Origin of the sequence: Paenimyroides ummariense, assembly GCF_900115115.1 — a bacterium.
Taxonomy (GTDB): domain Bacteria; phylum Bacteroidota; class Bacteroidia; order Flavobacteriales; family Flavobacteriaceae; genus Flavobacterium; species Flavobacterium ummariense.
Genome location: NZ_FOVI01000002.1, coordinates 1 through 57,671 on the forward strand (window position 1 = coordinate 1; position 57,671 = coordinate 57,671).

Consider the following 57,671-nt stretch of genomic DNA (forward strand, 5'->3'; position numbering starts at 1 on the left):
ACTACATAGTAATACGTTCCCGTTGGAAGTTTTTCGCCTTGGTTCACAATAGCATTGCCTTGCGCATAACCGCGGAATACGTTGCCGTTGCTGTCATAGCTGTGGGTTTCGTATACTTTGCGTCCCCAACGGTTGTAAATCGTTACGTTGTTGTTGGGAAACTGGTTGATGTTGTCGATGATGAAGTAATCGTTCATGCCGTCGCCATCAGGTGTTACACCGTTGTAGATCACTACTTCGCCAGGGTTCAGCAGTGTTTTTTTAACTGTTCCTAATGTGAAGATTCCGAATCCTTCAACATTTACCGGTGTGCTTACCGTTTGTTCTGAATGATTTACTTCACCTCCTTCATCTACCCACAATTTCTGGGTGTCGTCCCAACGAACTACGCGTAGTAAGTCCGGATTGTCGGTAAAGCTTTTTGGTGTGGTACGCGTATCCCATGATAGGGTTACGATTACCGAATTATCGGTTTTTACGCTTTGGTTGATGATCCAATATTCTTTATCGTCGATTGCCTGCAATACCCCTGTGCGGCTGGCATGCGGGTATTTGCTGTTCGAGTTTTCAAACAAATATTCTCCCGTGTAGATCTCTGATTCCTGTGCAGGTGCAGAGATGCCTGCAAAACGGTAATAGCCGCCATCGCCTATCGGGTATTTAAAACCTTCGTTGCCGTTTTTTATGACTTCGCCGTTTACATGGCTTCTATCTGAAGTATTGATATGGTTGGCGCCTTTTAAGAACACAAAGGCTCCGCCCTGGGCTTTGTCCATCAACACAACCCCGTTCATTAAATTAACGGTACCCGCATTGGCGATGTCGTTGGTTAAATGAAACGCATGATCCGTTTGTGGTTTGTTGAACAATACATCGTAAAAACTGCTTGGTGAAGTGCCTTCGATCTTCTGCATGCCCGGCATCAGCCCCTCAAATACCACATAACCCGTACGGCTGTTGGTAGTGTAGCTGAACAAACCTTCGTTATTGTAATGCCCGTAAAAGTGTATCGATCCGTCGTTCAATACATCCCCCGTGGCTTCGTTCTTGAAATCGAAATATGTGGATACCTCCGTGCCCGGGTCTACTTTTAACAATCCCTGGTTCACCGTCTGATCTGCCTGCTGCGCATAAATGCCTAAACTCGCAAATACCAACATCAATGATATATAGTTTTTTTTCATAAGTTTTCTATTTATTGGGAAACACGCATTCTGACATTTGAATTTACAGGAACTCCGCATGAAATTAAATCTACTTGAACTGCGATCCTATTACTTTCACAACCATTAACAGTTTGTGATACAAAATAAGTAGCTCCGTTTACTAATAAAGTAGTTGGTAATAAAGCCGTACCTCCATTGGCTACATCGTACCATTTAAGATTACTTCCCGTAGCAACAAGTTTAGCTACTGTAGCCTGTGCGTTGTTACAAATCTTCTGAGTTCCCTGTGCTGTGGGCACCGCTGTTTTTGAGGAAACGATAATATCATCTGACACTGTACAGTTAGGTGTCCCGCCATAATTTACAGTAACCCTGTAAGTACCATAGCCGGTAGTAGAAATATCTAATACACTTCCTGTTCCAATTACAGTGGTAGCGGATGATCCCGTTCCTGCTATTTTCTTCCACTCATATATCGTAGAAATACCTCCGTAAAAACCTTTCGCGTCTAAAGTATAGGTACTAGAGATCGTTGCATCAATTTCGTTACAGGTTAAATCCGCACCCAAGCCCACTAACCCCCCTGTACCAGTTTTAAAAGTAATATTGCTATTACCCCCATTATCTACCGAATTACGATCGAAAGTTAGTGGCAAACCAGAAGCGTTGATACCTGCAACGTTTACAAAATCAAATTCGGTTCTGCCTGCCAATACGTTAATATTTGCTACACCAGAAACTGACTTTACTGTAGAACTAACGCAAGGTGTTCCGTTTATAAACAACTCATCCTGTATAGTTTGTGTAGTACCACTAGCTAAACTCAAAGTTAACTGCTTAGGTGTTAAGATTAATTTCTTAAAAGTGTTATTGCCATCTATCTGTGTATTTGAATTTATAACAACCTCATTAAAGCTGACATTACCGTAAAAAACTACTACATTTGTGGTTGTTCCTACAGTTACGTTATTATAGGTTACCCCATTAGCAGAATGAAACCTGTCTGATGTTATGTAAATATGGCTATTAGTTGCGGTAATATTTGTATTATTAAAACTCCATCTACCTGCTTCTATAATAGAATTGCTGATATTTAAAGTAGCAGTTGTTGGGATTGGATTTCCACTGCTAGGATAATTAAAAGTAGATACACTCATTTTCTTTCCGTTCGTATTTAAGTTTCCTTTAGAAAGCAATACACGTCCCATAGATTTAAAATCATCTATAAATGTCCATCCTCCAGTTCCAGAAAAATTCACGTTTCCGTAGATTGTATTAACCGCCGGAGCATCTAAACTAACGCCGTTCAAAGTAATTGTTTGCCCAGTTGTAGTTGCTGTAAAGTTGGTATTTTTAGGTCTCCATAGCATTCCGGTGGCTGTAACCAAAGAACCTCCAATAAACACATCATTCCCTGTAAAAATTGTACCTGCTGGTACATTTGTCCAAGTCATATTGTTACATTCTGAATTTAATGCGCTTGTATTGGTAACTGTAAAAGCAGTAGTTCCAGAATACTGATTAAATACCACATTATCAGAAATTGTAGGGATACAGGCATCCGTTGAAGGTGTTCCATCGCTATTTGTTGTCCAATGATTTACATCTGTCCACTCTCCGTTTCCGCCAATCCAATACAATGTTTTAGGTGGGCTACCTGCAGAAATAGAAGCCCATCCATTATTATTTCCTAAATCTTCACCTGTTGCTGTAAAAGTAGCTCCACCCGTTACGTTAATATCACGAACCTTAACGTTGGTGATAGCCACCACACCAGGTGCACCGCCAGAACTGGCTGTATTTGGCATAGAAATGGTTGCTCTGGCACCTCCAGCTGTAGTAGCCGCTAAAATTGGAAGACCAGTACAGTCTGGTGTACTATAAAGCCATTCTTCATTTATTCGGGTAGTAGAATTATTTTGAAATGAATAATTTTTACCACCGGTGAGGTGTAGCTTACGGTAAGTAGAATTACCTGTATTTGTATTGCTTCCTAAAATCACCACATCATTAAAGATGGTGTTACCCAAAATAACATAAGTAACCGCTCCCGTATGGGTAATGTTGTAATAAGTATGGTTAGTAGCATGAAAGGTAGGATACGAGGCATCTGATCCAGTAAAAGTGGTTGTGATATGGCTGGTACCCGCATTTAAGCTTCCTTGCGTGTACACCCATCTTCCAACAGTAATATTAGAACTTCCTAAAAATAATTGACGAAAAGCAAGATCTGCGTTTACCCCCCCACTTTGATTAAACTCTTGTGCCACTACCACAGCTTGATTATTCGTATTTAGGCTTCCTGCTTGAAAAAACAGGGTCCTGTCTGTACTAAATGCATCTTGAAAAGTCCATCCGCCTGCTCTCTTTGTAAAATATACACTTTGTAAGAACTTTACGCCATTACTGGTAATGGTTAAACCAAGTGTTTCGCCACTATAATAAGTTGTAAAATTGTAGCGCATACCATTTTGCCATACACTTGAACCAAAAATATTGAGCGTACCCGTATTAAAATTCGGCGTACCTGATACACCTTGTACCGTTATATTTTTACAATAGCCTTGTCCACTAATATTAATAGGTACGCTAACGTTAGAACCCGCATCAAAAAACACATTGTCAAATTGCGTAGGAACACAGTAACCGCCCACGCCTCCCGATGTAGCAGACCAGTTAGCTGCATTATTCCAATTTCCATCGGATGCAGTACCAACCCAATAAATATTTTTACTAGCTGGCGATATAAAATTCCATCCGGTATTATTGCCATTATCAACACCAATCGCATTAAAAACAGCTCCACCAGTTGCATTGATTCCTGTAATAATTACATTAGGTACATTTACCGTTCCACTGTTGATACGAATAGTTGCTCCCGTGCCACTTCTTATTTCCATCAAGCCCATACAATCGGGAGTAATGGCGTTTAGTGTACCAATTGTTGTTGTTGTTCCATTACTAAAAGTAAATTGCTTAGCAGGCGCCAAATTAAGGACACCGATGCTGTTATTACCGCCAATACCGGAATTACCCAGTAAATTTAGTTCATTAAATGTGGAATTAGAGGTGATTACACTTCCACCCAATTGCACGGTTACCTTATTAAACGTACAGTTATCGGCTACACTTATCGCCGGACTACTTCCAGGGTTATTACGAATGTTAATAGAATTAGCCGATGTAACTGTTGTGTTTGACGCATTAAGGATTGCCAAATCAACCTCGGAAGTTCCAAAGTCTACAGTGGTAGCTGTTGCAGTGCCTGTAAAAGACCCTGCTACAAGTTTGTGTCCTAAAGTTTTAAAAACACCCGCCGCCATTTGAATATAATCCGTAGTGGTAAGTGGGTCTGCTAAATTTTTTGTACCTCCGTCGGCCAGAATAACACGCCTTAAGGCTACCCCATTTGTTTGAATAGTATTGCTTTCGGCATTATTATTTGTGCCAAATGATACAGTAGTAGCATTCCAAACCGTAGTGGCAGTTATTGAAAAATTACCTTTAATATAGGGTATGTTTGTAGACACCGCATAAAACTCTGGCGCTGTACCACTAGTAGTTAGCACCTTAAAATCGTTAGCATAAGCTGCCGTGGTGTTAAAAGTTACCCTTTTGTTAGCAGATGTAAACCCTGAGTTATCATCGAAAACAACGTTATCTAGTACCGTAGGAACTTGTGGCGCATATACGCCACCACTATGACCAGATGATAATGACCAGTGGTTTACATCCGACCAGTTTCCCTGTCCCCCGATCCAATAATAAGTGTTTTGGGCATGAATCATTATGGAAGTCATTAAAAACGTTAAGACAAAAATGATTCTATATATTTCTATTTTTTTCATTGTATTTATTTTTAAAAGTGTTGTTTGATCTGCTCTTTTGCAACTAGTTCTGTAAGTATATAAGAATCTTACAGAACTAAAATTGCTTTTAAGACATGAAAATTATTTCACTTTAAATACGATGTTCATATATGTTTTTTCGGTTACAGTTGATGAAGGCAACACTTTATAAGTCATAATACCTGCATCACTTAACGTAATGGTTGTTGGATCAAAAACCGTATTATCAAAATACGTTACAAAATATTCTAAAGATGCTGCTGGTATTACAGATAAAGTACTTGCTGTCGGACTTTTAATAGCTGTACGAGTTGCACCCGCTACATTTCCTGCCATACCAAACTGGTTGCTATAAATACCGTGTAAGTTTACTGTAAATGTTTCGGTACCGGCATTGTAAGTAACACCATTTGAAAGGTTTGCCGGATTTGTTGGCAATACAATTGACGGCGCATAGAAAAATTGAGGAGCAGCAGTTACTGAGCTTACTGTCTTTAAAATACCCGTTACATCGGCAACTACAATTTTATCTGATGCAGTACCTGCATTTGAATTGATGTCTCTAATACGTACGTTTCCTTGTCCAACGTCTAACTTCTCAGTAGGAACGTTAGCAGCAATACCTACGTTACCAGTACCGGTGATACGCATTTTTTCTGTTCCCAAAGCGCCACCACCTGCACTTGTTGAAAATAACAATGGTGCAGCAACCTGAGTAGCATGTGTACCTAGCAATAACTGTTGTGCTCCTGCCCCACTTGCTGTTAAATTAGTTTGGCCATTTGAAAAAGACTGTAAATCAAATCGGTTATAAGTTGCTCCAGAACCTGAACTCAAAAATATATCCGCTTCAAAACCAGGTTTTGCAATATTGGCCATACGCCCATTACTATCAAAAATAATGTCTCTTTCTGGTGAAGTAAACGTAAGATTATTTCCACCCATAGTTACTGTTCTGTTAGCCGTTAATGTACCGTTGGCGTTGTAAATATTAATTGATGATGGGATTGCTACTGTTTTTAAAACACCTGTTGCATCCGCTACCACCATTTTGTCGGTTGCTGTATTACCTGTATACGCCGCCGAGTTGATGTTTCTTATTTTAACACCTCCTAACCCTGCTGTTGCAGTACCGCCAAGATCTAGAAGTTCTGTTGGTTTTGCCGCAACTTCTGTACCTGATACACCAATAGCGGTACGTGCATCTTCCATTATGGTTAAGGCATTTCTGTTATTGCCAAAACTACCATTTCCTATCTGAAATCTTGGAATATTAGAACCTATAGGATTATTTATTACTCCTGTAATTGCATTGTTAGAACCAAAAGCAAAACTAAAATTATGACCAGAACCTATAACTAAATTCTGTCCAAATGCACCAGATGCTACACTTGCTACCTCATTGTTAACACCCCCAGTCATACTAGCACCAACACCTGAAATTATATTAGAATAACCACTGATAACAGTCGAGTTACCCGCTGAAACAGTATTCATATGTCCAAAACTAAAAGATTTTTCTCCAGAAACATTGCTTGACGACCCAAAAGCAGCAGATGCAACCCCAGATACTGTATTATCCCATCCGGCAGCTAACGAAAATTGCCCAATGGTAGATACACCATTTACTTCATCTAAATTTGGCTGACCTATACGTGCAGCACCGCGAACGTCTAAATTTGTAATCGGGTTTCTAGTAGTAAAATCTCCGATACCTACATTACCGTTTTGGTAAATATTTTGCGTATTTAGCGTTGCTTTATCAGTGGTACCTTGTACATTCCAAGGTTCTACAGCTGCAGCGAATAATGCACCGTCTGTACCTGCTGTAATATTGTTACCAGTATCAGTAGAAATTAAATTAACGTTTGCATTATTTGCCTGCTCGTTTTTATATACTAAAGCTCCTGCAGCTATTGAAAGTTCAGTATTTGTTTCGTTTGCTGCTACAATCGCTCCTAAATCAACCGTTTGGGTTATACCCAAGGTGTTTACATAACTCAAAGTTGATGTGGCTGCATCATAAGTTAAGCCTGTGTTGTTTAAGTTTAACGGAGTTGTTAAACCCGCTTCATTAGTATATGTCAGTATGTTGGTTGTTGCGTTGTATGCTACCGATCCTTCGTTTAGGTTTAATACTACCGGTGTGCCGTTTTCGCCGGTATAGGTTAATTCGTTATTGGTAGCATTGTATGCTAACGTAGTCAACGTTTCGTTTGCTGCTACGATTGCTCCTAAATCTACGGTTTGGGTTAATCCTAAGGTGTTTACATAGCTTAAGGTTGATGTTGCCGGTTCGTACGTTAAGCCTGTGTTGTTCAGGTTTAACGGGATTGCTACTCCTGCTTCGTTGGTATAGGTTAATACGTTGGTTGTTGCGTTGTATGCTACCGATCCTTCGTTTAGGTTTAATACTACCGGTGTGCCGTTTTCGCCTGTATAGGTTAATTCGTTATTGGTAGCATTGTATGCTAACGTAGTCAAGGTTTCGTTGGCTTTTACGATCGCTCCTAAATCTACTGTTTGTGTTACACTTAATGTGTTTAAATAGCTTAAGATTGATGTGGTTGCATCGTACGTTAAACCGGTGTTGTTTAGGTTTAAAGGTGTTGCTACCCCTGCTTCATTAGTATATGTCAGTATGTTGGTTGCTGCGTTATAAGCTGCTGATCCTTCGTTTAAGTTCAATACTACCGGAGTTCCGTTTTCACCTGTATACGTCAACTCGTTATTTGTGGTGTTATAAGATAACGTGGTTACCGTTTCGTTTTCTTTTACGATGTTTTCGAAATATTCTTCAATCGTATTATAAGTGTTACCGTTGATCGTCACAGGTCCCGAATTTACGATGTTCTCGAACTGGTTGACTACCGATTGTGGTACATCAACAACCGTTAACGTACCGTCTTCACTTGTATAGGTGTACGTTCCGTTGTTGTTGTTTACCAGCGTGGTTACCGTTTCGTTCTCTTTTACAATATTCTCGATATATTCTTCAATGGTATTGTAGGTGTTTCCGTTTACTACAACCGGACCTGAGTTTACAATATCATTAAATTGATTTACAATATCTGCTGGTACATCAACAACCGTTACCGTGCCGTCTTCACTGGTGTATGTGTACGTGCCGTTGTTGTTGTTTACCAGCTTGGTTACCGTTTCGTTTTGTTTTACGATGTCTTCTATGTACTGCTCAATCGTTGTGTAAGTATTTCCGTTGATCGTTACAGGTCCCGAGTTTACGATGTTCTCGAACTGGTTTACTACCGATTGCGGTACATCAACTACCGTTACCGTGCCGTCTTCACTGGTATAAGTGTACGTTCCGTTGTTGTTGTTTACCAGCGTGGTTACCGTTTCGTTCTCTTTTACAATATTCTCGATATATTCTTCAATGGTATTGTAGGTGTTTCCGTTTACTACAACCGGACCTGAGTTTACAATATCATTAAATTGATTTACAATATCTGCTGGTACATCAACAACCGTTACCGTGCCGTCTTCACTGGTGTATGTGTACGTGCCGTTGTTGTTGTTTACCAGCGTGGTTACCGTTTCGTTTTGTTTTACGATGTCTTCTATGTACTGCTCAATCGTTGTGTAAGTATTCCCATTGATCGTTACAGGTCCCGAGTTTACGATGTTCTCGAACTGGTTGACTACCGATTGTGGTACATCAACAACCGTTACCGTACCGTCTTCACTTGTATAAGTGTACGTTCCGTTGTTGTTGTTTACCAGCGTGGTTACCGTTTCGTTTTGTTTTACGATATTCTCTATGTATTCTTCAATGGTATTGTAGGTGCTTCCGTTTACTACAACCGGACCTGAGTTTACAATATCATTAAATTGATTTACAATATCTGCTGGTACATCAACTACCGTTACCGTGCCGTCTTCACTTGTATATGTGTACGTGCCGTTGTTGTTGTTTACTAACGTAGTTACCGTTTCGTTTTGTTTTACGATGTCTTCGATATATTGTTCAATCGTTGTGTAAGTATTCCCATTGATCGTTACAGGTCCAGAATTTACGATGTTCTCGAACTGGTTTACTACCGATTGCGGTACATCAACTACCGTTACCGTGCCGTCTTCACTGGTATAAGTGTACGTTCCGTTGTTGTTGTTTACTAACGTGGTTACCGTTTCGTTCTCTTTTACGATGTTTTCGATGTATTCTTCGATCGTATTGTATGTGTTTCCGTTGATGGTTACAGGTCCTGAGTTTACGATGTCTTCGAATTGGTTTACTACCGATTGCGGTACATCAACTACCGTTACCGTTCCGTCTTCACTTGTATAAGTGTAAGTTCCGTTGTTGTTGTTTACTAATGTAGTAACTGTTTCGTTTTGTTTTACGATGTCTTTGATATATTGTTCAATCGTTGTGTAAGTGTTTCCATTGATCGTTACCGGTCCCGAGTTTACGATGTTCTCGAACTGGTTTACTACAGATTGCGGTACATCAACTACCGTTACCGTTCCGTCTTCACTGGTGTACGTGTACGTGCCATTGTTGTTGTTTACCAGCGTGGTTACCGTTTCGTTTTGTTTAACGATGTTCTCGATGTATTCTTCGATCGTATTATAGGTATTTCCGTTGATCGTTACAGGTCCTGAGTTTACGATGTCTTCGAATTGGTTTACTACCGATCCAGGTACATCAACAACCGTTACCGTTCCGTCTTCACTCGTATATGTGTACGTACCGTTGTTGTTGTTTACTAACGTGGTAACAATATTAATTTGCGAAAGTGGAATTGAAACAATGTTTCCATCGCTATCTGTCAATACCAACTCACCATTTACCATGGTTAAAGAAGTATTGGTAGTATTTTTATCTAATGCAATAACGTCTGCATCATTTACAACACGCATCCATTTATTATCAAACCAATAATAATAACCCGGAGTAATATCGTTTTTAGTATTTGTGTTAAATACCAATAAACTATTTACATTTCCAGCTGTAATAGTTGTTGCATCAACAGAGTTTTCTAAAGCCACACGAGGAATTAAAATACCTTTGTTTGTAGAAACAACATCAAGCTGCGATGATTTGTTTGGTGTTAGTGTGCCGATACCCACCTGCGAGTAGGCTGTTGTACCAACCAACAATAATGCTAATGGAAGTAGATTTTTCTTCATAATTACAACAATAATTTTAACTTTTTTATTAGGACAATTATTTCTTTATATAATTGTTAACAAAGTTAGTTCACATGAAATCAGCTATTTGTAGTATTGATTCGGTAACTTTGTAGAATTAGTTCTACATTATAAAATTTATTGTTGATAGAATAAAAAACCGTCGCTGATTAGCGACGGTTTTGAGAAATGTTCAAGTTTTAAACTTCTTTATACAAATTAAAAAGATGTATCAATTCAGAAATATGTTCTATCTGTAATTTTTCGAAAATACGGTTTTTATAGGTACTTACGGTTGATTTTTGTAAATCTAATGCGGCACATATTTCTATGTTTCCATAACCTTCAACCATTAACCGGGAAATTTCTAATTCACGGTTAGACAGCTGTTCTAAAGGGTTTTGTGGTTTTTTGAAAATATAATTATTCGTTATTTTTTCTTGAATGTTTCTACTAAAAAATCTGCCAAATGTTATTACATCATTTATTGCCGCTTTAATTTCTTCTTCGGTACTTAACTTATGCAAATAGCCGTTAACGCCTGCCTGTAGATAGCGCATAGCATAAATATCTTCGTCGTGACCAGAGAAAATCAATATCTTTAAATTAGGTTGTATTTTTTTGATTGTTGGAATAACGGCAAGCGAATTTCCGTCGGGAAAAGTAACATCCAATATCAATAAATCTACAGGTGTTGTTTGAAGCTTTTCAACAACATCGGTTAAATTATTAATCTGATGTATTGTAGCATTGGTATATAAATCTTGTATGATAAACGACAATGATTTGGTTACCACACTGTGATCATCGGCTGTTATAATAGTAAATTTCTTTAATTTATTTTCCATAGGTTGTTCGCTTTTGGTAAGTGTTTTATTTTTCCGGTGTATCTAATATTAAATCGAACGTTACAACTGTTTCTACATTCTGCTTACTTGTAACCCTAATTTTTCCTTTGAACAATTCAATAATTTCCTTACACAAATTCAATCCTAAACCGGCACCCAGATTTTTAATTTCGGCTGAAATTTCTCCCTGATGGTAACTGTCAAAAATATGTTTTAAATCTTCTTCATTAATTCCTGCCCCGTTATCTTTTACTTCAACCAGCAATCTTTGGGTATTTTTTGCTGCTTTTTCTAACGATACATTAACAGAAATTTGTCCTTTTTTGGTGAATTTATTGGCATTACCAACAATGTTGTAAAATAACTGATGAATCTTAACAACATCGGAATGTACCATTATATCTTCTGTTATTCCATTAGTTACCAACAATTTATTTTCGTTACTTTCTACAAAACTCGACAATGATTTCAAAACTTCATCCAACTCATATTTTAAATTGAAAGTGGTTTTGTTTAATGCCAGTTTTTTATTTTCGTTTTTAGAAAGATCTAAAATTTGATTCGCTAATAAAGATAACGAATGTGTTGTAAATTCGATTGATTTTAAAGATTCTTGTACATCTTGATCTTCGATCTGTCTCCTGATTCCGCGACTGTAAATAGAAATAATGTTTAAAGGCGATCGTATCTCATGGCTGATCATACCAACAATTCTATTTTTAAAGTTTAAGTTTTGTTCGATTTTTTTACGTGCAGCAACCAAACGCGATTCGTAAGCAAAGGTTAAACGGGTAATAAATGCCAAAATTACCGATATTAAAACCATAAAAAATATTACACCAATAATGGCATAATTTCTAATTTTTTTGTTGGTTTGGTATTGCTCTTGAAATTTCTGGCGGGCATCATTTGTAAAAGAAACCAACGCATCGTTATACTTTTTTAAAAGCAGGTTGCTGTAATTTAACAATTCTTTGTTGGTATCAAAAAAACCGGTATCGTTCTTTTTAACGGCTGCCAACTGCTTGCTGTATCTTTTCTTATAATTTTGGAATTCCTTCTGATAATAATCGTTGGTGTTTTTAAACAGATATTCTAACTGCTCTTCGATACTTCCCGAACTTACGTTAGTACCTTTTTGCAAGGTTAACACCACATTCGATTTTTCTTTCTGAACATCAACTTTACCAGCAATGGCATTACTTACGCGCGAAAATAATCCTTTGCGTTCCACACTGTCAACAGATACGGTGGTTTCAACATTTACACTGTCTAAAATATCATCATACTTAAATGCCTTTAGTTTAAACTGATTGTCTGTAAATGGCGGCATTGGAATATATTCTATACCACGCAGTGAATCTATTTTTGTATTGATATTATTAACCGAAATTTTTAAACCGGTATCTTTTTTCAAATGCAATGAAAACAGATCACTTTTACCGGCTGTGTTTGCCAGGTTTTGAATGTTGTTGCTTAAGCTGGTCAACGCATCGTTGTAAGCCAGTAAATACTGATCTTCTTTGGTATGTATATAATTTTGCAGATTATTTTGCGCAGCAATATAATCGTCTTTTGTAAGATCGCTAAAGTGTTTTGCTTGTTCAGAAATATGCAGTTCTGCCTCTAATTCCTGCAACTTTGGTTCGTTAAAAATTTCATTGTACAGAATTAGCAACAAAATTAGCTGTAAAAATATAACACTTGTAAGAAGCGTATAGTGTACTGCTTTTCTGTATTTAAATTTAACTGCCTTAAAATTAAAAGTCTGCCCCTTTTTTTCCTTCAAAATAATTTCTACAATTAATTAAACCCCTTTTCCAAAAGAACTGAATTTACAAAAACGAATATCTTAAAAATCCCCATTTTAAAAATATTCTGATAGCATTTGTAAAGACAATTTCTTCCCTATCAATCTACAAAAAATTTAGAAATTAATTAGCATAAATTTCAACTTTACATAAAAATGTTACTTTATGTATAAAAATTCAATGGAATTACGGCTGTTTATTCTTTTCTAAATTTTGATTTTCCCTTGTATATCAACAGTTTCCGTGAACAAATATAACTATTTTAATTAACATTTTTTACTGTAAGAAAATACATTTTTAAGGCTGAAATTTCATAATTTATTTGGTAGAAACCGATTTAAGAGATGATTTATAAATGCGTAAATCGTCCCAAGTGATATTTTCAGGAGCTTCGGCTTTAATTTCTGTGAGTGTTTTCTCGCTATTATTCTGAAATAATTCTTTTAAAATGGTGATTTTTTTGACTGATATAACGGCTGTTATGTCTATTTTATCTTCGCTTATTAATTTGGCAATATGCTGATAAATTGTTTGGACTGATAATTTGCGTTCATTAGCAATTTCGGCAATGGTTAATTTGCGCTGCCAAAGGGCAAACGTTTTATCTGTTGTTGCAACTTTTACTGTTTTAGGAATTTGTTTGATATCGTCTTCGATTTCATCAATATCCAAAATCTGTGTGCGCAGAATTTCCTTAATTCCCGTTAAATGATTCAACCGGTACGAGGTAATATCCTGATCGTTTAAATTTTCCTTTGAAAAATCGATACCACTGCCAAATAATTGAACCATTTTATTGGTTTTAATCAGCTTTAAAACCATTTTTATATGTTCGTCTTCAAAAACACGTAATTGTTCGGTAAAAAGCACAAAACCTTTCTTTTTTTTAGATTGTTCTAACACAAACAATGTATCGTATGCCAATTCATCCAACTTCGGAAAAAAATAAGCGTACGCTTTGGTTAAACGCTGCAATAAATGATCAATCCTAAAATCATCTGCTGTGAAAAGGGTGTGTAGTTCCTGCAAAAATTTTAATCCGACATTTTTAATCGTTTCCAACAAACGTTCCTGCTTTTGTGCCCATGCCTGATAAATTTTTCGGGTCGATTTTTTCTCGGTTACCCAGGTTTCAATCCATTTTAAAAATTCTTTATGGGCATTGATCCAATCAAACGTATCTTTTACCTTCAACCATAAATATTCTAGTTTTGCTTGAACCAACGGATTTTCATGATCTATCTGTTCATTTTGTTTAGCAAACGACAATACATTTTCATCGGCAGAAATAGTTCGGATTGCAACCGGTTTTGACAACACCAAACCGCTTAAACTTCGTAAACGAGACAAGGCAACATACGCCTGACCGCTCATGAACACATCGTTAATATCCAGAACGGCTTTATCAAACGTTAATCCTTGCGATTTGTGAACGGTTATTGCCCACGCTAATTTCAACGGATACTGTACAAAAGTTCCTAAAACTTGTTCTTCTATTTCTTTGGTTTGCTCGTTTAAAGCGTATCGAACATTTTGCCATTCGTATTTTTCAACCGTAATTTTTACGTTATCATCAGGCAAATAAACTTCAATTTCATTTTCTGATACATAAAAAACAGTCCCAATTTTTCCGTTGTAATATCGTTTTTCAAAACTTAAATCGTTTTTAACAAACATTACTTGTGCTCCTTTTTTTAAAACCAATTCAGGTTCTAACGGATACATTTTCTCCGGAAAATCGCCAATGATTTCGGGCAGAAAAACATATTCCTGCGCTTTTAAATTATCGAGTTCTTTATCGTTAATATCGTCTGCTTTTCGGTTGTGAGTTGTAAGCGTAATGTAGCCTTTATTTTTTTTGGTATCGAAATTTTCGTTTACTTGTTTTTCAAGCAGTTCATAATCTTGCGGTGTATTGTTGCTTGTTCTAAAATTATTCAACAAACGAATAAAAGCTTCATCATCTTGGCGGTAGATCTTTTTTAATTCGATATAAACCGGTTGCGTTTGTTGCATAACCCATGCATTAAAAAAATAAATTCCGCTGTAAAACTGTTTCATTACCTGCCAATCGGCATGCCTTACAACGGGCGGCAACTGCCACAAATCGCCAATAAAAAGCAACTGAACTCCGCCAAATGGCAAACTAGATTTGCGAACAAACTGTAACATTTCGTTCATGGCATCCAACAAATCGGCACGCAACATCGAAACTTCATCAATAACCAACAATTCTAAATTTCTGATAACAGTTTGTTTAGATTGTGGCATTTTAAAGTGCCTTGTAATGGTTTGCTTGGTTTCGAAATACATACCGTTGTCTGTATTCTTAAAATCGACTGTAGGAATGTACCCGGAAAAAGGCAATTGAAAAAACGAATGAATAGTTACACCGCCCGCATTTAAAGCAGCAATGCCTGTTGGTGCTACAACTACCGTGTTTTTGTGCGTTGTTGACAGAATTTTTTTAAGCAATGTTGTTTTACCCGTACCTGCTTTACCGGTTAAAAATACGTTTTTGTTGGTGTGCTGTATGTATTGTAAAACTAATTGTGCTTCGGCTGTCATGCGGTAAATTTAAGTAAAATGCTGATATATTGGAACGTGCGACAATTTTTTGTAATTTTGTATAACTAAAATACAAAACTAATGACAACTATAACCATAAAAATAAACGAACGCACCAAAGCTGGTAAAGCATTAAAAAATTTAATTGAGTTTTTTTCTAAAGAACACAAAGGTATTGAAATTGTTTCGGATACAAAAAGTGAATACAACCCAGAATTTGTAAAAAAAATTAAAGAAACAGAAAATCAAAAAGGTATTATTATAGATCCAAATGATGTATGGGGAAGTTTAGGATTGAAATAAAACCAAAAGCTCAAAATGATTTAAATAAACATTTTAAATCGGGTAATTTAGCAAGTATCAAAAAAATAGAAAAGATACTTTTAAAGCTTTCAGAAACCCCATACTCAGTATAGGGCAGCCCGAACAATTAAAATACGAACTTGCTGGCTATTGGTCAAGTAGAATAAATCAAAAAGACCGTATTGTTTATCGTGTAGAAGAAGAAATTGTGATGGTTTATGTGGTTTCTGCAATGGGACACTACCATGATAAATAAAAAAACCACCAGAATTGGTGGTTTTAATTTTTATTTTTTAGTTTCGGTTTTCTTAACCTCTTCTTTTTTAGTTTCTTCTTTTACTTCAACTTTTTTACCGGTTTTTTCTTCGTATTGTTTGTGTAAAAGTGCTAATATTTTTTTGGTTAAATTATACTCTTCTTTTCCGTATAAAACCGATGCTGCATCGCCTGTTCCATAAATATAATCGTAACCTTTTTCTTTACCGTAATCTTTAATAAATTTCTTCATTCTAGAAACCATAGAATCACGTTCTACAGCACTTTCCTCTTGAAATTTTTGCATGTAATTTTGCTCTTTCTGAGTTAAAGTTTGCTGACGGCGTTCTAATTCTGCCTGGCGTTTTTGTGCCCACTCCATTCCTTTAGATTGTGCATTTTTTTGAAGATCTAATACATCGTTCTGAAATTTTCTGGCATCGGCATCTAATTCGTTTTTCATTTTTTCTGACATTGTTTTAAACTTCGCCTCGAAATCTTTGAACTCCTGATATTCTTTCATCAACTCTTCTGTATCGATATAAGCAGTTTTAAAACCGGTAGAATTTGAAGCAGTTTTGTCGGCATTAGCATTTGTTGCTGTTTCTTTATTACAACCAATGAAACTTAATGCAACGACAGCGAGCATCATTATTTTTTTCATATTAATTTTATTTTTATTAATGTTATATGAAATCGCTTTTATAACTGGCATTCGCTAAAGCAAATTTTTTTTTGCGATTTCATAGAGATGAATTTTTAATTTAAAATTTCAACAAAAGTATTTAAAATTATCCAATTTGATCAATTATAAGAAATTTATATGCGTTTTTAAAATTATATAGAATCTGTTTATAAAATTGATACTTAAAATTTTCGATTTAAGACACTTTTAAAAAAATTGAATACAAACACACATTTTTATATTCAATCTTTAAAAAGACCCTATTTAAAATTATTTTTTAGAATATAAATGTGCGAAGAATACTCTTTTGAGAAAATTCCTTTGATATTTGAAACTAATCCAATGTAGAATGCCTTTAGTATATTTTTTGATCCGGTTTTATATTCTTCTGATAAAAGTGAAACATAAAAACTATCAAAATACATAGGTTTGATATGTATCAATTTAAAATTATTTTCTTCAGCCAGCTTTTTGATAGATTTTTTACTAAAATGCCAAAGATGCCGAGGTACATCCCATGCGGCCCAATATTCTTTGTAATGATTTGCATCGAACGATTTAAAATTTGGAACAGCAATAATTAAAGTTCCATTTTCTTTTAAATGATTTTTAAAGAAATTAAAATATTCATTTAAATCGGTAACATGTTCTAAAACGTGCCAAAGTGTAATAACATCATATTTTGATTCATCTAAATTTTTAATAGAGTCATATACATTAATATTTTTAGATGAACTTATTTTTGCTGCATCATTATTCGGTTCTACACCTACTCCGTTTACATTAAAATTATTTATTCCGTATTTTAAAAAATCACCTGTTCCGCAGCCAATATCTAAAACAGCAATTGAAGTTCTATCGTTATATCTTTTTATTAATTTCCATTTTTGATTGATCGTATAATTTTTTACAAACTGATAAACTTTTTCAAACCAATTACGTTTCGCATCGGTATGTGATATATAATTTTCACTTTTATAGTAATGGTCTAACCTATCAAACGAATTAAAATTTGTCTGATACATTTCATATTTATCATTGTAGATCAGTTCAAAATCTTCTTTAGTTATACTGTAATCTTTAATGGTTTTATTTTTCATAATGCGAATATATAAAACAAAAAACTCCTTTGCAAAGGAGTTTTTGTTTCACGTGGAACATAAAATTATCTTCCCATGTGTATTAATAAAATGGATATATCAGAAGGTGCTACACCACTTATTCGCGATGCTTGAGAAATGGTAATTGGACGAATCTTTTTCAATTTTTCTTTCGCTTCAAACGACATTGATTTTATTTTATCATAATCGAAATTTTCAGGAATACGCACATCTTCTAATCTTGTTAATTTATCTGCATTATTTTTTTCTTTCTCTATATAACCCGAATATTTAACTTGAATAATTGCTTGTGAGATAATTTCTTCGTCTAAATTATTTTCTTCGATATAAGCTTTTACTTTATTGAACTGCAAAATATCATTATCTTCTAATTGCGGACGAGAAAAAACTTTAAACATTTTATCTGGTTGCTTCATTGGTTCGCTTCCCTTTTCTTCTAAAATTGGATTTGCTTCTTTCGGTTGAACCGAAGTTTCTTTAAAAAACTGAACAAAATTATTAGAAGTTTCTTGCTTATATTCCATTCTTTTTAATCGATCTTCCTTAGCCAAACCAATTTCAAATGCTTTTGGTGTTAATCTAAAATCGGCATTATCTTGGCGTAAAAGTGTTCTATATTCTGCACGCGATGTAAACATTCTGTATGGTTCTTCTGTACCCTTCGTAATTAAATCGTCGATTAAAACACCAATATATGCTTCATTTCTTTTTAAAATTAAAGGTTCTTTTTCCTGAACTTTTAACGCTGCATTTATACCAGCCATTAAACCTTGTGCAGCTGCTTCTTCATAACCGGTTGTACCGTTAATTTGTCCTGCAAAAAACAAACCCTCAACCAACTTAGTTTCTAAGGTATGTTTTAATTGTGTCGGCGGAAAATAATCGTATTCAATTGCGTATCCCGGACGGAAAAATTTCACATTTTCAAAACCTGCAACAGATCGTAACGCTTTAAATTGCACATCTTCTGGTAACGATGTAGAGAAACCATTCACATAAACTTCAACAGTATTCCAACCTTCTGGTTCAACAAATAATTGGTGACGTTCTTTATCTGCAAAACGATTAATTTTATCTTCGATTGAAGGACAATAACGAGGACCTAAACTTTTAATTCTTCCATTAAACATTGGGGAACGATCAAAGCCTTCACGAAGAAAATTATGTACTTCTGGCGATGTGTACGTCATATAACACGAACGCTGTTTTGACAATGGTTTTGTTACATCTGAATACGAAAATTTTTGAGGATTCACATCGCCAGGTTGTTCTTCCATTTTTGAATAATCTAACGAACGACCATCTACACGTGGCGGTGTTCCAGTCTTCATTCTACCCGATTCAAAGCCTACTTTTATTAAATCTTCGGTAATACCAAACGATGCACTTTCCCCTGCTCTACCACCACCAAATTGTTTATCACCAATATGTATCAATCCATTTAAAAAAGTTCCATTTGTAAGGATAACCGTATTCGATTTTATCTCGATTCCCAAACTGGTTTTTACACCAACAACCTTATTATTTTCGATCAAAATACCGGAAATCATTTCTTGGTAAAAATCTAAATTCGGAGTTCCTTCTAACATCAATCTCCATGTTTCAGCAAAAAGCATTCGGTCGCTTTGACAACGTGGCGACCACATCGCCGGACCTTTTGAAACGTTCAACATTTTAAATTGAATTGCAGAATTATCAGATACAATTCCTGAGTATCCACCAAGTGCATCAATCTCTCTAACTATTTGTCCTTTTGCAATTCCACCCATTGCAGGGTTACAACTCATTTGGGCAATATTCTGAAGACTCATTGTAACCAACAAAGTTTTCATTCCCATATTAGCGGCTGCAGCTGCAGCTTCGGAACCAGCATGACCAGCACCAACTACAACTACATCATATTTATCTTGAAATAAACTCATTGTTCCACGTGAAACATTAAATTAGTAATTAAAAAAATTATTGTTCCACGTGGAACATATTAATTTTTTCTTGTTCTTTAGATCGCATTAATAAAGTATCATCTTCGGTTTTATCTTTGTATCCACAATAGTGTAAGACACCGTGAGCTAATACACGTAATAATTCATTTTTAAACGATACCTCGTAATCTTTTGCATTATCCTCTACCCTTTCAACAGAAATAAAAATATCGCCTGAAATTAAATCGCCAATACAATAATCAAAACTAATAATATCTGTTAATGTATCGTGATTTAAATACTGCATGTTTATATTGTGCAAATATTCATCATCGCAAAAAATATAATTAATTTCGCCTGGTTCTTTACCTTCCGATTCAATAACAGCATCGATCCATTGTTCATATTCTAACTCGTTCTCTAACTGAAAATCGGTTTCGTAATTAAAAATCACCATAATTAAGCTTTAAAATACTTGCAAAGGTACAACGAAACTAAAAAAAGTTATATAAGATTATATTAAAATATATAAATATTTGATATTCAATAATTTAAATATAAATAAAGTAAATTAATTGTTATTTAGATATTACCAAATTGAAATAAAACAGTTTTCATTGTTAACAACATATTATTATTAAATAATTAAATTTTAAAATTTTAAAAAAAGATTTCTTCTTTATAATGCTTGTTAATATGTGGAATAAGTTTTTGGTAAAATGTTTTAAATTGTTACTTATTAAAAGTTGTTAACAATAACTTAATATAGCAATTTACTTAATATCAATGTATTTAAAAATTTGTGTTGATATATTGTTTCTATAACTAACAAAAAATACTAAAAAGTTTAGTTGTGAATAAGTGTTTATAAGTTGGTTAAAAGTGTGAATGTAACCGTTAATTATTTTCAATAAAAACTACACTTATTCACAAGAATAAACCTCCATAACAAAATTTTAAGATTATTTTATTATTAGTTGTTTAAAGTTATTCACACTTATTAACACAGGTTATTAATATCTAAAATAAGGTTATAAACAGTATATTTGCTTTACTTAAAAAAAAACAATGAAAAACATAGTATTAGTACTTGCAATGGCTGTTACAGGCTTGGTACACGGACAAAAAATGAAGGTTGCTTCGGGAAATTTCGATTTTTTAAAAGATCAAAAAGAAATAAACCTGCAAATGGATTATTCGGATATTAAATTCTGCAAAGAAAATATGAACGAAGAAGCTTATATTTTAAAAAGAGAAAAAGATATTTTGAAAGAAGGCAAAAATGAAACGGAAGTTGAAGCTTGGATTGCCGATTGGGAACATTCTAAAAAAACAACTTTTGTAGATAAGTTTTTAGCTTCAATGAACAAAAACACTTCAATTGTAACTTCTACAAACAATACGCAGGCAAAATATACTTTAACGGTTAAAACGGTATGGATTTATCCGGGTTGGTATGCAGGTGTTATGGCACAGCCATCAAAAGTTACTACAATTTTAATTTTTACCGAAACAAATAATCCTGATACAGTTTTATTGAAAATTGATAGTAAAGAAGCACCTGGAGATAATTTTGTTGGTGTACCTAATAATAACGATAGAATTGCCGAAGGATACGCTAAAACAGCTAAAACATTAGCTAAGAAAATAGAAAAAGAAATAAAATAGAAAAAGGATTCCTTAATTGGAATCCTTTTTTGTTTCGCGAATCATGTACGCCATATTTTTTATAATGTTATGATGTTTTGCTACAAACGTATTTTCTTTATTCCACACATAACCGGCTAAAACAGCACAAATTTTTCGTTTAACATCAGGGTTTTCGGGTTGATGGTAAAACAATTCTTGTAAATTGCCGGTATACCATTCTTTAACATACGTGGTAAAAACATCGATACCGTATTTCATGTATTCGGTATATTCTTTCTCCCAATTAACATCTTCCCCATTAATTTGTTTTAAAGCCAATTTTGCAGCTAAAATACCCGATTCGGTAGCAAAACATACACCCGAAGAAAATACAGGATCTAAAAATTCGGTACTGTTTCCTGTTAAGGCATATCCTTCACCGTAAAATTGAGAAACCGCTACAGAATAATTTTTTAAATGGATCGGATCAAATTCAAAAGGAAGTTTATCGAATCGTTTTACATAAAAATCAGAAAGTTTTATGGCATTTTTAATAGCTTCTTCAGGATTTCCTGTAGCCGATAATTTATCGATATAATCAGTAGGACCTACAATTCCAATGCTGGTATTTCCGTTAGAAAAAGGAATAACCCACAACCAAACTTCGGTTTCAATAATATCAAACGAAATCTGAGTTCCCTCTACTCCATCTGGTCGGTTTATATCTTTAACATGCGTAAAAATTGCCGAGTGCGGATCTAATTTAGAAGGAGATTCTAACTTTAAAATACGCGGTAATACACGCCCGTAACCACTGCAGTCAATTACAAATTTTGCATGTATCTGCGAAACTTTTCCGTTTTTATCTTTAATGGTAGTTACAGAATCTGTTCCGTAAAATTCTACATTGGTAACTTCGGTTTCAAAAGCAATATCAACTCCTTTACGTTGCAATTCATCGGTCATGGCTTTATCAAAATCGGCACGCGGAATCTGCCACGTCCAATCCCATCCTTCACCAAATTTATTGCTAAAATCAAAAATACAAATTTCTTTACCTCTAATAAAACGAGCTCCGGGCTTCTTTTCAAATCCGTAAGAATCAAGTGCTTCAAACAATCCGGCTTCATAAAAATGATCCATAACACGCGGTATCAAACTCTCGCCCACTACAATTCTCGGGAACTTTTGTTTTTCTACAACCTTAATCTTTGCACCCTGTTTTTGCAGATATCCCGCAGCAACACTTCCACTTGGACCTGCACCAATAATTAGGATATCAACATTTTCTGCTTTCATAGTAAAAAAGATAGTTTAATATTATATTTTTGCCATTGTAAAATGATGGTTCAAAATTACGAGAAATCAGTCATTTAATACATTTTAATCAAACAATTTTTAATGAAAGTTATTCGTGATTATTTAACAATAAATGATTTTGCTTCGGTTATTTTTAATAATGAAGCCATTACATTAGACGATTTACTTGTAAACCGTGTGGAAAAAAGTTTTAATTTTTTAAAATCGTTTTCGGCAAACAAAGTCATTTACGGTGTAAATACAGGTTTTGGTCCTATGGCGCAATACCGTATTCAGCCAGAAGATCAGTTGCAGTTACAATACAATTTAATTCGCAGCCATTCATCGGGTACAGGCAATCCGTTGTCACCTATCCATGTAAAAGCCGCAATTTTAGCGCGATTAAATACGCTGGCATTAGGAAAATCGGGTGTAAATATGACTGTGATTTCTTTAATGAAAGAATTGATAAACCGTAACATTACGCCTTTAATTTTTGCTCATGGAGGTGTTGGTGCAAGTGGCGATTTGGTTCAGCTGGCGCATTTAGCATTGATACTTATTGGCGAAGGCGAAGTTTTTTATAAAGGCGAACGCAGATCAACCCAAGAAGTTTTTAAGATGGAAGGTTTGCAACCGATTGATGTTAAAATTCGCGAAGGATTGGCATTGATGAACGGAACATCGGTAATGACAGGAATTGGTATTGTAAATGCGTTATTGACTGATAAATTGGTCGATTTTTCATTACAGGCATCTTGTATGATTAATGAAATCGTGCAGGCTTATGACGATCATTTGTCGCAAGAATTGAACAACACAAAATTACATAACGGACAGCAAGTTGTTGCCCAAAAAATGCGCAATCATTTAACCGATAGTAAATTAACACGTAACCGTCAGGAACATTTGTACAGCGGAGAAAATACCGAAGAAATTTTTAAAGAAAAAGTTCAGGAATATTATTCCATTCGTTGTGTACCGCAGATTTTAGGTCCAATTTACGATACCGTTTTATCGGTTAAAGATATTTTAGAAAAAGAAATAAATTCGGTAAACGACAATCCGGTGATCGATGTGGAAACTGAACAGGTTTACCACGGTGGGAATTTCCATGGCGACTATGTATCGTTAGAAATGGATAAATTAAAGTTGGTTGTTACAAAAATTTCCATGTTGGCAGAACGCCAGTTAAATTATTTGTTAAATTCAAAAATTAACGAAATACTGCCGCCATTTGTCAATCTGGGTAAATTAGGATTCAATTTTGGTATGCAAGGCGTACAGTTTACGGCAACATCAACCACGGCAGAAAATCAGGCATTATCAACATCAATGTACATTCACAGCATTCCGAACAATAACGATAATCAGGATATTGTAAGTATGGGAACCAATGCAGCCGTTATGTGCAGCAACGTGATCGAAAATACGTTTGAAGTGTTGGCAATTGAACTTATTACGATTATTCAGGCTATTGATGCGTTGAATTATCAAGATAAATTAAGCAGTTCGTCAAAGAAACTATATGAAGAAATTAGAAACATTGTACCCGTTTTTGCAGAAGATATGGTAATGTATCCTTATGTTAACAAGGTTAAGGAATTTTTAAAAAAATAGGCAGCAAATGAAGAAATGTGCTTTAGTTACAGGCGGATCTCGTGGAATTGGAAAAGCCATCTGCTTAAAATTGGCAAAGGATTTGCAGTACCATGTTTTGATAAATTATCAATCGAACGAAGCAGCTGCGTTAGAAACCAAACAATTGATTGAAAACGAAGGCGGATCGGCAGAAATAATTAGGTTTAATGTGGCGAGTTTAGAAGAAACTCAGGCTGCATTGAATTCTTGGAAAGAAACCAATCCTGAAGCTATTGTAGAAGTAATTGTGAACAATGCAGGCATTACACGCGACGGTTTGTTTATGTGGATGCAGCCAAACGATTGGAAAACCGTAATTGATACCAGCTTGAACGGTTTTTATAATGTTACCAATTTCTTTATTCAGGAAATGTTGCGTAGCAAATACGGTAGAATTATTAATATGGTTTCGGTTTCGGGTGTAAAAGGAACGCCGGGTCAAACCAATTATTCGGCTGCAAAAGGTGCGTTAGTAGCAGCTACAAAAGCATTAGCGCAAGAAGTAGCCAAACGCAAAATTACAGTAAATGCTGTTGCTCCGGGGTTTATTAAAACCGATATGACTGCAGATTTAGACGAAAAAGAACTAACAAAAATGATACCTGCCAACCGTTTTGGCGAAGCAGAAGAAGTAGCAGATTTAGTTGCTTTTCTGGCTTCAAAAAAATCAGGTTACATAACAGGTGAAATTATAAATATAAACGGAGGAATTTATTCATAATGAATAACAGAGTGGTGATAACCGGTATGGGAATTTATTCGTGCATCGGTACCAATTTACAAGAAGTTAAACAATCGTTATACGAAGGAAAATCGGGTATTGTGTTCGATGAAGAACGCAAAGAATACGGTTTTCGTTCGGCATTAACAGGTAAAGTTCCAACGCCCGATTTAAAGCCATTTTTAAGTCGCAGACAGCGTATTACCATTGGCGAAGAAACCGAATATGCCTATGTAGCAACCATGGAAGCTTTACAAAATGCTGGTATTTCTTTAGACGATTTCAATAAGCGTGAAATTGGTTTGATCTATGGAAACGACAGTGTTTCAAAAGCCATTATTGAAGCTACTGATATTGTTCGTGAAAAGAAAGATACCGCTTTAATAGGTTCCGGAGCTATTTTTAAGTCGATGAATTCTACAGTAACCATGAATTTATCAACTATTTTTAACATTACCGGCATTAACATGACCATTAGTGCAGCTTGTGCCAGCGGATCTCATGCCATTGGTTTGGGATACATGATGATTAAAAACGGATTACAAGATTTGGTCATCTGTGGTGGTGCACAGGAAATCAACAAATACGGAATGGCAAGTTTCGATGGTTTGGGTGTTTTTTCGCCTCGTGAGAATGAACCTGCAAAAGCATGCCGCCCGTTCGATGCTGCTCGCGATGGATTGGTTCCAAGCGGCGGAGGTGCTACAATTATTATTGAAAGTTTAGATAGCGCTTTGGCTCGCGGTGCAAACATTATTGCAGAAATTGTAGGCTACGGATTTTCATCAAACGGCGGACATATTTCAACTCCGAATGTCGATGGTCCTGCAACAGCTATGCGCAAAGCCTTACAACAAGCAGGTTTAAACGCAGCCGATATTCAATACATCAACGCACATGCAACATCAACACCCGTTGGTGATGCAAATGAAGCACAAGCAATCGATGAAGTTTTTGGAGCAACAAAACCGTATGTTTCAAGCACCAAATCAATGACGGGTCATGAATGCTGGATGGCAGGTGCAAGCGAGATTATTTATTCTACCATTATGATGAATGAAGGATTTATCGCACCAAATATAAACTATGAAACACCCGATGAACATTCGGCAAAGCTGAATATTGCCACCAAAACAATTAATAAAGATTTTGACGTATATTTGTCGAATTCTTTCGGATTTGGAGGAACAAATTCGGCAGTAATCGTTAAAAAATATAAATAAATATTTTACCACATAGAAACAATATTTTTTTAGTGTGCGTACATAGTTGTAAAAATTTAAGGTTTTGAAATTAAGTACTTAAAGCTATAAGATTTCTATGTATCTATGTTGTAAATAAATAATAAAACACACAAATGAAGATTGAGGAGATCATCGATAAAGTAAACGAAATTTTAGTTGAAGAATTCGAAGTTGATGCAGAGGTAATCGAAGCCGATAAAAATTTAAAACAAACTTTAGATTTAGACAGCTTGGATTATGTGGATTTGGTTGTAATAATCGAATCAAATTTTGGCGTGAAATTAGTCGAAGCCGATTTTGTAGGAATGATAACTTTTCAAGATTTCTACAACATCATCAACAATAAAATAGCTGCTAAAAACGCTTAAAAATGACCCAATGGAGCGGAAAATCTAAAGGAACAATTTTAGGTTACAAAATATTTGTTTATTGCATAAAAAAGCTGGGAATACGTGCTGCTTACAGCGTTTTGGTATTCGTGGCTTTTTATTATTTTGTGGCGTACCCTACTTCTTTTAAAGCCATGTTTTCGTATTTCCGCCACCGCCAACAGTTTTCGTTTTTTAAAGCCGTTTTTGCCGTTTACAAAAGCTATTTTACCTTCGGTCAGGTGCTGATTGATAAAATAGCTATTTCGGCTGGTTTACGCAATAAATTTACTTTTGATTTCGATGGAATTGATATTTTAAAGCAATTGCTAAGCGAAGGAAAAGGCGGAATTTTAATCAGCGCGCATATTGGAAATTTTGAAATTGCCGAAAAGTTTTTTGCCGATATCGATTTTAACTGTCAGATCCACATTGTAACCGTAGATCAGGAACATTCGGTAATAAAGCAGTATTTAGAAAGCATCACAGACGAAAAACCTAACGTGCAGTTTATTTATGTAAAAGAAGACATGTCGCACATTTTCGAAATCAACGATGCGCTTTCTAAAAATCATTTAATTTGTTTTACGGGCGATCGATATTTTGATCAATCAAGAACAATGCAGGCAGAATTATTAGCGAAAGAAGCACATTTTCCTGCAGGAACTTTTATGCTGGCATCGCGGTTAAAAACACCTGTTGCTTACGTGTATGTTATGAAAGAACCTAATTTGCATTACCATTTATACACGCGACGTGCACCCGAATTTAAACACCGCGATGCACAGGCAGTTTTAAACAGTTATACCGATAGCGTTTCGCAAATGTTGAAAAAATATCCGTATCAATGGTTTAATTATTTCGATTTTTGGAAGGATTAAAGATCATCTGATATCTATATATCAACAATGGATAAAAAATCCTGCAAAACGTAAAATGCTTTTAAAAGTTTTTAAAGGCTATTTATTCACAGCCATTTGGTTTTATCGCAATTGTTCATTTAATTGAATTAATTTTGTTTCCAATTCTGTATTTTAGCACTCAGAAAAAGAAAATGTATTTCCAAGGAATAGCGTAATGTCAGCAAAAGTTTATATCAATAAAATAGAGAAATTTCTACCAAATAATCCTGTTTCAAACGATGAAATGGAGCATATTTTGGGCGAAATCAACAACACACCATCAAAATCGCGTCGGTTAATTTTGCGCAACAACGGTATAAAAACACGTTATTATGCGTTAGATCAGCAGCAAAACGTCACGCACAACAATGCACAATTAACCGCTATAGCAATAAATAAACTGGTTGCCGACGATTTTTCTCTAAACGATGTTGAAATTCTATCCTGCGGAACTTCAACTCCCGACGTATTGTTACCGTCGCACGCGGCAATGGTTCACGGTTTACTTAAAAACAAGTCGGTAGAACTTAATTCCTCATCAGGTATTTGTTGTTCGGGCATGAACGCTTTAAAATACGGTTATTTGGCTATTAAAGCCGAAACCGCAAAAAATGCAGTTTGCACAGGATCTGAACGTGTATCAACCTGGATGATGGCAAATAAATTCGAAGCTGAAATTGCTAATTTAGAAGCGTTAGAAGAGCAACCAATTTTAGCTTTTAAGAAAGATTTTTTACGTTGGATGTTATCAGACGGTGCCGGAGCCATGTTGTTGGAAAACCAACCAAAAGGTTCATTATCACTTGAAATTCTTTGGATGGAAAACTATTCGTATGCACATGAGCTGGAAACCTGTATGTACGCGGGTGGAGAAAAACAAGCTAACGGATCTGTTAAAGCATGGAGTGAATATTCGGTAGAAGAATGGAAAAACGAATCGGTTTTTTCGTTAAAGCAAGATGTAAAAATACTAGACGAATTCATCCTTAAAAAAGGTGTGGAAAGTATGGGCAATGCCATGCAGAAACATCATATAAATCCTAACGATATTACTTATTTTCTGCCGCATATTTCATCGATTTTCTTCAAAGATAAATTGTATGAATCTTTTAAAAATGCCGGTTTGGAAATTGCTAAAGAAAAATGGTTCATAAATCTGCCAAAAGTTGGCAATGTGGGGTCAGCATCGATTTATTTAATGTTAGAAGAGCTTTATCATTCCAACAAATTAAAAAGCGGCGATACCATTATGTTGTCCGTTCCCGAAAGTGGTCGATTTTCTTATGCTTACGCATTTTTAAAAGTGGTTTAGCATGAAAGTATCGTTCCCTATAACATCGGCAGAAATCCTTTTAAAATGCATTCCGCAACGCAACCCTATTGTTATGGTTGATACGCTTTATGCTTTTAATGACAACAAAGTTTCAGCAGGATTATTTGTTGCCACCACCGGATTATTTATAAAAAACACTACATTGCAAGAACCCGGTTTAATAGAACACATGGCGCAAACAGTGGCATTGCACACCGGTTTTGGGTTTTATGTAAAAAACCAGCAGGCACCAATGGGTTACATTGGCAGTATTGCAAACCTTAAAATTAACCGCTTGCCCATTGCAGGCGAAAATATACATACCACAGCAACTATTCTACAAGAATTTGCCGGTATAACGCTTGTTGATATTATTTGCCAGATCAACAGCGAAACAATTGCAACCGCACAAATGAAAACCGTAATTGCCAAATGATGAATTCTGAAAAAGCATATATCGACATAAAAAATTATCTGCCGCATTTACAACCTATGTTAATGGTTGATGCTATTGAACATATATGTTTAGAACGAGTTTTAACGCATTTTGAAATAAAAGCCGATTGTATTTTTATTGAAGATAATTGTTTGTCTGCTTCGGGATTGATCGAAAACGCAGCGCAAACCTGTTCATCAATTTCAGGGCAGCATTATTTTGATAAAGAACCATCGGCAGAATCTCAAGGAAATCCGGGGATTTTAGGTTTTATAAGTTCGATCAAAAAAATTACCATTCATAAATTGCCCGAAATAGGAACAAAAATTCAAACCGAAGCCAATTTGGTTGCACAGGTTCAAATGCCCGAATATTCTATTTGCACGTTAAAAGTTACTGCATATCATTTAGATACGTTATTTTTGGAAGGCGAAATGAATTTATTCTTACAAAAAAATTAAGATGAAGAAGAACGAAGTACCACAAGACGATAGTCCTTTAAAAAGGAAAAACATTAACGAAATGGTTTATGCGGTTGATGATGACGGAAAATTTGTAAGCGTGCAAAGTTCCGGCTGGGAAGCAAAAACAGTTGTTCAGCACGAAAATTTAGAAGTATTGGATCAGCGTATTCAGCAGGCTTTAAACGATGTAAAAGCAGGCAACGTAAGCCCAATTGTTTATTTTATGGAATTAAAGCGTATGGACTGGCAAACACTGGCGGGTTATGTTGATAAATGGACATTCTTTGTAAAACGTCATGCAAAACCAAACGTTTTTAAAAACCTAAACACCAAAACACTTCAAAAATATGCCGATGTTTTCGGTATTTCTTTAACCGATTTACAAAATTTTAAAGGATAAATGCAGGCGGATTTTCAACACAAACAAGCAGCACATTGTGAAAATGGTGCTATTGTAAATTTATTGGGTAACAAAGGCTTTAAAATATCAGAACCTATGGCGTTTGGCTTGGGCTCTGGTTTGTTTTTTGTTTACTTACCATTTCTTAAAATAAATCACGCGCCTGGAATTTCGTACAGACCCATGCCGGGTAAAATTTTTAACCGCATGGCAAAGCGCTTGGGTGTAAAAGTACAGCGTTTAAAATTTTCCGATTCAAAGAAAGCACAGCAAAAGTTAGATGAAAATCTGGCAAAAAATATTCCTACGGGTTTGGTAGTAGGTGTTTACAATTTACCTTATTTTCCAGACGAATACCGCTTTCACTTTAATGCACACAACATTGTGGTTTTTGGTAAAGAAAATGGTAACTATTTAATTAGCGATTCGGTTATGGATTATACCGTTTCACTAAACGAAGACGAATTGGAAAAAGTGCGTTATGCCAAAGGCGCATTGGCTCCGAAAGGACATTTGTACTATCCTGTTTCTGTTCCCGATGCTATGGATTTGACAAATCCTATTAAAAAAGCCATAAAACAAACCTGTAATGATATGTTAGCGCCCGTGCCACTTGTAGGTGTAAAAGCTATACGTTGGGTAGCAAAAGACATTTTAAAATGGCATAAAAAGCTGGGTGTTGCAAAAACAAATTACAATTTGGCTAATATGATCCGTATGCAAGAAGAAATTGGTACAGGCGGCGGCGGTTTCCGCTTTATTTATGCTGCTTTTTTGCAAGAAGCGGGAGAATATTTAAAAAATCAGGAATTGTTGAACCTTTCGCAAGAAATGGCTTTAATTGGCGATAAATGGCGTGATTTTGCCTTACAAGCATCGCGTGTGGTAAAAAAACGCAGTAATACCGAAAATGTGTATCAAGTACTTTCTAACGATTTAATGAAACTGGCAGATATGGAAGAAGCCTTTTTTAAGAAATTGAAAAAAGCCGTGTAAAATGCAGTCAATCATCAAGATACAAAATATATCGAAACAATATAAAGGTGCCGATTTTCAATCGCTAAACAATGTGGTTTTAAACATTCCGCAACAATCGGTTTTTGGATTGTTAGGACCAAACGGAGCCGGAAAAACAACTTTAATTTCTATTTTGTGCGGCATCATTCAACCTACTTTAGGAAGTTACGAAATCAACGGAATATCAAACAAAAACACTTCATCGATAAAAAATATTATTGGTGTTGTTCCGCAAGAATATGCCTTGTACCCTACCCTAACAGCTTATGAAAATCTAATGTATTTTGGTAGTTTGTACAATGTATCAAAAGCAGATTTAAAAGCAAAAATTCCCGAATTTTTAATTCATTTAGGATTAGAAAACTTCATGCACAAGAAAATTCAAACGTTTTCGGGCGGAATGAAGCGTAGGGTAAATTTAATAGCCGGCATTTTACACAACCCAAAAGTGTTGTTTTTAGATGAACCTACGGTTGGTGTTGATGTACAGTCGCGCGCCACGATAATCGATTATTTAAAACTGTTGAACCAGCAAGGAACAACCATTGTTTACACCTCGCATTTAATGGCAGAAGCACAAGATTTTTGTACCGATATTGCCATTATAGACCAAGGCAGCGTTTTTGTTCAGGGAACACCGAAAGAACTCATTGAAAATGTGCCAAATGCAAATAGTTTAGAAGAAGTTTTTATTGAATTAACCGGTAAAAAATTGCGCGATGTGGTTTAAATATTTTAGACTTGCGCCGTATTTTACATGATTGTTTTCCAAATAAAGATTAACAGAATTGAAGAGCCAAAAGCGGCTGTGTTTTCCAAAAAAAATCTATTTTTGTATAAAGTGATTCCGATTTATGCCGAAGAAAATATTAGTGCTATATTACAGTCAAACAGGACAATTAAAAGACATCGTAAAAAATATCGCAAAACCTTTTGAACAATTAAAGGATTCATATACCGTTACGTATTACGAAATTAAAATGGAAAAAGATTTTGCTTTTCCATGGCAAAGTGAAGTTTTTTACGATACTTTTCCGGAAACGTATAGGCAAATTCCAAGAGCCATTTTACCACCTCCTGAAGAAGTGCTTAATCAAAAATTTGACCTAATATTATTTGGCTACCAAGTTTGGTTTTTAACTCCGTCTATACCCATTATTTCTTTTCTTAAAAGTGCGTATGCTGCACAAATAATGGCTAATACACCCGTTATAACAGTTTCTGCTACCAGAAATATGTGGATGCTTTCTCAAGAAAAACTTAAAATTCATTTACAACGTTTGCAAGCAAAACTTGTGGGTAATATAGCTTTGGTTGATCGTCATGACAATTACACAAGCGTAATAACCATATTAAATTGGATGCAAACCGGCAATAAGGAACAGAAAAAACCATTTCCTAACGCAGGTGTTTCTGATGTAGAAATTGCAACCGCCGATAAATATGGAACGATTATTGAAAAGTACGTTTCGCAAGATAATTATAATGGGTTGCAAAACGAGCTTGTTAAGAACGGAGCGGTAGAAATACGACCGTTTCTTATAAAAGTTGAAACCGTAGGTAATAAGCTTTTTACCGTATTTTCAGGCATTATTCTTAAAAAACCTGAAAAAAGAAAATTTTGGGTGGGTGTTTACAAATTTTACCTAATGGCTGCAATATGGGTAATTTCGCCCATTGTTTTGATTATCTACAATATTACAACTCCCATTTTTTGGTGGAAGAGAAAAAAACAAATTAAATATTATCAAGGACTATAAAAAAGAAAATTATAATGAGTAACGTTTATATCACAAAAGCATCAACCTATCTACCCAATGATCCTGTTTCAAATGATGAAATGGAACAATATTTAGGTTTAGTAAATAATAAAACATCTAAAGCAAGACCACTTATTTTAAGAAATAACGGCATAAAAACGCGGTATTATGCATTAGATAAAAACCAAAATCCTACGCATACCAATGCAGAAATTACCGCTTTAGCAGTTGAAGGTCTTTTCGACGAAAACTTTAAAAAAGAAGATATGGAGCTGCTTTCTTGCGGCACCACTTCGGCAGATCAAATTCAGCCTTCGCACGCATCTATGGTACACGGCGTTTTAAAACCAGGGAAATCTATTGGTATCAATACTTCTATGGGGCTTTGCAATGCTGGTATGAACGCCTTAAACTATGGTTTTTTGTCGGTAAAAGCAGGTGCTACAGAAAATGCAATCTGTGTGGGTTCCGAGCGTTTTTCGTCTTGGATGACCGCTGATAAATTCAACCATGAAGTTGAAAATTTAAAATTATTAGAAGAAAAACCCATTGTAGCTTTCAAAAGAGAATTTTTAAGATGGATGCTATCCGATGGTGCAGGTGCATTTCTATTGGAAAATAAGCCGAGAGAAGGAAGCCTGAATTTAAAAATTGAATGGATCGATTTTCACTCATTCGCCCATGAAATTGAAGCATGTATGTATTCTGGTTGCGAAAAACAAGAAAACGGAAGCCTGAAATCTTGGGCAGATTATCCTTCAGATGAATGGCTGAAACAATCTTTATTCGCATTAAAACAAGATACCCGTTTGTTGGATGAATTTATTTTGAAAAAAGGTGCCCAGGCTTTAAGAGCTTCGTTCGATAAACACCAAATTCAGCCCGAAGATATGGATTATGTTTTAGCACACATTTCTTCCAACTACTTTAAAGACGGTTTAAGAGAAGAATTTGCAAATGTTGGTTTAGATTTCCCTGTGGAAAAATGGTATTATAACTTGTCAGAAGTTGGAAACATCGGCGCAGGATCAATTTTTATTGTAACCGAAGAATTAATGAATTCCGGTAAGCTTAAAAAAGGAGAAAAAGTATTGCTATGCGTACCAGAAAGTGGCAGATTTGCTTATTCTTGTGCATTGTTAACCGTATGCTAATTATCATCATAGCAACAGTTTTAAGTGGTTCACGATAATTTAATCTAAAATTTTTAAACCAAAATCCTTTGGTCATTTACCAACAGATTTTGGTATTTTTACGCATTATTTCAAGTTTTAATGAAAAAGAGGAACCATAATTTAATGGATGCATTAACCGGTAAAAAATTGCGCAATGTGGTTTAAATTGTGGCAGTGTGTTGTAAAAGAATTTAAGTTGTTGTTTCGCGATATTGGCGGATTAATCACTTTATTCATTATGCCGGTAATTTTGGTGGTGGTGGTAACATCTATTCAAGACAGCACCTATCAAAGCTTTAGCGCATCAAAAATTCCTGTTCTTTGGATCGATCATGATCAGGACAGTATTTCCCTGCACGTTAAAAAAGAACTGGAAGCTTCACAAAGTTTTTCATTAATATCAACCCAAAATAATAAAGAAGTAACCGAAGCAACCGCAAAAGAATTGGTTTTTAAAGGGAAATATCAAATGGCAATTGTAATTCCTAAAAATCTTACCAGCGATTTAAACATAAAAGTCCGCCAGAATGTAGATGGAATTTTAGACGAAATGGGTATGAGTACTTCTACTTACGATCCTGTTGAAGTTGAAAAGAAAGAAATCCGTCTGTATTTTGATCCGGCTACACAAGCAGCTTTTAAAAACGGAATCAAAAGCAATATTGATAAAATGGTAGCTCAGTTAGAATCTGATGCCATCTATAAAACTTTCGAAACACAATTAGGCGGTAGCAGCAGCACATCGTTCAACGACACCTTTATCAGCTTTAAAGAAATTGTTCCCCAAGAAAAAAATGCAGATATTGTACCAAATTCGGTTCAACACAACGTTCCGGCTTGGACACTTTTTGCCATTTTCTTTATCATGGTGCCGTTGTCAATCAACATTGTTAAAGAAAAAAATCAGGGAACGTATCTGCGATTAATCAGCAGCCCAACATCAAACAGTATATTGTATTTAGGTAAAATAATTACGTATCTGGTTATTTGTCTGTTGCAGTTTTACACCATTTTACTTATTGCAAAAGTTGTATTTCCATACATGAATTTGCCCGAGCTAAATCTATCATTTAACAAAATAGCTTTAATGTCTGCATTAACGTTAACCGCAGGTTTAGCAGCAATTGGTATGGCAATTTTGTTAGGAATTGTAAGTAAAACCCAAGAACAATCGGCACCTTTTGGCGCAACCTTCGTAATTATTCTGGCAGCTGTTGGTGGTGTTTGGATTCCCGTATTCGCCATGTCGCAAGTTATGCAAATTGCATCAAAAGCATCGCCTATGAACTGGGCATTAAACGGCTATTATGATATTATCTTGCGAAATGGTTCGCTAATTGATATTATTCCTGAAATGATATTACTAACTTTGTTTTTTGTTGTTTTTACAACTTGTGCATTGCTATATGATAAAAAGAAAAGAACCGTTTAACCAAGGCAAAACCTTACAGCATACCGAACATTTTAAGGTAAAGTTTAACCAGACCGATGCTTTGGGCATTGTTTGGCACGGCAACTATATCGATTATTTCGAAGACGGTCGCGAGGCTTTTGGGCGCCATTACGGAATTTCTTACAAGCATGTGCAAGATCATGGTTTTGCAACGCCGATTGTTAAAACGCAAAGCGAACATAAAAAGCCGTTGCGATACGCAGATGACGCCTATATTGTAACCACTTTTATAGATTCGCCTGCTGCAAAAATGATTTTTAGTTTCGAAATTTACAATGCACAGCACCAATTGGTTTGTGTAGGCGAAACCACGCAGGTTTTTACCGATTTCGATGGAAATTTAATCATCACAGTTCCCCAGTTTTTTGAACAGTGGAAACAAAAAGTAGGTTTGTTATAATGGCAGTTTTTATTCACGATACCAATATCATTAGTCCGTTGGGTTTTTCAACCGATGATAATTTCCAGAAGATTCTTTTGGGAACATCGGCTATTGAGAAGGTTTTTATCAATGATAAGATTGGATCTGTTTATGCAGGGAAAATTAATGACGAATTATTCAGCAACCATTTCCAATCGATCAATGCTGATTTTAAAGGATCGCGAATTGAAAAATTATTGATTGCTGCCCTTTCCCCTATTGTTGAAAAAAATCCGTTGAAAAAAGATTCGGTTTTTATTCTTTCAACAACAAAAGGAAACATCGCCGCATTAGCAAATGATGATTTAAGTGGAGCTTTTATTGATAAACTGGTACAGAATATAAACAGTTATTTTGGTTTTGAAACAGACCCAATTGTGGTTTCAAACGCTTGTACATCGGGAGTTGTAGCGATTTCTTTAGCCAAACGATTCATAGAAATGGAACAATTTACCAACGCGTATGTTGTAGCTGTTGATGAATTAACGCCGTTTGTAGTTTCGGGTTTTCAGTCGTTTCAGGCAATGAGCAGCGAACCTTGCAAACCGTATGATGCTGATAGAACCGGAGTAAATCTTGGCGAAGCAGCTGTCGCGGTTTATGTATCGAATGAAAATCGAACAGAATCAATACAAATTTTGGGCGATGCCAATATCAACGATGCCAACCATATTTCAGGACCATCACGTACGGGCGAAGGTTTGTTTTTAAGTATTGAAAGAGCAATAAACGAAGCGCAAATAACATCAGACCAAATAGATTGTATTTCGGCACACGGCACCGCTACCCTATTTAACGACGAAATGGAAGCTGTTGCGTTTAACAGATTAAGCCTGCAAAATGTTCCAACCAACAGTTTAAAAGGATATTTCGGTCACACATTAGGCGCATCGGGTTTGTTGGAAACCGTTATCACAATAGAAAGTTTAAAAAACAACGTGTTAATTCCTTCATTTGGCTACCAACAGCAAGGAACAACGCAACAAATAAACATCATTACCAAAAAAGAACAAAAATCGCTTAAAACTGCTTTAAAAACGGCATCGGGTTTTGGTGGAAGCAATTCGGCAATGATTTTGGTTAAAAATTCAGAAAATGTACGCAATTAGTAAATTCATAAATATCAGTCAAAATGTTGTCTGTGAAAATGGCAAGACAATCTTTCATAATCAGGAAGATAATTTTGCTGCGTTTATGAAAAACGTGTATAAAAGCTTGAACATATCGTACCCGAAATTTTATAAAATGGACGATTTGTGTAAATTGGCTTTTATCGCATCAGAATTACTTTTGCAGAACGAAACAGAGAATGACATTGCCTTGCTTTTCAGTAATAACGAAGCGAGTTTAGATACCGATTTAAAGCATCAGCAAAGCATACAAAACCCAGAAGATTATTACCCAAGTCCGGCGGTTTTTGTGTACACGCTGCCCAATATTACCATTGGTGAAGTGAGTATTCGTCATCAGTTAAAAAGCGAAAGTGCTTTTTTTGTGGCAGAAAAGTATCAAACCGACTACCTGCACAAATACGCGGAATATCTGCTAAAAACCAATAAAGCGCAAAAGGTTTTGTGTGGTTGGATCCACTTTTTAAACGGAGATTACAAAGCCGATTTTTATCTGGTGGAAAAAATGGGTATTTTAGAGCATTCAAAAGAACATATTAACGATATAACAAAATAAAATGGACGCATTAAAGCAAGAATTAAAAGAACGCATTATTAACGCATTGAATTTAGAAGATATTTCTATTGATGATATTCAGGATAACGATCCGCTTTTTGGCGACGGTTTAGGTTTGGATTCTATTGATGCATTGGAACTAATCGTGCTTTTAGACAAAGAATACGGTATAAAATTAGCCGATCCAAAACAAGGAAAAGAAATTTTTCAGTCAGTTGAAACAATGGCTCAATTTGTAGCTGCAAACCGTACAAAATAATGCAGAAAAAAGTTGCAATTACAGGAATGGGCATTATATCTTCCATCGGTTTATCGGTCGAAGAGAATTTCCAGTCGTTAATTTCCAAAAAAAGCGGTATTTCAGATTTAGAGAATATCCAAACGCGTCATGCATCAGAAATTAAAGTCGGCGAAATTAAAATTACCAACCAAGAATTGCAACACCTGTTGAACTTACCAGAAGAAAATACCTTTACACGAACCGGTTTGTTAGGGACTTATGCTGCCAAAAAAGCAGTTGAAAGTGCCGGTATTTCTGATATAAACGAACTACGTACCGGATTGATTTCATCGACTAGTGTTGCTGGAATGGATTTTACCGAGAAGCACTACAAAAAGTACGAGGAACATCCGGAATATCAAAAGTACATTCAAAGTCACGATGCCGGCGATTCATCAAACAAAATCGCCAATTATTTAGGTTTAAAAGGATTTGTAACTACCATTTCAACTGCGTGTTCATCGGCTGCAAATGCCATAATGTTGGGCGCAAGCATGATTGAAAATGGTTATTTAGACCGAGTAATTGTGGGCGGAACCGATGCGTTGAGCAAGTTTACCATTAATGGTTTTAAAACACTGATGATTTTGTCTGATACTTACAACACTCCTTTTGACAATAACCGTAAAGGTTTGAATTTAGGCGAAGCTGCAGCTTATCTGGTGTTAGAATCAGATGAGGTTATTAAGAAAAGCAACAAAAAAGTTTTGGCTTACGTGGCTGGTTACGGCAATGCAAATGATGCATTTCATCAAACAGCTTCGTCAGAAAATGGTGAAGGCGCATATTTGGCAATGAAACAGGCTTTTGAAAAGGCTTCTATCCTACCCGATCAAATTGATTACATCAATGTTCACGGAACGGCAACACCAAACAACGATTTATCTGAAGGTCGAGCCATAAGCAGAATTTTCAGCAAGGTGCCAAAATTTAGTTCAACCAAAGCATATACTGGTCATACCTTAGCTGCTGCTGCGGCAATTGAAGCGGTTTACAGCGTACTGGCGTTGCAAAACAACATCATCTTCCCTAACCTGAATTTTAAAACACCTATGGAAGAATTGAATATTGTTCCCGAAACCGAAGTTGTTCAAACCGAAATTAATCATGTACTTTCAAATTCTTTCGGATTTGGCGGAAATTGTTCCACTTTAATCTTTTCGAAATCATGAAAAACTGCTATATAAACGGTATCGGCAATGTAAGCATTCAATCGGTTGATTTTGATGTATTTGAATCTGAAATTGCTGAAATTCAGATATTAAACAAAGCCCAGCAACCATCTTATAAAGATTTAATTGCTCCGGCAATGAGCCGCCGTATGGCTAAAGGTGTAAAAATGGGTATTTATGCTGCCAATAAAGCGTTGTTCAATGCGAAAATGGTTGATCCGCAGGCTGTGATTGTCGGAACCGGTTTGGGTTGTATCGAAGATTCTGAAAAGTTTTTAGAAGCAATTATTGATAATGATGAGCAGTTTTTAACTCCCACAGCGTTTATACAATCTACACACAACACAGTTGCTGCTCAAATTGCCTTGCATTTGCAGTGTAAAGCGTATAATTTTACCTACGTTAATGGATCAAATTCCTTTGAAAGTGCCTTGTTTGATGCTTTTATGCAGTTGAAACATTTTAACAAAGAAAATATATTGATTGGCGGAGTTGATGAAATTGCGCCGTACACTTTTTCTATGTACGAAATGATTGGAAAAGTAAAGCAGAGTGGGGAAGAGGTGAATTTTAAAAACCCGCAAACAAAGGGAATTGCGTTGGCAGAAGGAGCTACTTTTTTTGCTTTATCAAACCACAAAACCAACAACAGTTATGCTGAGGTTTTAGATGTGATGCTTTTTAATGCTTTTAAAGATAATGAAGCTACCGAAATAAATACTTTTTTGGCTAAAAATAACCTTTCTGTTTCTGATTTAGATGTCGTTTTTTTTGGTGTAAATGCTGATGTTCATCAGCAAGAATTTTACAATAGAATGAAGGCTATTTTTAACGAAATTCCACAAGCTTATTATCAGCATATTTCGGGAAGTTATGATACAGCATCTGCGTTTGGATTAAAAGTTGCAGCAGAAATCATACAAAAACAACAATATCCAAAGGTTGTTCAATACAATAACATTGAACCAACTAAAATTGAAAAAATATTAATGATTAATCAGTTTAACAATACCGATTTTAGTTTTGTTCTACTATCAAAATGTTAAGGCACAAGTACATAAAATGGTTTTTTATTGCCCTTTTAATATTCTTGTGGTACGCATATTTTTCGGGTAAGTTACCCTTGTTTTTAATTTTTATTGCGATACTTTTTTGGTTAGGAATCACTGCTTGGGGATCGTTTGACATTCGATTAAATTACTTTGTAAAAGCTAATTCATCAAACAAAAAATTCAATCGAAATGTAGTTGCTTTAACGTTTGATGACGGTCCGACAGAAGTTACTTCTGAAATTCTGAATCTGCTGGAAAAGTACAATCAAAGAGCGACATTCTTCTTTATTGGAAAACAAATTGAAAAATATCCCGAAATCTTAAAAAACATAGTCGGGCAGGGGCATACAATCGCAAATCATACTTATTCGCATACCAATAAAATGGGATTTTTATCGAAAAAGGAAGTTGATAACGAAATAGCATCAACCCAAAACATCATTCAGCAGATTACAGGTAAAATCCCAAATTTATTCAGACCACCATTTGGAGTTACAAACCCAAATATAGCGTGGGCTTGCAAAGAAAATAGGGTAGAGGTGATTGGTTGGAATGTTCGATCGTTAGATACTGTAATAACATCAGAAGATAAAATTTTAAGTCGAATTTTAGATCGATTTGAAAAAGGTTCGATAATTTTGCTGCACGATACATCAACCAAAACATTGAACGTATTGGAACGATTGTTGATAACTATGGAAAAGAAACAAATACAATCGGTTACGGTTGACGAATTACTTAATATTAAAGCATACAAATAATGAAAAATATTTTTTTAGGAATATTCTTTTTTGCATCGGTTTTAGGATTTTCACAAACGCAGATGTCTGCTAACGAAGTAACATCGTTTAAAAAAGAAGTACAAAATCAGGCGGGTAAAACAACATCGATCACTGCCGATTTTGAAGAAACAAAACACGTAAGCGTTCTTAAAAACGCATCGAAATCATCAGGAATTTTACGTTTTAAAGGCGAAAAATTGCTTTGGCAATACAACGTACCTAAAAAAAATGCCATGTTGTTTAACAAAAACAGTTTAAAGATCAAAAACGAAAAAGGTAAAATTACATCGTTCGATCTAAACAAGAGCAAACGTTTTAAGCAGCTACAGCAATTAATGGTTGGCAGTTATACGGGAAATCTGTTTGATGAAAAATCGTTCAATATTACCTATTTTAAAAACGGAACTACGCGTTTTGCCGTGTTAAAACCAAAAAGTAAAGACATGAGTAAGCACATTAAAGAAGTTACTTTAACGTTTTTAAACAATGAAGATACGGTTTCTGAAATTAAAATTGTCGAGAGTTCTAACGATTATTCGGTAATTAAACTAAAAAACAAAAAATTAAACACCGCATTGGGCGATAGTGTTTTTCAGTTGTAGAAATTTTAAAATATAAAGTAAATCAATCCTCTTAAGAACTTTTTTTGAGAGGATTAATTTTATAATGCAGTTGTAAAAACTTCATTCCCCAATACCAAAAAGTATGATCTGTACGTAAAACACCTTCTTCATCGGTAAACACGTGAATTAATTCTTTTAAAGGAATAAATTTATACCTAATCGTTGAATCGTTCATTACTTTAATTCGATAATATCCTGCACCACCTGGTTTTTTCCCATCAGAGATTAATTTTACTGAACCATCGTCTTGTACTTCAACTCTTAATAAAACAGTGGCGCTGCCTTTTGGTAATGGAAAAATAACTCGTACATAAGGTTTTTCGTCAATATTAACGGCAGAATAAAACCCTGCATAAGTAACTTTTTTAGTCAAGATAGCTTTTCTCAGCCAACAAGTCATAACTTGTCTGTCGTTTTCATCTTTCAAAGCAATTACTTCATTGCTCATACCTCTACTGGTTTCTAAAGGTTTTAGCGGTATGTTTAGTTGGTCTATACCAGAACTTACGGTATTGATTAAAATATGTGCAAAATATTTCACGGGATGATACCATTCAGACCAAACGTCTAAAGTATATTGTGATGTATGCTCGTAGAAATGCTTAACAGATTCTTGAAGGCGGTTTTTATTCACATCATTTTTATCGATAGCTAAAAGAAAGTCGCTTAGCAAACCGTGGCTTTTATCAATAGAAATTTTTAAGTTGGATTCTTTTGCAAATTCTTTATAAAAACCATCACCTATAAATGAACTTTTTCCGTATGGACCTTTTAGCCAAGGAATTTCATTTATGTTCTTTTTGTAACCCGTCCATCTAACCCAGCAGTTTATTGAAAGAGATAAAATTTTATTTATCATGATGTTATTTTTATCAAAAATAATAATTAAGGCAATAATTGACTTTAAAAACTTAAATTTATTAAATCATTTAAAAATATGAATAGGTTTCAATTATATCAAAATCCGTTCATTTGAACGGATTTTTGTTATGGATTTGTCGAAAAAATAGAACCATTAGCAATTAAAGCTCTGCTTTTCATCTTCAGGATATCGCGTACCCATTCGGCAAAATCTTCAGGCTGTAACACACTGTCCGGATTCCCGTCGGTTAAACCGCCGTCAATGCTCATATCGGTAGCAATGGTACTTGGTGTTAACGTAAATACACGAATGTTGTTTTTGCGCCATTCTGCCATCATAGATTGCGATAAAGAAATTACCGCTGCTTTAGATGCCGCATAGGCAGACATGTTTGCACCGCCTTTTAAACCAGCTGTAGAAGCTACGTTAATAACATCGCCGCTGCCATTTTGTTTCATGTACGGATAAACCGCCATTGCCGTGTAATAAACTCCAAAAAGATTTGTTTGCATTACTTGTTCCCAATCTGCAGCAGGCATATCTTCTAATTTTCCAAACCAGCCAATTCCGGCATTATTTACCAAAATATCAACACCGCCAAGAGTCGATACTAATTCTTTAATACCATTATCAACTTCTGATTTATCGGCAACATTAAAAACCGAATACGCAGCTTTTACACCACTTTTCTCCAATTCTGCAACCGTATTCTTTAAGTGATCTTCGTTACGGCCGGTAATTCCTATGTTCACACCTTCTTGTGCAAGCAGCAAGGCAACAGCTTTACCCAAACCACGACCACCACCGGTAATTATTGCGTTTTTTCCTTTTAATGAACTCATATTTTTAAATCGAATTAAATTAATTAAGTACTACAAATTTCAGAAAATAATGTCTGAAATCATTTCTTTAAAAGTTAAGAAAAACATATTGTTTACACTTTTTAAACCGATAAATAAAATTGGGGTTGATGGTACTTTAAAATAAATCCTTAATTTCGCTTTTTAAACAATTTGTATGTTAATACCTCATTTTTACAGCGTAAAAGAATTTAATTTTACAGACAACCAGTTAAAATCGATTATTGAACTAAACCCAGAACACGATGTGTTTAAAGGACATTTTCCTAATAATCCGGTAACGCCTGGTGTTTGTATGCTGCAAATTTTAAAGGAATTAACAGAACAAGCAACTAATACAAATTTGTTTATAAAAGAATGCAGCAATGTAAAGTTTATGGCATTGATAAATCCTGAAGTTAATCCAATTCTGGAAATTACAATCGATATCAATCCACTAGAAGAAAACTTTAAAATTAAGGCTTCGGCTAGTTTTAATGAAACCGTTGCCCTAAAAGTAAATGCTTTGCTAACCCAGCAATTATAATGAATACCGTGCAAAATAATAAAACGTGGTGCGTAATTATTCCAACCTATAACAATGCGAAAACTTTAAAGCGCGTTATAGACGGAGTTTTAAATTACACCAACCATATTTTTATTGTTAACGATGGAAGTACCGACAAAACTGCCGATATTTTAAAAAATTACCAGCAACTTTACATTTTAAATGTCCCACAAAACAAAGGCAAGGGAAACGCTTTACAAGTAGGGTTTAGAAAAGCATTAGCGTTAAATTATGATTATGGATTAACGATCGATTCAGACGGGCAACATTATCCTTCGGATATTCCTGTTTTTTTAGAGGAATTAAATGCAGCAACCGAACCGATTTTGTTGATTGGAAGCCGAAATATGACGCACGAAAGTGTGCCTAAAAAAAGCAGTTTTGGCAACCGATTTTCAAATTTTTGGTTTCAATTTGAAACAGGAATTAAACTGACAGATACACAATCAGGCTATCGCTTGTATCCGTTGAAACATCTTCCAAAAAGATTCTTCACCAAAAAATTCGAGTTTGAAATTGAAGTGATCGTGCGTACAGCATGGAAAAACATATTGGTAAAAAATGTGCCTATTCAAGTTTTGTACGACCCCAACGAACGCGTTTCACATTTTCGACCGTTTCGTGATTTTACCCGCATAAGTATCCTAAATACAGTGCTGGTTTTGATTACGCTGTTGTACATTAAGCCGAGAAACATCCTTTTAAAATTCAAAAAAAAAAGTTTTAAAGCTTTTTTAAAAGAAGATATTTTACAGACCAATGACACCAACGAAGTAAAAGCACTATCGCTGGCTTTAGGTGTGTTTATTGGAATTGTGCCTGTGTGGGGCTTTCAAACATTTTTGTCGATTTTTTTGGCAGCAATTTTCAAGTTAAACAAAACCATTTCGTTTGTAGGATCAAACATCAGCCTGCCGCCATTTATTCCGTTTATTGTACTGGCATCGCTAAAAGTTGGGAGTTTTTTTGTTGGCGAAAGCGGCGAAATTCTGATAGATTTTGATAATATTTCGTTCGATTCCATAAAAAACCATTTACTGCAATATATTGTGGGAAGCACAATTTTGGCTACATTTATGGCAGTTTTATTAGGATTTATTTGTTACATAATCCTTAATTTTTACAACCGAAAAGCAACTGCATAATGTTTAACGGATTTTATTATTTGTTTCAAAAAATTCAGAAATATCCTAAAACAGCACTTTTAAGTTCGTTGTTATTTTTGGTATGCTCGGTTTTTATCCTTCAAAAAATCACTTTTAACGAAGATATTACACGGATTATTCCAAGCAATAAAACCAATAACAACGCAGCCCAGGTTATTAGTGAAATGAATTTTACCGATAAAATTGCGGTAATCTTTAAAAAGAAAATAGGAGCTGATAATGATGATTTAATCAGTGCTGCCGAAGCATTTACCGACACATTGCCTATTGTAAAAGATTATTATTTGTCGGTTCAGGGTACGCTTAACGAAGATCTTTTTCAGGAGTCTTTTCGTTTTGTGTATGATAATTTACCGATTTATCTGAACGAAGCCGATTATAAAATCATCGATCAAAAACTGAATAACGACAGTCTTTCAAAACAAATTCAGCAGAATTACGAAACGTTGTTAAGCGGTAATGCGTCGTTTATGAAAGATATTGTGGTTGATGATCCGTTGCAATTATCGTTTTTAGCGTTGAAGAAACTGCAGCAGTTTCAAGGCAATGGTGATTATAAATTTCAAGACGGATTTTTATTTACGCAGGACGAAGAAAAAATCGTGTTTTTCATTAATCCGAAATACGGCGGAAGCGAAACGCAACACAATGAAGTTTTCGTACAAAAATTGAATACTTTAAAACAACACATTTCAGATAAAAACCCAAAGGTTTTGGTGCAGTATTTTGGTTCTCCTTTTATTGCCGTTGCAAACGCACAACAAATAAAAAGCGATATTTTAACAACGGTAGCCATCTCGGTTTCGGCTTTAATGCTGCTGCTTATTTTTTATTACAGAAACTGGCTGGTTCCGATAATTGTGATGATTCCCACGGTTTTTGGCGGATTATTTGGATTATTGTGCTTATATTTTTTACGAACCGAAATTTCGGCGATATCATTATCAATCGCTGCCATTTTAATAGGGATTACCATTGATTATGCGCTCCATTTTTTAACGCATTCCAAGAACACACAAAGTATGCAGGTGCTTTTTAAAGATGTTGCAAAACCGTTGTTAATGAGTAGTTCTACCACAGCAGTTGCTTTTTTGTGCTTGCTTTTTGTACATTCAGACGCATTGATTGATTTAGGAATTTTCGCAAGTATTTCGGTAGTTGCCACAGCCGTTTTTACATTGATTATTTTACCGCATATTTACAAAGGTAAGACCTTAAAACACAGCAACGCAATTGATAAAATTGCGAAATATCCTTTCGAAAAAAACAAAGTTTTAATTGCTTTTACGTTGCTTTTGATTGTAATGAGTGCTTTTACGTATCATAAAGTGCAGTTCGATGGTGATTTGTCTAAAATTAATTTCATGCCTGCCGAACAGCAATTGGCTGAAAAAGAATTGTATGCAGATAATAAAATCGCCAAGAGTTTATTTGTAGTTGCTTATAATGAAAATGAGGATCGAGTTTTAGAAGATAACCAACAGATTTTCAATAAACTGCAATCAAATAATTTTGTCAATAATGTACAATCGCTAAGTAGTTTGGTTCCTTCAAAAACCGAACAATTAAAAGCTATCAAGCGTTGGAAACAGTTTTGGAATCCTTCTAAAATCAATCAAACGGTAAAATCAATTGAAACAAAAAGTGTAGCACAAGGTTTTAATGCACAAACACACGCAGCATTTTATCAATTATTGAACAAAGATTTTTCAACCATAAATTTGACATCATTAAAGCAGTTCAGCCAGCAATTGTACAACGAATTTGTTCATGGTAAAAACCGTTATTTGTTATCAACCGTTGTAACCATCGATCCAAAAAACCGTGATGCATTTGCAAAGAATTTTGAAAGAGAAAATCAAGGAAAACAGTTGGTTTTAATTGATCGACAAGCGTTGAACGAACAATATTTAGGTTTTTTGGTGAACGATTTTAATTCGTTGGTTTCGTATTCATTCATTGCGGTTTTTGTAATTCTGTTTGTTTTTTATAGAAGAATTGAATTGGTTCTAACAGCATCAATTCCTATTGCATTGACAGGTTTTATCACCGCAGGTTTAATGGGATTGTTGAACATTCCGTTTAATATTTTTAGCACCATAGTTTGTACATTGGTTTTTGGGCACGGAATCGATTTTACCATTTTTATGACCAGCGCACTGCAAAAGCAATATACTGACGGAAAAGACGAAATGCCTTTATATCGGACTTCGATAATTCTGGCGGTTTTAACAACCATTCTGGCTATTGGGGCATTGATATTTGCACAACATCCTGCCTTAAAATCAATCGCATTAATCGCACTAATCGGTGTAAGTGTGGCAGTTTTGGTAACGTTCGTATTCTATCCGCTGTTGTTTAAATTTTTGTTTTTCAATCGCGTTAAAAAGGGATTATCGCCAACCACACTACTACTTAGCGTTCGATCAATTTTAATGTTTACCTATTATGCCATTGCCAGTTTAATTGTATCGGTTTTCATGCGTGTGTTTTTCTGGATTTTACCTTTATCAAAGCGCAAAAAATGGCATTTTTTCAGCAGTGTAATGTCGGGTTATATGAAATCGGTTTTGCACTTAAATCCTGCTGCAAGTAAAAAAATCTTCCACAAAGAACGCTTGCAAAAACAGTCGGTAATCATATCAAACCACACCTCGTTTTTAGATTCGTTAACAATTGGAATGACGTATTCTAAAGTGGTTTACATTGTGAACGATTGGGTTTACAAATCGCCGGTTTTTGGCAGAGCGGTTAAGTTTTTAGGATTTTATCCAGCAACGAAAGGAGTAGAGCAAGGATTGGTTCCGTTGGAAGAACGCATTGGGACCGATTTTTCTGTGATGATTTTTCCGGAAGGAACCCGCTCGCGAACATCAGAAATTGGTCGTTTTCATAAAGGCGCTTTTTTTATGGCAGAAGAATTAAATTTGCCTATTCAACCTGTTTATATCCACGGAAATGCCGATTTGCTGCCTAAAGGCGATTTTGTTATTTACAACACAAATTGCCATGTCTATGTAGGCGAACCAATTGCTTTAAACGATGAACGTTTTGGAACTTCGTATGCAGATCGAACCAAGAAAATAAGCCGATTTTTTAAAGAAGAGTACAACAAAATTCGATTAAAATCAGAAGATGCCGATTATTTTAAGCAGAAGTTGTTCTTGAATTTTTTGTATAAAGAACATGGAATTTTAAATACCGTAAAAGCAGATTTTAAACAACATAAATCAGTCTATCATCAATTATTTCATTTAATTAGCGATAAAACTGCGATTGCGCATGTTACAAACGATTTTGGACAACTTGATTTTCTTTTGGTGAACCAGTTTCCATCGCGAAAAGTGCATACTTATAATTTGAATGAAGAGCACAGATCAATCGCCAAAGCAAGTTACATCAATCAAAAATTTAAAGTAAAATATGTCGACGATTTAGAGGAAATCTGGCAGAACAGCAACGTGTTGATACTTTCTCATTTACAGCAGTTTATCAACGATATTCCGCAAAACATCAACCAAATTGTAGTAGTTTGTTGTAAATTTAAACCAAATTTCAGCGGTTTTACTCAAACACATGACGAATTAAAAATACAGATATTTCAACGTAATGAAAAAAACTAAAACATACGATGTTGTTGTAATTGGCAGCGGTTTGGGCGGTCTGGTTTCGGCATTATTGCTGGCACAGGAAGGCAAAAAAGTGTGTGTTTTAGAGAAGAATAATCAGTACGGCGGTAATTTGCAAACGTTTGTGCGCGATAAAACCATTTTCGATACCGGCGTTCACTATATTGGTGCGTTGAATGAGGATGAAAATTTAGGTCGATATTTTTCTTACCTAAGCATTTTGAACGATTTAGATTTATCGCAATTAGATCAAAATCAGTTCGATGTGATCAGTTTTGGCAATGAAACCATTCAATATCCCCAGGCGCAAGGTTATGATAATTTCGTACAGCAGTTGCTAATTTATTTTCCTAACGAAGAACAAGCATTAAAAAAGTATACTGAAACCATTCGGTTTTATTGCGATCAATTTCCGTTGTACAACCTAAAAAATAGTTCAGGTTACAACGAAGAAATCATGCAGTATTCAGTTGAAAGCGTTCTAAATTCAATCACTTCAAACAAAAAATTACAAGCCGTTTTATTAGGAAACAGTTTTCTGTATGCGATCAAATCTAATGAAACTCCTTTTTATGTTCATGCTTTAACGGTAAATTCATATATACAAAGTTCGTGGCGTTGCATAAAAGGCGGAAGTCAGATTACCAAAGCGTTTATAAAACAATTGCGGAGTTTAAATGCAGATTTATTTAAACATCAAAAAGTTGAAAAACTCAATTTTACAGAGAATGTTTTAGAAAGTTGCGAAACGGCTGACTGTATTTATAAAGCCGATCAATTTGTTTCGGATATTGATCTAAAACAACTCTTTTCGATGTTTAATGAGGAAAATCAACGAAAGCCTTATATAAAACGAATCAATCAGTTAAAGAACGGACCATCGGTTTTTTCGGTTCATATCGTTTTAAAACCCAATGCCGTTCCTTATTTCAATCACAATATTTATCATTTTGAAAAAGAAGCCAACGTTTTTTCGTACGAAAATAATTGGATCGATAATAAACCGCAATCTGTTGTAATTACTACCAATCCGCACCAGAAAAACCAAGAATTTGCACAAAGCGTTTCGTTAATGACATATATGGATTTTGAGCAGGTTGAAAAGTGGCAGCATACATTTAATACGGTTAAAAATGAAAGCGATCGCGGACCCGATTATGAAGAGTTTAAAAGCGAAATTGTAACCGAATTATTACAGGTTTTAGAGAAGTATTTCCCGAATATTCATCAAAATATTGTTTCAACACACACCTCTTCACCGCTTTCGTACCGTGATTATATCGGAACTTTAGACGGAACCATGTACGGTTTTGAAAAAGAAGCTGCACAACCTTTAAAAACCTTGATTTCGCCAAAAACGAAGATTGATAATTTGTTTTTAACCGGACAAAATCTGCGTTTGCACGGCATTTTAGGTGTTACGATTACCGGTTTTTTAACGGTTGCCGAAATGCTTGGGAAGGATTATTTTTTTGATAAAGTGTTTAAAAAAGTAGGGTATGAGTAAGCATTTATTTTCGCTTGTACTGCTGCTTTCTTTAATAAGTTGCGGAAGCATTAAAAACTTGAAAAAAGAATGTGATTTGTTTGAAACCGAATTGGAAAAGCAAGAGGTTTTTATGCAAAAAAGAGATGTTTTAAACAAATCGGTTAACGGAAATTGGCAATTACGTATTTCTGGAAATCCTTATGAAATTGGTTATAAGAAAGGGTTTTTAACACAAAAGCTGTATCAAAATCAAGAAAAAATATTTTTCGGAAAAGTTTCCGAAATTATTCCGAATCCATCAAAACAAAACAAATTATTGTATTTTTTAAAATGGTACAACCGCAATATACTTTCAGCAATTCCCACCGATTTAAAGCAAGAATTGTATGCTGTTTCAACTTTTGGATCTGATGAATTTAACGACATCGGCACAAAATTCGAACGTAATTTATTGCTGCACAGTTCGCACGATATTGGTCACGCCATGCAAGATTTAATGCTCGTAGGCTGTTCATCGATCGCTTTGTGGGACAATTTTACCGAAGACGGAAATTTACTTATTGGCAGAAATTTTGATTTTTACGTAAACGATGAATTCGCTCAAAACAAAATAGTAGAATTTATAAGTCCCGAAAGTGGTTATAAATACGCATCGGTAACTTGGCCGGGAATGGTTGGAGTGGTTTCGGGCATGAACGAAAAAGGATTAACGGTAACGCTGAACGCAGGAAAATCAAGCATTCCGATGCGGGGAAAAACGCCGGTTTCTATAGTTGCGCGAAGTATTTTACAGAACGCACAAACAATTGACGAAGCCGTTGCAATTGCAGATAAGTTTGATGTTTTTGTATCAGAATCTTTCCTAATCGGCAGTGCAAAAGATAATAAAGCGGTTGTGATTGAAATGAGTCCGAAACGAATGGATGTTTACGAAACCAACAACGGCAAGATAATCTGTACCAATCATTTTCAGTCGAACGGATACAAAGCTGACAAGCGAAATCAAAATCAAATCGAAGAATCACATTCTTATTATCGATTGGAAAAATTAGAAGAATCTTTTAAGACCGAAAAAAAATATAAGGTTAAAGATGTTTTAAAGGTTTTGCGCGACGTTTCGGGCTTACAAAACGAAAATTTAGGTTTAGGAAATGAAAAAGCATTGAACCAGTTAATGGCGCATCACGGCGTAATTTTTAAACCGGCTGAATTAAAAATGTGGGTGTCTAACAAACCGTATCAGTTAGGCGCTTTTGATGCGTATGATCTAAATACAGTTTTTAAATCGAAAGAGCTAAAACCCATAAAATCATTGGAATTACCAAAAGATGATTTTATTAAATCGAAAGATTTCAAGCAATACCAAAAGTTTAGAAAGCTGCACAAGACGATCGAAATAGCAACAAATTCAGAAAAAATCGTTTCTAATGAAATTTTAACGGCTTATAAAAAATCAAATCCCGAACTTTGGGTGGTTTATAATCAGTTAGGCGATTATTTTTTCAGTCAGAAACAATGGCAACATGCGGCAGATAATTATCAAATTGCCCTGCAAAAAGTAATAAGTTCTAAAGACCAACAAAAAAGCATCGAACAAAAATTAAAGAAAACCCTAAAAAAGCTATGATTCCCGATATAGAAACCAAAAGTATAACCGATATTGAACGTTTTCAGAATGCGCTTCTGCAAAAGCATATGGCGTATTTAATGGAACATTCGCCATTTTATCAGCGAAAATTTAAAGCAGAAAATATTCAGATTGATACTATTAAAACCATTCAAGATCTGCAGAAAATATCGGTAACCACAAAAGCTGATTTGCAAATGTATAATCACGATTTTTTCTGTGTTGATAAAACCCAAATCCGCGATTATGCCACAACATCGGGTACTTTGGGTGATCCCGTAACTTTTGGATTAACCGATAACGATTTGGAACGTTTGGCTTATAACGAAATGCTTTCTTTTCAGTGTGCCGGAGTTCAAAAAGGCGATTTGGTACAGCTTATGACCACGATGGATCGACGTTTTATGGCTGGTTTGGCGTATTTTTTGGGTTTACGAAAACTGGGTGCAGGAATTGTTAGGGTAGGTGCGGGTGTTCCGCCATTGCAGTGGGATTCTATTTTGCGCTATCAGCCTAAATTTTTAATTGCCGTGCCGTCGTTCATTTTAAAGATGATCGAATATGCCGAAGAAAATAACATCGATTATAAAAACAGTTCGGTAAAAGGAGTCATTTGCATTGGTGAAGCCTTGAGAACAACCGATTTGCAGCCTACGCTTCTGGCACAACGTATTCAGGAAAAATGGAACATTAATCTGTTTTCTACCTATGCATCAACCGAAATGAGTGCTGCGTTTACAGAATGTGATCAGTTTGCGGGTGGTCATCATCATCCGGAATTAATCATCAGTGAAATTGTAAACGAAAACAACGAACCAGTTGCCGATGGCGAATTGGGCGAATTGGTTGTAACAACGTTGGGAGTAGAAGCCATGCCTTTGTTACGTTTTAAAACTGGCGATATGGTGCGCAAACATTCAGAAAAATGTTTATGCGGCAGATCAACCTATCGTTTAGGTCCGGTAGAAGGGCGCAAACAACAAATGATAAAATACAAGGGTACAACGCTATATCCGCCGGCAATGCACGATGCTGTAGCACATTTTAAAGAGATCAAACTGCATTTAATCGAAATATCATCCAACGAAATAGGTACCGACGAAATTTTGGTTCGAATTTTTTCAACCGATACATCCGATGAATTTGCAGGCAAGCTAAAAGATTACTTTAGAGCCAGATTACGTGTAACACCGCAGATTATTTTTGAAGATGAATTAGCTTTGCAAAAGATTATTTACGATCCGCTAAGCAGAAAACCAATAACATTCATAGATAAACGCTAACAACTTTCTATCTTTGAAAAAAAATACGAAAAAGATGACAAAACCAGTACGTGTACGTTTCGCACCAAGCCCAACCGGTCCTTTACATATCGGCGGTGTAAGAACAGCCTTATTTAATTACCTTTTTGCAAAGAAAAACAACGGTGTTTTTTATTTAAGAATTGAAGATACCGACCAAAACCGATTTGTTCCGGGTGCCGAAGAATATATTTTTGAAGCCTTAAAATGGTTGGGTATTGAACCTGATGAAACCATTGGAGTAAATGAACAATTTGGACCTTATCGTCAAAGCGATCGTAAGCACTTGTACAAACAATACGCTTTAGATTTGGTACACAACGGTTTTGCTTATTATGCTTTTGATGCTGCCGAAGATTTAGATGCTTTACGCAAAGAAGCCGAAGCTGAAGGAAGAACCTTTATATACAACCATTCGGTTCGCGAAGTTTTAAATACGTCGTTAAACATGACGCATGATGAATTGGAAGCGCGATTGTTTAACAACGATCCGTATGTGATTCGTTTTAAAATGCCTATCGATGAAAAACTAACGTTGAAAGATATAATTCGTGGCGAAGTTACGTTTGATACCGCTTTGTTAGATGATAAAGTATTGTATAAATCAGACGGAATGCCAACCTACCATTTGGCAAACATTGTCGATGATCATCTACAGGGAACATCACATGTGATTCGTGGCGAAGAATGGTTGCCGTCGTTACCTTTACATTATTTATTGTATCGATCTTTTGGATGGGATGCTCCGGAATTTGCACATTTGCCATTAATATTGAAACCAGTTGGTAACGGAAAATTATCAAAACGCGATGGTGATAAATTAGGTTTTCCGGTTTTTCCTTTAGATTGGAAATCAGAAACAGGCGAAACAGCAATGGGTTATCGTGAACAAGGATTTTTCCCTGAAGCTGTTGTTAACTTTTTGGCGCTTTTAGGTTGGAACGATGGAACAGAGAAAGAATTATTTACGCTAGAAGAATTAATTGAATCTTTTGATTTGGCTCGCGTAAACAAATCGGGTGCAAAGTTCGATCCTGAAAAGAACAAATGGTTTAACCACCAATATTTGGCAAAGAAAGAAAACGGCGAATTGGCGGTTTACTTACAGTCGGTTTTAAACGAAAAAGGAATTGCAGTAGATAACGCTGTGGTTGAAAAAGTTGCCGGGTTGGTTAAAGACCGAGCAAACTTAACGACCGATTTATACGCTTTAGCAGATTTTTTCTTTGTTGCACCGGAAAAGTACGACGAAAAAGCAGCGAAAAACTGGAAAGAAGATACATCGGGTTTAATGCAGCAGGTTATTTCTGTTATTGAAAATGTTAAAGTTTTCGAAGCAAAAGAAATTGAATCAACGATAAAAAACTGGATTCAAGAAAACGAATTAGGAATGGGTAAAATTATGCAACCGCTTCGTATTGCGTTGGTTGGTGAGATGAAAGGTCCCGATTTGTTTGAAATTATAAGCGTTTTAGGTAAGGCAGAAACTACCAAAAGATTGAATACAGCAATAAATAATTTTAAAAATATTTAATTTTAAGTAAAAATTATTTTGCAGTTAAAAAATAAGTTTATATATTTGAAATGTGATTAACAAATGCCCAAATGTTTTTCACAATGATATTTTTTTCATATCAACAACAACAATTTTTTTCTAAATTTTTCTAAATCCCATTCCCTAAAAATGGGATTTTTTTATTATCTTCGATTACATATTTGTAAATCAATCAATTATGAAAAAGTTTCTTTTCCTTTTTATATTATCTGCGGGATTGCTATTCACTTCTTGCGGATCAGACGACAAAAAAGATCCACCTGTTAACACCACACAAGGCAAATGGGAACCAACAACTATTCAGTTGGTCAAAGTGGTGCCTTTATACACATTAGATTATCCGCATACACAAAGTTGTCCCAAAGATTATTTAGAGTTTAAAGCAAATAATAACGCGGTGTTCTTTAGGCATGAAACCGCAAATTGTACCATTACAGAATACGAAAACGCTTTTCAACAAAATGGAAATAAGGTATCGTTAAACGTTTTAGGCTACCAAATTAACGGAACAATTACAGCACAAACCGATACTGCCATGGAAATTCAAAGCGATATTTCGGCTTACATTCCATTGATAAAAGCGCAGTTTCCGGAATACGAGCAATATTTAAGCGTATTGGAAGGCGGGACCGTAAAACTATCATTCATCAAAAAATAGCATTTACACCTCTTTGAAAAAAGAGGTTTTTTTTATATCTTACCAAAAAACAATTTAAAATGGATTTTACACTTTACATTATTATTGCTATTATTTTGTTTGTAATAGTATCATCATTATTTACCGTTAAGCAACAAAGCGCTGTTATTATTGAACGATTTGGAAAATACCAGTCCATTCGTAATTCGGGCTTACAAATTAAAATCCCGATTGTAGATCGAATTGCAGGACGATTAAATCTGCGTATTCAACAGTTAGATGTAATTATCGAAACAAAAACAAAAGACAACGTATTCGTTAAAATGAAGGTTTCGGTACAATTTAAAGTAGTGCAGGAGCGTGTTTACGAAGCTTTTTATAAATTAGAATATCCGCACGATCAAATTACTTCTTACGTTTTTGATGTGGTGCGTGCCGAAGTTCCAAAATTAAAGTTAGATGATGTTTTTGAACGTAAAGACGATATTGCAATAGCTGTAAAACGTGAATTGAACGATGCGATGGTTACTTACGGTTACGACATTATTAATACGCTGATTACAGATATTGATCCGGATATTCAGGTAAAACATGCAATGAACCGTATTAATGCAGCAGATCGTGAAAAAACAGCCGCAGAATATGAAGGAGAAGCAGAGCGAATCAGAATTGTTGCTAAAGCAAAGGCAGAAGCAGAAAGCAAACGTTTACAAGGACAAGGTATTGCAGATCAGCGTAGAGAAATTGCGCGTGGTTTGGTAGAATCGGTTGATGTATTGAATACTGTTGGAATTAATTCGCAAGAAGCATCGGCTTTAATTGTTGTTACGCAACATTACGATACCTTACAGTCAATAGGAGCTGAAAACAATTCAAACCTAATTCTATTGCCAAATTCACCACAAGCAGGTAGCGATATGTTAAACAACATGGTAGCGTCGTTCACTGCAAGTAATCAGGTAGGCGAGGCAATGAAAAAATCAGGTACAAAAGAAAAAGAATATAAACCAAAGAGAAACCTTCCTCCACAGACTGATTTTCCTTCACAAAATAATCCTGCAGAATAGCAATAAAAAAATAAACACCAACTGTTAAAGTTGGTGTTTATTTTTTTTAATGAATTTGTTGAATAAAAATTTAAATAAAGTTGATAAAACCAACGTTTTTATTCCTTGAGATTTTTTTACCGAACTACCTAACGATGTTAAACCTTGTTGAAGTAACTGGCTAGGTGAAAAAAGTTGGGCGATATCCTCGGCATTATTACCAATCTTTCGAATACTAATTTCGCGTTCAAGTCTAAGGATTTCCAGTTCTTTATCAACTTCTTCGTATGTTTTGTAACGTATCTTCATAAATATCAGTCAAAAAAGATTCTAGAAAATTTCTTAAGAATAGGAATGTCTATCATTACTTTGCGCATTGCGTATGTAAAAATGGCAACAATAATGTAAAATCCGCCTATAATTAAAAAACCGTAAGTGTTGCTGTCTAAAGCTTTCCCTATTGCAAATGCTGCAGCAAACGATAAAAAAAACAACGATAAAACAGCGAATAGGCTTAAAGCGAAAATTTTTAAAATGAAGCCTGTAGCTTTAGATGCCACTTTAAAACCCAACAGCGAATAATAATCAATGTTGGTTTCTAAATAAGCCTTAGCTTCAGACTTCATTTCATGAAGATTGTTTTTTAGATCTTCATTAAATGCCATAGACTATTTTAACTCAGATTTGATATTATCTGCAGCTTTGTTAGTCATATCTTTTGCTCTGTCAACCGCATTAGAAGCTTGTCCTTTTAATTCAGCCAATTTGCGTTCTAAACTTGCAATAACATCTTCTTTTTTATCATCAGCCTTGTTAACCAATGTGTTGAAAGACGATTCGAAATCTGCTTTTTTAGAAGAAATCAAACTTTTAACTTGATTCTTTAACTCGTCCATTTTGCAGTTTAAGTCATCCGTTCCAGATTTAAATCCGTCCGAAATTTTCTTTCTGGTTTTTTGCCCTTGTTCAGGTGCTAATAATACTCCTGCTACCGCACCAACTGCTGCTCCTGCTAAAATAGCTACCAATGTGTTTCCTGTTTTTCCCATAACAAATTTTATTTAATTTTTAAAAAATGAATTAATAGTATTAAAGTTAAACAAATAATTTTTAACTGGTGTTAATAACCGGTTAAAATTTAATAGAAGGTAATTTAATAAGCCCGAAAAATCTATTTATATTTGCTTTTCAACATTTTACAGAACTAACATGTTTAAAAACAAATTAGGAATTTTTACATCGATATTTATTACTCTTGCAATTATAATAACCCTTTTATACGAATTTGATATTTTAGGAATATCACCTGCACTTATGATAGGTGTTCGTTGGGCTACTGCATTAGTACTGATTATAAACGCTTTTTCCCGAAAAAACCTTACCACATGGATTATTACCTGTATGATTTTGGGTGTTTTTGTGGGGGTTGATTTTCCT

51 protein-coding genes (1 of these 51 running past the window's edge) are annotated in these 57,671 nt (G+C 35.1%); 35 read left to right on the forward strand and 16 right to left on the reverse strand.

What is annotated here, in order from left to right; translation table 11 throughout:
* The 6 genes from BM253_RS01720 to BM253_RS01745 all read right to left on the reverse strand — a co-directional run.
* On the reverse strand, positions 1 to 1,184 hold a 1,184-nt coding region (locus tag BM253_RS01720; RefSeq protein ID WP_177205689.1), incomplete at its 3' end, for a T9SS type B sorting domain-containing protein.
* A gap of 11 nt (positions 1,185 to 1,195) precedes the next feature.
* Positions 1,196 to 5,014, reverse strand: a complete 3,819-nt coding sequence (locus BM253_RS01725; RefSeq protein ID WP_143095566.1) for a beta strand repeat-containing protein — start codon at positions 5,012 to 5,014, stop codon at positions 1,196 to 1,198.
* Between the two features lie 102 nt (positions 5,015 to 5,116).
* Positions 5,117 to 10,165 (reverse strand): beta strand repeat-containing protein, encoded by a 5,049-nt coding sequence (locus BM253_RS01730; protein ID WP_091518104.1) that lies wholly within the window; start codon positions 10,163 to 10,165, stop codon positions 5,117 to 5,119.
* Positions 10,166 to 10,365: 200 nt separating this feature from the next.
* Positions 10,366 to 11,013, reverse strand: a complete 648-nt coding sequence (locus tag BM253_RS01735) for a response regulator transcription factor (protein ID WP_091518108.1) — start codon at positions 11,011 to 11,013, stop codon at positions 10,366 to 10,368.
* A gap of 25 nt (positions 11,014 to 11,038) precedes the next feature.
* Entirely contained in the window at positions 11,039 to 12,802 is a 1,764-nt protein-coding gene (locus BM253_RS01740) for a sensor histidine kinase (protein ID WP_091518111.1), read from the reverse strand.
* A 340-nt stretch (positions 12,803 to 13,142) separates the two neighbouring features.
* Positions 13,143 to 15,392 (reverse strand): helix-turn-helix domain-containing protein, encoded by a 2,250-nt coding sequence (locus BM253_RS01745; RefSeq protein ID WP_245758424.1) that lies wholly within the window; start codon positions 15,390 to 15,392, stop codon positions 13,143 to 13,145.
* Between the two features lie 81 nt (positions 15,393 to 15,473).
* Here BM253_RS01745 and BM253_RS01750 point away from each other — a divergent pair, with 81 nt between their 5' ends.
* Together BM253_RS01750 and BM253_RS17460 are read left to right on the forward strand one after the other, a co-directional pair.
* On the forward strand, positions 15,474 to 15,695 hold the full coding sequence (locus BM253_RS01750) for a DUF2683 family protein (RefSeq protein WP_091518118.1): 222 nt from the start codon (positions 15,474 to 15,476) through the stop codon (positions 15,693 to 15,695).
* 109 nt (positions 15,696 to 15,804) lie between these two features.
* Positions 15,805 to 15,951: a type II toxin-antitoxin system YoeB family toxin gene (locus BM253_RS17460; protein WP_245758433.1), complete on the forward strand. Its 147-nt coding sequence runs from the start codon at positions 15,805 to 15,807 to the stop codon at positions 15,949 to 15,951.
* Between the two features lie 30 nt (positions 15,952 to 15,981).
* Here BM253_RS17460 and BM253_RS01760 read toward each other — a convergent pair whose 3' ends face one another.
* The 4 genes from BM253_RS01760 to ybeY form a co-directional block, all read right to left on the reverse strand.
* Complete coding sequence (locus tag BM253_RS01760) at positions 15,982 to 16,614, reverse strand: OmpH/Skp family outer membrane protein (RefSeq protein ID WP_091518797.1); 633 nt, start codon at positions 16,612 to 16,614, stop codon at positions 15,982 to 15,984.
* Between the two features lie 281 nt (positions 16,615 to 16,895).
* Complete coding sequence (locus BM253_RS01765) at positions 16,896 to 17,735, reverse strand: class I SAM-dependent methyltransferase (RefSeq protein ID WP_091518121.1); 840 nt, start codon at positions 17,733 to 17,735, stop codon at positions 16,896 to 16,898.
* A gap of 65 nt (positions 17,736 to 17,800) precedes the next feature.
* Complete coding sequence (gene mnmG, locus BM253_RS01770) at positions 17,801 to 19,678, reverse strand: tRNA uridine-5-carboxymethylaminomethyl(34) synthesis enzyme MnmG (RefSeq protein WP_091518125.1); 1,878 nt, start codon at positions 19,676 to 19,678, stop codon at positions 17,801 to 17,803.
* 37 nt (positions 19,679 to 19,715) lie between these two features.
* A complete protein-coding gene (ybeY, locus tag BM253_RS01775; RefSeq protein ID WP_091518128.1) occupies positions 19,716 to 20,135 on the reverse strand; it encodes an rRNA maturation RNase YbeY in 420 nt (139 codons plus the stop codon).
* Between the two features lie 611 nt (positions 20,136 to 20,746).
* Here ybeY and BM253_RS01780 point away from each other — a divergent pair.
* Positions 20,747 to 21,346 carry a hypothetical protein gene (locus tag BM253_RS01780; protein WP_091518131.1) on the forward strand — a complete coding sequence of 200 codons (600 nt, stop codon included), beginning with the start codon at positions 20,747 to 20,749 and terminating at the stop codon, positions 21,344 to 21,346.
* Between the two features lie 12 nt (positions 21,347 to 21,358).
* On the opposite strand, the gene BM253_RS01785 is transcribed toward BM253_RS01780, so the two are convergent.
* A complete protein-coding gene (locus BM253_RS01785; RefSeq protein WP_091518132.1) occupies positions 21,359 to 22,606 on the reverse strand; it encodes an NAD(P)/FAD-dependent oxidoreductase in 1,248 nt (415 codons plus the stop codon).
* Between the two features lie 102 nt (positions 22,607 to 22,708).
* Here BM253_RS01785 and BM253_RS01790 point away from each other — a divergent pair, with 102 nt between their 5' ends.
* The 22 genes from BM253_RS01790 (at position 22,709) to BM253_RS01895 (ending at position 41,494) form a co-directional block, all read left to right on the forward strand.
* Complete coding sequence (locus tag BM253_RS01790; protein WP_091518133.1) at positions 22,709 to 24,226, forward strand: flexirubin biosynthesis tyrosine ammonia-lyase FlxA; 1,518 nt, start codon at positions 22,709 to 22,711, stop codon at positions 24,224 to 24,226.
* A gap of 7 nt (positions 24,227 to 24,233) precedes the next feature.
* Positions 24,234 to 24,968 (forward strand): flexirubin biosynthesis SDR family reductase FlxB, encoded by a 735-nt coding sequence (gene fabG / locus BM253_RS01795; protein WP_091518134.1) that lies wholly within the window; start codon positions 24,234 to 24,236, stop codon positions 24,966 to 24,968.
* Complete coding sequence (locus BM253_RS01800) at positions 24,968 to 26,191, forward strand: beta-ketoacyl-[acyl-carrier-protein] synthase family protein (RefSeq protein WP_091518135.1); 1,224 nt, start codon at positions 24,968 to 24,970, stop codon at positions 26,189 to 26,191. Before fabG ends, BM253_RS01800 begins: the two co-directional genes overlap by 1 nt.
* 134 nt (positions 26,192 to 26,325) lie before the next feature.
* Positions 26,326 to 26,580, forward strand: a complete 255-nt coding sequence (locus BM253_RS01805; RefSeq protein ID WP_091518136.1) for an acyl carrier protein — start codon at positions 26,326 to 26,328, stop codon at positions 26,578 to 26,580.
* Positions 26,581 to 26,582: 2 nt separating this feature from the next.
* Positions 26,583 to 27,461 (forward strand): LpxL/LpxP family acyltransferase, encoded by an 879-nt coding sequence (locus tag BM253_RS01810; protein ID WP_091518139.1) that lies wholly within the window; start codon positions 26,583 to 26,585, stop codon positions 27,459 to 27,461.
* 196 nt (positions 27,462 to 27,657) lie between these two features.
* Positions 27,658 to 28,794 (forward strand): dialkylresorcinol biosynthesis protein DarB, encoded by a 1,137-nt coding sequence (locus tag BM253_RS01815; protein WP_091518141.1) that lies wholly within the window; start codon positions 27,658 to 27,660, stop codon positions 28,792 to 28,794.
* A gap of 1 nt (position 28,795) precedes the next feature.
* Entirely contained in the window at positions 28,796 to 29,230 is a 435-nt protein-coding gene (locus tag BM253_RS01820; protein ID WP_091518145.1) for a hotdog family protein, read from the forward strand.
* Complete coding sequence (locus tag BM253_RS01825) at positions 29,227 to 29,691, forward strand: hotdog family protein (protein WP_245758425.1); 465 nt, start codon at positions 29,227 to 29,229, stop codon at positions 29,689 to 29,691. Before BM253_RS01820 ends, BM253_RS01825 begins: the two co-directional genes overlap by 4 nt.
* A gap of 1 nt (position 29,692) precedes the next feature.
* Positions 29,693 to 30,094 carry a flexirubin biosynthesis protein DarG gene (locus BM253_RS01830; protein ID WP_091518150.1) on the forward strand — a complete coding sequence of 134 codons (402 nt, stop codon included), beginning with the start codon at positions 29,693 to 29,695 and terminating at the stop codon, positions 30,092 to 30,094.
* On the forward strand, positions 30,095 to 31,090 hold the full coding sequence (locus tag BM253_RS01835; protein ID WP_091518154.1) for a BtrH-related acyltransferase DarH: 996 nt from the start codon (positions 30,095 to 30,097) through the stop codon (positions 31,088 to 31,090).
* A 1-nt stretch (position 31,091) separates the two neighbouring features.
* Positions 31,092 to 31,841 carry an ABC transporter ATP-binding protein gene (locus BM253_RS01840; protein ID WP_091518158.1) on the forward strand — a complete coding sequence of 250 codons (750 nt, stop codon included), beginning with the start codon at positions 31,092 to 31,094 and terminating at the stop codon, positions 31,839 to 31,841.
* Positions 31,842 to 31,965: 124 nt separating this feature from the next.
* The gene (locus BM253_RS01845) at positions 31,966 to 32,871 is read left to right on the forward strand and encodes a hypothetical protein (RefSeq protein WP_091518162.1); all 906 of its coding nucleotides are present in this window, start codon (positions 31,966 to 31,968) and stop codon (positions 32,869 to 32,871) included.
* A 14-nt stretch (positions 32,872 to 32,885) separates the two neighbouring features.
* The gene (locus BM253_RS01850) at positions 32,886 to 34,025 is read left to right on the forward strand and encodes a dialkylresorcinol biosynthesis protein DarB (protein WP_091518165.1); all 1,140 of its coding nucleotides are present in this window, start codon (positions 32,886 to 32,888) and stop codon (positions 34,023 to 34,025) included.
* Positions 34,026 to 34,200: 175 nt separating this feature from the next.
* Positions 34,201 to 35,478, forward strand: a complete 1,278-nt coding sequence (locus BM253_RS01855; protein WP_091518168.1) for an ABC transporter permease — start codon at positions 34,201 to 34,203, stop codon at positions 35,476 to 35,478.
* Positions 35,453 to 35,899: an acyl-CoA thioesterase gene (locus tag BM253_RS01860; protein ID WP_091518171.1), complete on the forward strand. Its 447-nt coding sequence runs from the start codon at positions 35,453 to 35,455 to the stop codon at positions 35,897 to 35,899. Before BM253_RS01855 ends, BM253_RS01860 begins: the two co-directional genes overlap by 26 nt.
* A complete protein-coding gene (locus BM253_RS01865) occupies positions 35,899 to 37,029 on the forward strand; it encodes a beta-ketoacyl synthase N-terminal-like domain-containing protein (protein ID WP_091518174.1) in 1,131 nt (376 codons plus the stop codon). Before BM253_RS01860 ends, BM253_RS01865 begins: the two co-directional genes overlap by 1 nt.
* Complete coding sequence (locus BM253_RS01870; RefSeq protein ID WP_091518177.1) at positions 37,016 to 37,606, forward strand: 3-oxoacyl-ACP synthase; 591 nt, start codon at positions 37,016 to 37,018, stop codon at positions 37,604 to 37,606. Before BM253_RS01865 ends, BM253_RS01870 begins: the two co-directional genes overlap by 14 nt.
* 1 nt (position 37,607) lies before the next feature.
* Positions 37,608 to 37,865, forward strand: coding sequence for a phosphopantetheine-binding protein (locus BM253_RS01875; RefSeq protein WP_091518179.1), 258 nt, complete (start codon positions 37,608 to 37,610; stop codon positions 37,863 to 37,865).
* Positions 37,865 to 39,058: a beta-ketoacyl-[acyl-carrier-protein] synthase family protein gene (locus tag BM253_RS01880; RefSeq protein ID WP_091518182.1), complete on the forward strand. Its 1,194-nt coding sequence runs from the start codon at positions 37,865 to 37,867 to the stop codon at positions 39,056 to 39,058. The genes BM253_RS01875 and BM253_RS01880 overlap by 1 nt, the downstream gene beginning before the upstream one ends.
* Positions 39,055 to 40,104: a beta-ketoacyl synthase chain length factor gene (locus tag BM253_RS01885; RefSeq protein ID WP_091518183.1), complete on the forward strand. Its 1,050-nt coding sequence runs from the start codon at positions 39,055 to 39,057 to the stop codon at positions 40,102 to 40,104. Before BM253_RS01880 ends, BM253_RS01885 begins: the two co-directional genes overlap by 4 nt.
* Entirely contained in the window at positions 40,098 to 40,871 is a 774-nt protein-coding gene (locus BM253_RS01890) for a polysaccharide deacetylase family protein (protein ID WP_091518186.1), read from the forward strand. Before BM253_RS01885 ends, BM253_RS01890 begins: the two co-directional genes overlap by 7 nt.
* Positions 40,871 to 41,494 (forward strand): flexirubin biosynthesis/transport protein LolA2, encoded by a 624-nt coding sequence (locus BM253_RS01895; protein WP_091518189.1) that lies wholly within the window; start codon positions 40,871 to 40,873, stop codon positions 41,492 to 41,494. Before BM253_RS01890 ends, BM253_RS01895 begins: the two co-directional genes overlap by 1 nt.
* 31 nt (positions 41,495 to 41,525) lie before the next feature.
* On the opposite strand, the gene BM253_RS01900 is transcribed toward BM253_RS01895, so the two are convergent.
* Both BM253_RS01900 and BM253_RS01905 read right to left on the reverse strand, forming a co-directional pair.
* Positions 41,526 to 42,374, reverse strand: coding sequence for a hypothetical protein (locus BM253_RS01900; RefSeq protein WP_091518191.1), 849 nt, complete (start codon positions 42,372 to 42,374; stop codon positions 41,526 to 41,528).
* Between the two features lie 128 nt (positions 42,375 to 42,502).
* The gene (locus BM253_RS01905; protein WP_091518194.1) at positions 42,503 to 43,219 is read right to left on the reverse strand and encodes a 3-ketoacyl-ACP reductase; all 717 of its coding nucleotides are present in this window, start codon (positions 43,217 to 43,219) and stop codon (positions 42,503 to 42,505) included.
* A 175-nt stretch (positions 43,220 to 43,394) separates the two neighbouring features.
* On the opposite strand from BM253_RS01905, the gene BM253_RS01910 reads away from it, so the two are divergent.
* The 9 genes from BM253_RS01910 (at position 43,395) to BM253_RS01950 (ending at position 56,255) form a co-directional block, all read left to right on the forward strand.
* On the forward strand, positions 43,395 to 43,763 hold the full coding sequence (locus BM253_RS01910; RefSeq protein WP_091518197.1) for an ApeI family dehydratase: 369 nt from the start codon (positions 43,395 to 43,397) through the stop codon (positions 43,761 to 43,763).
* Positions 43,763 to 44,929 carry a DUF2062 domain-containing protein gene (locus BM253_RS01915; RefSeq protein ID WP_091518200.1) on the forward strand — a complete coding sequence of 389 codons (1,167 nt, stop codon included), beginning with the start codon at positions 43,763 to 43,765 and terminating at the stop codon, positions 44,927 to 44,929. Before BM253_RS01910 ends, BM253_RS01915 begins: the two co-directional genes overlap by 1 nt.
* Complete coding sequence (locus tag BM253_RS01920) at positions 44,929 to 48,573, forward strand: 1-acyl-sn-glycerol-3-phosphate acyltransferase (RefSeq protein ID WP_091518203.1); 3,645 nt, start codon at positions 44,929 to 44,931, stop codon at positions 48,571 to 48,573. Before BM253_RS01915 ends, BM253_RS01920 begins: the two co-directional genes overlap by 1 nt.
* Positions 48,560 to 50,086: a phytoene desaturase family protein gene (locus tag BM253_RS01925; RefSeq protein WP_091518205.1), complete on the forward strand. Its 1,527-nt coding sequence runs from the start codon at positions 48,560 to 48,562 to the stop codon at positions 50,084 to 50,086. The genes BM253_RS01920 and BM253_RS01925 overlap by 14 nt, the downstream gene beginning before the upstream one ends.
* Positions 50,079 to 51,695, forward strand: a complete 1,617-nt coding sequence (locus BM253_RS01930) for a C45 family autoproteolytic acyltransferase/hydrolase (protein ID WP_091518209.1) — start codon at positions 50,079 to 50,081, stop codon at positions 51,693 to 51,695. The genes BM253_RS01925 and BM253_RS01930 overlap by 8 nt, the downstream gene beginning before the upstream one ends.
* Positions 51,692 to 52,978: a flexirubin biosynthesis putative acyl-CoA ligase FlxY gene (locus tag BM253_RS01935; protein ID WP_091518211.1), complete on the forward strand. Its 1,287-nt coding sequence runs from the start codon at positions 51,692 to 51,694 to the stop codon at positions 52,976 to 52,978. Before BM253_RS01930 ends, BM253_RS01935 begins: the two co-directional genes overlap by 4 nt.
* Before the next feature lie 34 nt (positions 52,979 to 53,012).
* Positions 53,013 to 54,530 (forward strand): glutamate--tRNA ligase, encoded by a 1,518-nt coding sequence (gltX, locus tag BM253_RS01940; RefSeq protein ID WP_091518215.1) that lies wholly within the window; start codon positions 53,013 to 53,015, stop codon positions 54,528 to 54,530.
* A gap of 199 nt (positions 54,531 to 54,729) precedes the next feature.
* Complete coding sequence (locus tag BM253_RS01945) at positions 54,730 to 55,209, forward strand: hypothetical protein (RefSeq protein ID WP_091518218.1); 480 nt, start codon at positions 54,730 to 54,732, stop codon at positions 55,207 to 55,209.
* A gap of 59 nt (positions 55,210 to 55,268) precedes the next feature.
* Positions 55,269 to 56,255 (forward strand): SPFH domain-containing protein, encoded by a 987-nt coding sequence (locus BM253_RS01950; RefSeq protein WP_091518221.1) that lies wholly within the window; start codon positions 55,269 to 55,271, stop codon positions 56,253 to 56,255.
* A gap of 24 nt (positions 56,256 to 56,279) precedes the next feature.
* Here the strand turns inward: BM253_RS01950 and BM253_RS01955 are convergent, their stop codons facing one another.
* From BM253_RS01955 to BM253_RS01965, 3 genes are read right to left on the reverse strand one after another with little or no spacing between them, the layout of a single operon-like run.
* Positions 56,280 to 56,543, reverse strand: a complete 264-nt coding sequence (locus BM253_RS01955) for a DUF6327 family protein (protein WP_091518225.1) — start codon at positions 56,541 to 56,543, stop codon at positions 56,280 to 56,282.
* Positions 56,544 to 56,548: 5 nt separating this feature from the next.
* Positions 56,549 to 56,899: a hypothetical protein gene (locus BM253_RS01960; protein ID WP_143095567.1), complete on the reverse strand. Its 351-nt coding sequence runs from the start codon at positions 56,897 to 56,899 to the stop codon at positions 56,549 to 56,551.
* Positions 56,900 to 56,902: 3 nt separating this feature from the next.
* A complete protein-coding gene (locus tag BM253_RS01965; RefSeq protein ID WP_091518231.1) occupies positions 56,903 to 57,283 on the reverse strand; it encodes a YtxH domain-containing protein in 381 nt (126 codons plus the stop codon).
* A 160-nt stretch (positions 57,284 to 57,443) separates the two neighbouring features.
* Here BM253_RS01965 and BM253_RS01970 point away from each other — a divergent pair, with 160 nt between their 5' ends.
* Positions 57,444 to 57,671 carry the 5' portion of a dicarboxylate/amino acid:cation symporter gene (locus tag BM253_RS01970; protein WP_091518234.1) on the forward strand. 1,209 nt of this gene lie beyond the right edge of the window, so only the first 228 of its 1,437 coding nucleotides appear in the window; its start codon is at positions 57,444 to 57,446; the stop codon falls past the right edge of the window.

Coding starts and splice junctions, on each gene's coding strand:
- BM253_RS01725 (WP_143095566.1), bottom strand. CDS start 5,014: ATGAAAAAAATAGAAATATATAGAATCATTTTTGTCTTAACGTTTTTA.
- BM253_RS01730 (WP_091518104.1), bottom strand. CDS start 10,165: ATGAAGAAAAATCTACTTCCATTAGCATTATTGTTGGTTGGTACAACA.
- BM253_RS01735 (WP_091518108.1), bottom strand. CDS start 11,013: ATGGAAAATAAATTAAAGAAATTTACTATTATAACAGCCGATGATCAC.
- BM253_RS01745 (WP_245758424.1), bottom strand. CDS start 15,392: ATGACAGCCGAAGCACAATTAGTTTTACAATACATACAGCACACCAAC.
- BM253_RS01750 (WP_091518118.1), top strand. CDS start 15,474: ATGACAACTATAACCATAAAAATAAACGAACGCACCAAAGCTGGTAAA.
- BM253_RS01760 (WP_091518797.1), bottom strand. CDS start 16,614: ATGAAAAAAATAATGATGCTCGCTGTCGTTGCATTAAGTTTCATTGGT.
- BM253_RS01765 (WP_091518121.1), bottom strand. CDS start 17,735: ATGAAAAATAAAACCATTAAAGATTACAGTATAACTAAAGAAGATTTT.
- mnmG (WP_091518125.1), bottom strand. CDS start 19,678: ATGAGTTTATTTCAAGATAAATATGATGTAGTTGTAGTTGGTGCTGGT.
- ybeY (WP_091518128.1), bottom strand. CDS start 20,135: ATGGTGATTTTTAATTACGAAACCGATTTTCAGTTAGAGAACGAGTTA.
- BM253_RS01780 (WP_091518131.1), top strand. CDS start 20,747: ATGAAAAACATAGTATTAGTACTTGCAATGGCTGTTACAGGCTTGGTA.
- BM253_RS01785 (WP_091518132.1), bottom strand. CDS start 22,606: ATGAAAGCAGAAAATGTTGATATCCTAATTATTGGTGCAGGTCCAAGT.
- BM253_RS01790 (WP_091518133.1), top strand. CDS start 22,709: ATGAAAGTTATTCGTGATTATTTAACAATAAATGATTTTGCTTCGGTT.
- fabG (WP_091518134.1), top strand. CDS start 24,234: ATGAAGAAATGTGCTTTAGTTACAGGCGGATCTCGTGGAATTGGAAAA.
- BM253_RS01800 (WP_091518135.1), top strand. CDS start 24,968: ATGAATAACAGAGTGGTGATAACCGGTATGGGAATTTATTCGTGCATC.
- BM253_RS01805 (WP_091518136.1), top strand. CDS start 26,326: ATGAAGATTGAGGAGATCATCGATAAAGTAAACGAAATTTTAGTTGAA.
- BM253_RS01810 (WP_091518139.1), top strand. CDS start 26,583: ATGACCCAATGGAGCGGAAAATCTAAAGGAACAATTTTAGGTTACAAA.
- BM253_RS01815 (WP_091518141.1), top strand. CDS start 27,658: ATGTCAGCAAAAGTTTATATCAATAAAATAGAGAAATTTCTACCAAAT.
- BM253_RS01820 (WP_091518145.1), top strand. CDS start 28,796: ATGAAAGTATCGTTCCCTATAACATCGGCAGAAATCCTTTTAAAATGC.
- BM253_RS01825 (WP_245758425.1), top strand. CDS start 29,227: ATGATGAATTCTGAAAAAGCATATATCGACATAAAAAATTATCTGCCG.
- BM253_RS01830 (WP_091518150.1), top strand. CDS start 29,693: ATGAAGAAGAACGAAGTACCACAAGACGATAGTCCTTTAAAAAGGAAA.
- BM253_RS01835 (WP_091518154.1), top strand. CDS start 30,095: ATGCAGGCGGATTTTCAACACAAACAAGCAGCACATTGTGAAAATGGT.
- BM253_RS01840 (WP_091518158.1), top strand. CDS start 31,092: ATGCAGTCAATCATCAAGATACAAAATATATCGAAACAATATAAAGGT.
- BM253_RS01845 (WP_091518162.1), top strand. CDS start 31,966: ATGCCGAAGAAAATATTAGTGCTATATTACAGTCAAACAGGACAATTA.
- BM253_RS01850 (WP_091518165.1), top strand. CDS start 32,886: ATGAGTAACGTTTATATCACAAAAGCATCAACCTATCTACCCAATGAT.
- BM253_RS01855 (WP_091518168.1), top strand. CDS start 34,201: ATGTGGTTTAAATTGTGGCAGTGTGTTGTAAAAGAATTTAAGTTGTTG.
- BM253_RS01860 (WP_091518171.1), top strand. CDS start 35,453: ATGATAAAAAGAAAAGAACCGTTTAACCAAGGCAAAACCTTACAGCAT.
- BM253_RS01865 (WP_091518174.1), top strand. CDS start 35,899: ATGGCAGTTTTTATTCACGATACCAATATCATTAGTCCGTTGGGTTTT.
- BM253_RS01870 (WP_091518177.1), top strand. CDS start 37,016: ATGTACGCAATTAGTAAATTCATAAATATCAGTCAAAATGTTGTCTGT.
- BM253_RS01875 (WP_091518179.1), top strand. CDS start 37,608: ATGGACGCATTAAAGCAAGAATTAAAAGAACGCATTATTAACGCATTG.
- BM253_RS01880 (WP_091518182.1), top strand. CDS start 37,865: ATGCAGAAAAAAGTTGCAATTACAGGAATGGGCATTATATCTTCCATC.
- BM253_RS01885 (WP_091518183.1), top strand. CDS start 39,055: ATGAAAAACTGCTATATAAACGGTATCGGCAATGTAAGCATTCAATCG.
- BM253_RS01890 (WP_091518186.1), top strand. CDS start 40,098: ATGTTAAGGCACAAGTACATAAAATGGTTTTTTATTGCCCTTTTAATA.
- BM253_RS01895 (WP_091518189.1), top strand. CDS start 40,871: ATGAAAAATATTTTTTTAGGAATATTCTTTTTTGCATCGGTTTTAGGA.
- BM253_RS01900 (WP_091518191.1), bottom strand. CDS start 42,374: ATGATAAATAAAATTTTATCTCTTTCAATAAACTGCTGGGTTAGATGG.
- BM253_RS01905 (WP_091518194.1), bottom strand. CDS start 43,219: ATGAGTTCATTAAAAGGAAAAAACGCAATAATTACCGGTGGTGGTCGT.
- BM253_RS01910 (WP_091518197.1), top strand. CDS start 43,395: ATGTTAATACCTCATTTTTACAGCGTAAAAGAATTTAATTTTACAGAC.
- BM253_RS01915 (WP_091518200.1), top strand. CDS start 43,763: ATGAATACCGTGCAAAATAATAAAACGTGGTGCGTAATTATTCCAACC.
- BM253_RS01920 (WP_091518203.1), top strand. CDS start 44,929: ATGTTTAACGGATTTTATTATTTGTTTCAAAAAATTCAGAAATATCCT.
- BM253_RS01925 (WP_091518205.1), top strand. CDS start 48,560: ATGAAAAAAACTAAAACATACGATGTTGTTGTAATTGGCAGCGGTTTG.
- BM253_RS01930 (WP_091518209.1), top strand. CDS start 50,079: ATGAGTAAGCATTTATTTTCGCTTGTACTGCTGCTTTCTTTAATAAGT.
- BM253_RS01935 (WP_091518211.1), top strand. CDS start 51,692: ATGATTCCCGATATAGAAACCAAAAGTATAACCGATATTGAACGTTTT.
- gltX (WP_091518215.1), top strand. CDS start 53,013: ATGACAAAACCAGTACGTGTACGTTTCGCACCAAGCCCAACCGGTCCT.
- BM253_RS01945 (WP_091518218.1), top strand. CDS start 54,730: ATGAAAAAGTTTCTTTTCCTTTTTATATTATCTGCGGGATTGCTATTC.
- BM253_RS01950 (WP_091518221.1), top strand. CDS start 55,269: ATGGATTTTACACTTTACATTATTATTGCTATTATTTTGTTTGTAATA.
- BM253_RS01955 (WP_091518225.1), bottom strand. CDS start 56,543: ATGAAGATACGTTACAAAACATACGAAGAAGTTGATAAAGAACTGGAA.
- BM253_RS01960 (WP_143095567.1), bottom strand. CDS start 56,899: ATGGCATTTAATGAAGATCTAAAAAACAATCTTCATGAAATGAAGTCT.
- BM253_RS01965 (WP_091518231.1), bottom strand. CDS start 57,283: ATGGGAAAAACAGGAAACACATTGGTAGCTATTTTAGCAGGAGCAGCA.